The organism is Kineosporia mesophila, assembly GCF_021129235.1.
GTDB lineage: Bacteria > Actinomycetota > Actinomycetes > Actinomycetales > Kineosporiaceae > Kineosporia > Kineosporia mesophila.
The window spans coordinates 227899-285569 of record NZ_JAJOMA010000008.1; the positions used below are offsets into that span (position 1 = coordinate 227899).

Sequence of the window (57671 nt, forward strand, 5' to 3'; positions counted from 1 at the left end):
GGCGATCACTTCGCGGCCGCCGACGAGGAGGTCTACTACCAGGCCTTCGTGCGCCGGGCGATGGAGTGCATCGGCCTGTTCCTCACCTCGCGCGGCGTGGAGACGACCGAGTTCTCCGGCCAGAGCGCGGAGATCATCACCCGGACCAACGAGAACGCCCGCAGCATCTACGGTGCCGCGACGGGCGGCTGAGCCGGGCCTGGTCACCGCCCTGCTGCCCAGCGCGTCCGCCCGCAGTTCCGCCTACTTCAGCATCGCCCGGGTGGCGGGCGCCGCGCCGGCGGGGTGGTGGGGCTGGTCCACGAACGCCCGGAGAGATTCATGAGACCAATGGTGGACGACGTACCCGACCCGGGTGGGTCGTCCACCATTTATGCCCCGGAACCGGAGGAAAACCGGCGCGAACCGGTCCCGCCGACTCGCCGGACACCTTGACCCGGCCGAAAGTGGGGTGGTGACGTCCCCTTCCACCCCCAGCCGCGGCCTGCGCACGGATGTGCGCGCCTACTCCGACCTACGCGACTACGCCGCCCTCGGTGACGGGCGCACGGTCGCCCTGGTGAACCGGGGCGGCTCGGTGGACTGGTTCCCGATGCCCGACCTGGACTCGGTGCCACCGTTCGCCGCGCTGCTCGACGCCGAGGACGGTGGGCGGATGGAACTGGCCCCCACCGCCGACTGGGAGATGGAACGCCGCTACCTGCCCGGCACCAACGTGGTCGAGTCGGTCTACACCACGGCCTCCGGGCGGGTCCGGGTCACCGACTCGCTGAACAGCGGCACCGCCGGACGCCTGCCCTGGGCCGAACTGGCGCGCCGGATCGAAGGTCTCGAGGGCCGGGTGCCGATGGCCTGGCGGGTGCGGGCGGGTACCGGTCTGGGTGGCTACTCACCCTGGGTGCAGCACGCCACGCACGGGCCGGTGCTGCGTCTGGACCGGGTGATGATGGCGTTGCGGGGCCGGGACATCGGCGAGATCGTCGCCGGCGAACAGCACCTGGAGGGGACTTTCGAGACCGGGGCGGGATCTCGTCATCTGCTCGCCCTGGTGGGCACCCACGACGAGCCGCTCAACCTGCCCGATCCCGGCGAGATCGACGCCCGCATCGACCGGTCGATCGCCGGCTGGCGGGACTGGACCGGTCAGGTCGACTACCAGGGTCCCTACGCGGCGGACGTGACGCGCAGCGCCCTGGTGCTGAAACTGCTGCTGCACAGCCCGACCGGGTCGATCGCGGCCGCGGCCACCACCTCGCTGCCGGAAAGCCTGGACGGGGGCAAGAACTGGGACTACCGCTACACCTGGGTGCGCGACGCCGCCTACACGCTCGACGTGATGATCCGGCTCGGGCTGCGCGAGGAGGTGCACGCCGCCGTCGCCTGGCTGCTGGGTACGATCCGCCGGGGCGGGCTGGAGGTCTTCTACCGGCTGAACGGCGACCGGCCCGGTGAGCGGACCTACGCGGACGTGCCCGGCTGGCGGGGTAATCAGCCCGTGGTCACCGGCAACCGGGCGGCCGGGCAGAGTCAGCTCGGCATCTACGGCGACCTGTTCTCGATGCTGCGGCGTTACGTCGAGGCCGGTCACGTGCTCGACGTGGACACCGGCCGGCTGCTGGCCGGGCTGGCCGACCGCTGCTGCGACACCTGGCAGCAGCGCGACGCCGGGATCTGGGAACTGGAGGAGGAGCGGCACTACACCTCGTCCAAGATCGGCTGCTGGCAGGCGCTGGACTGCGCGGTGGTGCTCGCTGAACTGGGGCAGATCCCGGGTGAGGTGGAGCGGTGGCGGGCCGAACAGCGGCGGATCGGCGGCTGGGTGGCCCGGCACTGCTGGTCGCACGAGCGTCAGGCCTACACCTGGTACGCGGGCGGCGCGGAACTGGACGCCTCGGTGCTTCAGGGCGCGCTGTGCGGGTTCGACACCGGGGACCGGATGTCCACGACCATCGACGCCCTGCGCGACGAGCTCGGGAACGGGCCCCTGATTCACCGCTACAGCGGGATGCCCGCCGAGGAGGGCGCTTTCGTCGCCTGCTCGTTCTGGCTGGTGTCGGCGCTGGTCGCGGTCGGGCGGGGCGCGGAGGCGGCGGTGCTGCTCCAGGACCTGAACGAGATGTCCAACGACGTGGGGATCTTCGCCGAGATGATCGACCCGGCCACCGGTGACTTCCTCGGCAACCTGCCGCAGGGGCTGAGCCACCTGTCGCACATCAACGCGGTGCTGGCGGTGGCTGGTGGGTCGCGTCGACGTGGGGAACCGGGTGGCGCGGGAAGGTCTCCTTCGCCCGGTACGCCAGCACCAGGGCGAGCGCGGTCATGATCGCGCCGAGCAGGGGCAGCAGAGCCAGATAGCCGTGGCCGTAGAGGCGCTCGCCGATCAGGGCACCGCTGCCGATGCCGATCTGGAACGCCACCACCTGCACCGAGGCGGCGGCGTCCTGGCTGCGGGGTGCCCGGCGGATCACCGCGGCCTGCAGGCTCAGCGACATGGGGGACGAGGCCAGGCCCCAGAACAGCACGGCGATCACGGTGACCACCAGGCCCGGGGTGCCGACGAGAACGGCCATCGACGCCGCCATGCCGCCGAAGATCGTCATCATCACCAGGTCGGGGCGGCGGTCGATGAAGCGCCCGGCGATGATGTTGCCGAGCACGCCGGCCACCCCGAAACCGAGCAGCAGCAGGGCCAGACCCCGCCCGTCCAGGCCGCCGTCGCGGCGCACCAGCGGGGCGATGTAGGTGTAGGCGGCGAACTGGCCGACCACCGCGGTGAGGGTGATGAGGCAGCCGGGCAGGGTGGCCCGCGAGCGGATCTGCCGGGCCGCGGCGCCGAGCTGGCTGCCCAGGGTCTTGGCCGCGTCGCGGGGCAGCACCGGCAGGCGGGGCACGACGATCAGGAAGCAGATCAGGCTGAGCGCGCCGACGCCGCCCACGCTCGCCACGGCCACCCGCCAGCTGGTGGCCTGCCCGACCACGGTGGCGATCGGCGCGCCGAGCACCATGGCCAGCGACGAGCCGGTGAAGACCACGGCGGTGGCCTTGCCGCTCTGCCCGGGCGGGGCCAGCCGGGCGGCGATCGGGGCCACGATGGCCCAGAACACCCCGTGTGCGGCGGCGGAGAAGATCCGGGTCACGGACAGGATGGTGAGGCTCGGGGCGAACGCCGCGACCAGCTGGGCCGCCACGAACACGGCGAGGGTGCCGGCGAGCAGCCGGTTGCGGGTGAAGCGCATGGTCAGGGCCGTCATCGGGATGGTGGTGACGGCGGCGACCGCGGCGTACGAAGTCAGCAGCAGGCCCACCTGGGCCTCGGTGACGTCGAGGCCGGCGCTGATCTGGGGCAGCAGGCCGACCGGGAGCACCTCGGCGGTCACGTAGATGAACGAGCACGTCGCCAGCACGGTCAGCGCGGCATAGTTGGGCCTGTCCGGCACGGTGGTGGTCGAGTCGGGAAGCTGTGGGGTGCGGGTCGGGCTGGACACGTGCCTCACATTAAACTCTGTCTTCGAGTAAATACAGGGAGTTGGGCCGATCGTGATCGGGACCAGGGTGTCCGAGCTGCTCCGGGTGGTGCACGAGAACCCGGACATCACCCGGGCTGACGCCGCCCGCACGGTCGGTATCGGCACCGGCGCGGCGACCGAGCTGGTGGCGCGTCTCACAGCCGCCGAGCTGATCAGCGAGCGTCCGGCCGGCCCGGCCGGACGGGGGCGGCCCACCACCGTGCTGCAGCCTCACCCGCGCGGTCCGCTGGTGCTGGCCGTGGCGTTCGCCCACGAGACCTGGCGCGCCGAGGTGGTGCAGCTCGGCGGGCAGGTGGTGGCCTGTGACGGGGACGAGCAGATGGCCGGGGCCTACGGGGACGGCGAGCGGATCCTGCACGAGGTGCAGGGACGCCTGACGAAGCTGCGGCGGCGTTTTCGCGGCCGCATCCGGGGCATGGGCGTTTCCGTGCCCGGGCTGGTGGCGATGGACCGGCTGATCGAGGCGAGCACGCTGGGCTGGTCGGGCCTGGACCTGAGCGTGCTGTGGCCCAAGGCCCCGGTGATGGCGGTGGGCAACGACGCCACGTTCGCGGCCTCCGCGGAGTCGCGGAGGGGGGCCGCGGTCGGGGCCGCGATGGCCCTGCACATCCGGGTGGACGCGGGTCTCGGCGGCGCGCTGGTGGAGTCGGGCCGGGTGCTCACCGGTGCGGTCGGGCTGGGTGGGGAGTTCGGTCACGTGCCCTTCGCAGGGGACGACGTGGAGTGTCCCTGCGGGGCCCGGGGCTGCTGGGGGGCCAGTCTGGACGGCTTCGCCCTGGCCCGGTTGCTGGGTCAGCCGGTGCCGGCCGATCCGGTGGCCTACGCCCGGCGGGTGGTGGCCTCCGAGGGCGGGACCGAGCGGCAGGCCGTGGAACTCGTCGCCAGCCGGCTCGGGCGGGGGATCGCCGGGCTGGTCAACGCGGTGGACCCGGAACTGGTGACCGTCGGCGGGCTGGGCGTGGACTACCTGAACGCGGCCTCGCGCGCGCTGGACGACGCGTACCTGGCCGGTCTGATGGCCTTCCGCCGCGCCGACCCGCCACCGGTGCTCGCCGCGCAGTTGCTGGAGGGCGGTCCGGTGGCGGGGGCGGCCGAGGAGGCCTGGACGCGATTGTGGCCGTTGCTGCCGACCTGATCCGTTCTGCTAGTGCAGGAACAGGCAGAACGGGTGGCCCGAGGGGTCACTGAGCACGCGGACGTCGTCCTGGGGCTGGAAGTCGTGCAGCACGGCGCCGCACTCCTGGGCGAAGGCCACGGCCGGTGCCAGATCCGTGACCTGAATGTCCAGGTGCACCTGCATCGGGGTGCGGTCGGTGCCGGCCGGCCAGACCGGAGGACGGTAGTTCGTCTCCAGCTGGAACGACAGGCCCGGCCCGGCCGGGGCCCCGAGCTTGCGCCAGCCCGGTAGCTCGTCCTGCGTCAGTTCCCAGCCCAGCAGGCGGATGTAGAACTCCGACAACATCTGCACGTCGTCGGTGTCGAGCACGATGCCACTCAGTGACAGATCCGGTCGATCCACGAGATCCCCTTCTCTAGGATGCAGTCCATGTCTGTTTCCTACTCCGATGTCGAAGCCGCGGCCGAGCGTATCGCCGGAGTGGTACACCGCACACCCGTGATGACCAGCCGCCGCATTGACGACCAGGCCGGCGCCCAGATCTTTCTCAAGTGCGAGAACCTGCAAAGGGCAGGTGCCTTCAAGATCCGGGGCGCCTACAACACGCTGGCCCGGCTGGACGGCGCGCAGCGGCGGGCCGGGGTTGTCGCGTACTCCTCGGGCAACCACTCCCAGGCCGTGGCCCTGGCCGCGAGTATTCTCGGAATGTCAGCCACGATCGTCATGCCGCACGACACCCCGGCCTCGAAACTGGCTGCCACACAAGGCTACGGTGCTCATGTCGTGCACTACGACCGCTACACCGAAGACCGGGCGGCGATCGCCCAGGCACTCGCCGTGGAGAAGGGTCTCACCGTCGTGCCGCCGTTCGACGACCCGTCCGTGATCGCGGGTCAGGGCACGGCCGCCAAGGAACTGCTGGAAGACGTCGACGGCCTCGATGCGGTCTTCGCCCCTCTCGGGGGTGGTGGGTTGCTGGCCGGAACCGCGCTCAGCGTGCGCGCTCTCGCGCCCGCTGCCCGGGTGTACGGGGTCGAACCGGAGGCCGGCGACGACGGCGCGCAGTCGTTCCGCTCGGGAGAGATCGTCACCATCGCGGCCCCGAGAACGATCGCCGACGGTGCGCAGACCACGGCGCTGGGCGGGCACACCTTCCCGATCATCGCCAGTCTCGTGACCGACGTCCTCACTGCGACTGATGCCGAACTGATCGACAGCATGCGGCTTCTCGCCGGTTCGGCGAAACTCGTGGTGGAGCCGACCGGCGCCCTGGGCCTGGCCGCCGCGTTGCGCCTGGCCCAGGGCGAGCTGGCCGGCCGCCGGATCGGGGTGGTACTCAGCGGCGGGAACGTCGACCTGGACCGCTACGCGTCGTTCATCGGCCGCGGATGAGGTAGTCGCCGGCCTCGGGAACCGGCAGCGGGGCGCTGTAGTAGGTGCCCTGGGCGTGGTCGGCGCCCATCGAGATGATCAGCGCCTCGTCCTGCTCGGTCTTCACTCCCTCGACGGTGACCGCCAGACCCAGCCGGTGGGCCAGGGCGATGGTCGCGGCGAGCACGTCGCGCCGGGCCGAGCTGTGGGCCGGCGGCTGGTGGTGACGCGCGGCGCCGAACAGGCGGTCGGTGAGACGGGCCGGCGCCGGTTCGGGCCGGGCGCTGACTTCCTGCGTGTCCTGGGTGGAGAGGAACTCACCGGCCAGCTTGAGCGTGTGCACGCCGAGCGCGGGCAGGTCGGGCAGCCGCGCGAGATGGGCCTGACCGGTGCCGAAGTCGTCGAGGGCCAGGCTGACACCGATGTGGGCGAGGTCGCGGATCACGCTGCGCGTGGCCGGGTCACCCAGCGCCGCGTCTTCGGTGATCTCCAGTTGCAGCAGTTCGGCCGGCAGACCGGTGCGCTCGAGGATCGTGACCACGTCGCGCACCGTGGCCGGCTCGGTCAGCTGCTGGGGGTCGAGATTGACCGAGACGACCGGTCCCCGCGGCAGCAGGTGGTTCCAGGCCAGCCCCTGACGGCAGGCCCGTTCCAGCACGCTGCGCCCGAGTTCGTCGATCAGCCCGGCCCGCTGGGCGAGCGGGATGAACGCGTGCGGCTCCAGCAGGCCGTGGCGTTCGTGCTCCCACCGGGCCAGCGCCTCAACCGTCTCGACCCGGCCCGAGCGCAACCCCACGATCGGCTGGTAGTGCGCCAGCAGTCGTCCCGACCCGATGGCGCCGGGCAGTTCCGCGGCCAGGGCGAGCCCGGCGACCTGCTTGGTGGCGCGCTCGATCTCGAACAGGGCGATCGACCCGGTGCCGCGCTCGCGGGCCCAGGAACCGGCCAGGCCGGCGTCGCGCAGCACGGTCTCCGGCTCGGCGGAGTCGGTGAGCCGCGAGACGACCCCGACCGACGGTGACAGCACCATGGCCCGGTCGCCCAGGCTGATCGGCGCACGCACCGCGAGCTGGGCGGCCGCCACCCGCTGGAGGACGTTCTCCTGACCCGCGGTGGGCGACTTCGTGCCGATGGCCGCCACGATGAACTCGTCGCGCCCGATCCGGCCGATCAGGTCGTCCTCACCACCGAAACGGGCCGACAGCCGCTCGGCGACGGTGCGCAGCAGCTCATCTCCCACGTCCGTGCCGAAACCCCGGTCGAGGGGCTCGAACCCGTCCAGCGAGAGCAGGCAGACGCCGAGCACGCCCGGGGGAGAGGTGGCCAGCCGGTCGGTGAGCGCGGCGACGAAGCCCTTGCGGTTGAGCAGGCCGGTCACCGGGTCGAGCAGCTCGGCCTGGCGCCGGTCGGCCCGCGCCCGTTCCAGCGCCAGCAGCGCGGAACTGCGGATGGCGTCCTGCTCCTCGAGCGTGCGGTCGCGCACCGCCCGCACGAAGCCCTGGCTGATGAACGAGACGATCTCGGCCACGCGCTCCTGCCGGTCGTCGTCGGCCGGGACCAGGAACTTGCGCATGACCAGGGCGTTGGTGCGGCCGAGGGCGATCGGGGAGCCGAAACCCAGAGTGACGAGCGCCTGGCCGATCTCGGTGCCGGGGGAGGGGTCGAACGGGGTGCGCCCCAGCGTGTCGATCAGCCGGATGGTCCAGCGGCGCAGCTCGGCCACCACCACGGTGCGGTCGGCGGTGACGTAGCCGGTGGAGGAGAGCAGTCGGGCCCACTCCCAGGCGAACAGGGCGGTGTCGATGGCTGCCTCGTCCGGGGGCGTGGGATGACCATTGGTGATGACCGTGGGAATTCTCTCCGGGCTCATCCGGGCCTCGCCGTTGCCTTTGCTGTTCAGGAATGGACCGTTCAGGAGGGGACGTGCGCCGTTGGCGCCGGCGCGGATACGCACCAGGTGTCTCGGTATTCCGTTCGTCGTGCCGGCTGGGATCGTCTTGGCCCGTTCGGGGCTGGGGTCCACCGGAATCCTCCGCAGCTCAGTGCAAGGAACTCAGTCCAACAAGGCCGGCGCAGCAGGTCGCTGCAGCACCGCGACGCACATGCGCCGTCGTCGTGCCGTGGTAGTGGTGCCCACCCGGCAGTGGTCTCAGCCGTCGTCCGAGCCTAGTGGGTGGATTTGCACATACCTAGCGGAAGCGGGCGCTGCTTCGGGGAATGGCGCTGACCAGGGCGGACGGCGTGTCGCGGGCCGCGAAGGCCTCGCGCACCCACGACAGGGATGCAGTACGGGTGCCATCACTCGGTTCGGACCCGCAGAAGCTTTAACTCAGAGTTGACGTCCACTACAGTGAGCGACGCCAATTCGGATGGCGGAGTGGAGCCCGGTCAGCGCCCGCAGGGAATGCACACTGCGCCCCGGGGCAGCCTGAGGGTCGAGGAGCCTGCGAGGTTCCTGAACACGTGGAAGGGGCTTCGCCGTGCCGGAGGACCTTTCGGAGGTCGATCTCTCGGGTGTCGCCGTCGGCGGCGCCGGACTCCTCCTTGTCGTGCTCGGATGTGCGGTGGTCTTTCTCGCCGTGCGCTACCGGCGCGAGAACGTCCAGCTGAGAGCGAGAAACACCGAGTTGTCGATGGAGAACGATCGCTGGCACGAGGATTTCGCGGCGGCGACCGGTGAGCTCACCGCCCTGCGCGAAGGTCTTCACGCCGACTGTGCCTATCGTGGATCTGGCCGGGCGGAGGCGTCATGAGCGACTTCCGCGCCGGGTCGAAGGTCGCCCAGGTGCGCCGTCTCGCCGGTGAGATGCTCGACAGTGCAGCCGATTCGGCCGGGCGCACGCGCGTCGAGATGGAGCGCAACCCGGAACTGACGGTGGCCGCGTTCGCGATCTCCGCCCTGCTGCTGGTGCTCGTGTTGCTGGTGATACGTGCGATCCGTCGTAGCGCTCGCCGTCACCAGGCGGCCGGACTGCGCGACGACCTGGTCGACGCGGTGCGGATGGGCGAGATCGACGTCAACGACTTCCGGGTCTTCGCGATGATCGACTTCTGCGACCGGGTGGCCCGGCACGGTCGCCGCCCCCACTCCGGCCGGCACGCGAGCAGCCGGCCGGTGCTCGACAGTGCCCTGGCCAGCAGTCTGATCAGTGCGGTCGGGCCGGGCAGTCTGCTGCCGCCCGGGGGGCCGTTCTGGCCGTACGCCGCGCCCGAGCCCGGTGAGGTCGAGGTCACCGACGTGTGGGTGCGGGCCGTCGGTTTCCAGCGCCAGATCGTGGGTGAGCGGCGCAGTCGTCTCGACGAGACCGTCGAGGCCGTGCCGACCCCCGGTTCCGGCCCGCGTCCGCGTCGGCTGGTGTCGGTGCCGACCGGTGAGGTCCCCGTCGCCGGCCCGTCCAAAGATGTTGCCGCACAAGATCGGCTGCTCTCCGCGGAGTCGGCCGCGGACGCCGGGTGGATGCTCGGGGACACCGCCGTGCGCGCCGAGCTCGACGCCGTGCGCGCGCTCGAGATCGCGCCCACCCCGGAGGGTGAGGGCGACCTGGACAGCGCGCCGGCGCGTTGGCACGAGACCCGGCCGGTCGCCGGCCTGCGCGACTCGCCGGTCGACGTCCGGTCGGTGGACGACGCCGGATCCCGGACGATCCTGCCGCTGACCGGCCCCATCGCCCTGGTGTCGGCGGTCGCGGCCGACGACGTCTGGAAGCCGGTCGGCGGTGAGCTGCGGATCCCCAGCCCGACCGGTTCTGACCTCGCGGTCGTCCACCCGTCGGGGATGTTGGAGGACGAGGCACCTGTTCGAGAGGCCGGTGCACCTACCGGGGCCGGTGGGTTGCCGGCTGCCGTCGGCCTCTCGCCGTCGGAATCACCTGCCGTGGATGTTCTTTCGGCCGGTAGTGCAGTTAATCGAGTGACTGATGCTGCCGGTGCGACGTTTGATGCTGCAGGAAGCCAGTCGGCTGGTGCCACCGGGAAGTCGCCGGCTGGCGCTGCGCGAGGCGCCGGCGAGGAACTCCTGCCGATCGCGGCTGCGGGACGTGGGGCGACCGGCGTTGGTGCTGGTGCGGCGGGAGGCCCGGTCGACCGTGGAGCGGACAGCCTGTCGGCGGCGGCCCTGAACGGGATGCCGGTCGATGCGGTCGGCGGCCCGGGGAATGGTGCGGCCGGCTCGGGGGTGAACTTCGCCACCGGGTCACGGGACGTGGCCGGTACCGGCACCGAAGCTGAGGACGATGCTCAGGAGTGTGCCCCTACGGGTGTTTCCACGGATGAGGCTGAGGTCCGCCCGGGAATGACGATGGCCGAGGCGATGCAGGTCGCGGCCACGCCTTCGGTCGGGGTGCCGGCCTGGGTGCCGGGGCGGGCGCCGTTCCCGAGTGCGCACGATGCGCTGTTCGGGCCGCTGGCCGGGCCGGTGGTGACCTCGGACGAGGAGCCCTCCGCCGAGCTGGAGCCGGTGTTCTTCGCGGCGACGCAGGCCAAGTGGGCGGCGTCCAGGGCGGCGCAGGACCGGGCCGCCCTGGAGAGGCTGGCCGGTGAGGTGGCCGAGCGCGAGCGGGCGCAGGCCCGGGCCGCCGCCGAGCGGCTCGGGGCCGAGCTCGTCGCGGCGGAGTGGGCGGCCCGGGAATGGGCAGCCGTCGAGCGGGTCGCGGCGGAGAAGGCCGCGGCCGAGCGGGGCGAGGCCGACCGCCGGGCGCGGTTGCGGGCCGACCTGGAACGTTTCGAGAAGGCCCGGGCCGCCGAGGTACGGGCCGAACGGGAGCGCCTGGAGCAGGCCCGGCTCACCGAGCTGCGGGCCGAGAAGGAACGCGCCGAGCGCCTGCACCTCGAGGCCGAGCACCTGCGCGCCGAGCGGGAGCTGGCCGCGGCCGAGTTCCGGGCCGCGGCGGAGTTCCGCGCCGCCGCCGCGGCCCGGGCCGCCGAGGCCCGCCGGGTGCTCGCCGCCCTGAAGAACCTGGACACCCCGATCGCCGACCAGGTCGCGGCGCAGGCTGCCGGGGCCGACGCGGCTGACAGGGCTGTGGCCGAGGCGTGGGGTGGGTCGGGAACCAGTGCGCCCGTGGTCGACGTGTCGATGGCGGCGGGCGAGGCGACCGGAACCGGCGTGTCCGCCGGTCTGGACGCGGTCACCGGGATCGGCGTGTCCGCTGGTGTGGACGCGGTGGCCGGGATCGGCGTGTCCGCCGGTGTGGACGAGGCCGCCGAGGCCGCCGAGGCCGCCGAGGCCGCCGAGGCGGACACGGTGAACCGGGTGGACGCGGCTGCCGGGGCTACGTGGCCGGACGCGGAGGCCCGGGCGGAAGCGGTTGCCCGGTCCCAGATGCCGACGGAGATGCCGACGGAGATGGATGCCGAGGCGGATGCCCCGGTCGTGCGGTCCATCGACCTGCGCGGGCTGGAGGCTCCGCAGCACATCGATCTCACCCGCATCGAGCGCGAGCAGGCAGAGCGTGAGCCGGCCGGGGGCGAGCAGTTCAGGGGTGAGCAGTTCGGGGACGGGCAGTTCGGCCGGGTTCCGGCGTCGGCGCGGCTGGGTCGTCACGAGCTGCGGGACATCGGGGCAGCCTCGGCGCCGGTTCACCACGGGACACGTCGTGAGTCGTGGCCGGACTCCTCGGCCACGCAGGATCACCTGAGCCTGAAGATGACGCACGGTTCGCCGGTGCAGACGTTCGCGGGTGGGTTCCCGGGTGAGGCGAGGGACGGTCTGCGGTCCGGTACGGCGGGGGGATCCGCGGACGGGGCGGCATCCCGTGCGGAGGTCCCGGCCCGCCGGACGGGGCGCCGCGCCGATCTGTCCCGCCACCAGGCGGGCCGCCCCAAGAACGCGATCTCCGGGCCGATCGACCTGCCGTTCTTCCCGAGGACAGCCGAGGCCCCCGAGACCAACCCGATCCCGGTGCTCGACGTGCCCGGCCCGGAGGGGCGGCGGACCACCGATGGCCCGAACGAGAGCAACGGACGGACCCCCACGTCACCGGAGACCTCCGCGATGTCCGTCGTCGCGCCGGGCCCCGACGGGACGCCCACCGGCCCGAGGTTCGACGGCACATCGGCCGGAGGCACGTTGTCGTCCGACGGCGTGTCTTTCGGGAGTGTGGCCCCCAGGATTGCGGCGTCCGAGGGTGCGGCGTCCGAGGGTGCGGCGTCCGGGGGTACGGAGTTCGGGAGCGTGGTCTCCGGGGGTGCGGAGTTCGGGAGTGCCGCCTCCGTGAGTGCGGCCTCCGTGAGTGCGGCCTCCGAGGGAGCGAAGTTCGGGAGTGCGTCCCCCAGGATTGCGGCGTCCGAGGGAGCGGCCTTCGAGGAAGCGGCCTTCGGGGGTGCGGAGTTCGGGGGTGCGGAGTTCGGGGGTGCGGAGTTCGGGGGTGCGGCGCCCAGGGGTGCGGAGTTCGAGGCTGTGTCGTCCGCCGGTGCCGGGTTCTCGGTTCCGGCGTCGGGACACGCTTCGTCTGTGGGAGCGCCGTTCGTCTATTCGTCGTCCGCCACGTCGGCCATCGACATGACGTCAGTTGAGCCGTCGTCCGCGGCCGGTCGGGTCACTGATGCCGACGCCGGGGACGAGTCGTACACCGGCACGTCGGTCCCGAGTTCGTCGTTCACCGACGCCGCCTCCGTGAGGGGCCTGGCGACGGACCGGTCGCCTTCGGATGCCTCGTCCTCCAGCACTTCGGCCACGGATCCCACGTCCGCAAGCACTTCGTCCGCAAGCACTTCGTCCTCCAGCACCTCGTCCTCTGACTCCACCACGGCCCAGCGGGGCTCGGGGCACCGGCCTCGCTGGATGGCGCCGGGCGAGCGGGTCGGTGGGGTTATGGAGAAGGGGGCGGACGATGCCGGGACTCAGGGGAGTGGGGCGGCGCGGACCGGGTTCTGGGGGTTGCTTCCCGTTCGGCGCCCGCGCACCACGCTCACTGAGGTGACCGGGCACGGCAAGCCGCCGGGGGCCCTGGTGCCGTTCACCGGGCAGATTCCGGTGCAGGGCGGTTCAGGCGGTTCAGGTGGTACGGACGGGCAGGATCTGCGGGAGAACGAGGGCGAAGCAGTTCGGCACTGATTGCCAGGGGTCAATTTCTTTAAAGCCGTCGCCGCGCGCTCACCGAGCGTGCGGCGACTGTTGTCCGGAGCATGGATGCACCCCTGCACTACCGGGAAATTACATCGCGAGATGTCCTGAATTGAACCGGCACCGAATTGGTTGCCACGGGCATCGGCCGGAAGAGTCCACGGGCGAGGTGTGCCCGATGAGGCGGTATCCACCCGCACAGGGGTCGGGTGGATGCTCGCCTTCGCCGGATGACGCCGAACGGTCGGAAGGATTCTGAGTGTCTCTGCGCTGCAGCAGCTTTGCCATCCGGAGGAGGTTTGGCTGCGATGCGGGTGCAGTGTGCGGCGCAGCGACGATTGCTGAGATCACATAGCCATACCACTTTCTTTTCGCCGTCAATGGGTCGTTCGTGCCGTACCTTGCCTTGACCGGTGACAGATCCGGGCGAATGAGCGAAAGTGGAAGCCATGTGTGCGTTGCGCGGACTTCCCGGGAAGGACTGCGCGGATGGGGCAGATGGGCATGACCCAGCAGGTGCCGAGTGGCGCGATGAGCCAGCCGATGAACCAGCCACCGTTCGGTGAGGTGGCGCCGGCCGCAGTGCTCTTCTCCGTGGTGGAGGGAACGACGCGACGGGCCGTGCCCCCGGGGCAGGAGGTCACGATCGGCCGGAGTCGCAACTGCGACCTGCGCATCGCCTTCGAGCCCGAGGACGACCACGTCTCCCGGCAGGCCGCCACCCTGCGGGTGCTGGCCGACTGCGTGCTGATCCGCAACGTCTCCTCGTCCAAACTGCTCCAGCTGCGCCCGCCCACCGGCGCGGCCCGCACGGTCGAGCCCGGTGCCGCGACCACCTCGCTGCCCTGGCGCCAGTTCGACGTCGTCGTCACCGGCCGGTTCGGCCGCGACTACGTGGTGCACGTCGACGCCCGGGGCCTGCCGCCCTCACGCGCCGAGGTGGACGACGAGTCCGACTCCTCGCCCACGGTCGTGGTGCCCCCGATCATCCTCACCCCGGCCCAGCGACGCCTGCTCACGGCGCTCTGCGAGCCGCTGCTGACCCGTTCCGGCCCGGAGGCCGGCGCCGCCACCTACCGTCAGGTGGCCGAGCGGGTCGGGCGCCGTCCGGGCTATGTGCGCAATGTGTTCAAGCAGGTGCGCGAGAAGCTCGACAGCCACGGGGTGCCCGGTCTGGTCTCCCGGGAGCGTCCCGACGCGGCCGAGGACTTCCGGCTGCCCCTGGCGATGTGGGCCATCCGCAGCGGCACCATCACGCACGCCGACCTGGCCCAGGCCCAGACCTGGTTCGCGGTGGCCGCGTCCGACCCGGACTCCGCGCTGGACCCCGAGGACGACCACGACGCTCAGTAAGCCCCGTCGCCCTTCACCACGGCCCGTACCGTGCGCCAGAGGATGCTCAGGTCCAGCGTCATCGACCAGTTGTCCACGTAGCGCAGGTCGAGCAGCAGCGACTGTTCCCAGCTGAGGTCGGAACGGCCGGACACCTGCCAGAGCCCGGTCATGCCCGGGCGCACGCGCAGGCGGCGCACCGCGTCACCGGAGTACCCGGCCACCTCGCGGGGCAAGGGCGGGCGCGGGCCGACGAGGCTCATGTCGCCCTTGGCCACGTTGATCAGCTGGGGCAGCTCGTCCAGGGAGTAGCGGCGCAGGAACGCGCCCAGCGGTGTCACCCGGGGGTCGGTGCGCATCTTGAACAGCACCCCGTTGCCCTCGTCGTGCGTGGTCAGGTCGATGAGGCGGTGCTCGGCGTCGGTGACCATCGAGCGGAACTTATAGATCGAGAACTCCCGGCCGCCGACCCCGACCCGGGTCTGCCGGAACAGGGCCGGGCCCGGGCTGGTGACCCGCACCGCGATCGCCAGGCCGATCAGCAGCGGCGACAGGGCCAGCAGGATCACGGTGCCGAGCATCCGGTCGAAAACGGCCTTGACCAGCAGGTCGCCACCGGTGGCCGTGGGCTGTTCCAGGTGCAGCAGCGACAGGCCCGCCAGCGGCCGGATGGACAGGCGGGGCCCGGCCACCTCCACGATGCCGGGGGAGACGATCAGCTCGACGTCCAGGTCTTCCAGGGCCCAGGCCAGCTCCCGCAGCGGATGGCCCCACAGATCCGGGTGCGACACCACGGCCACCACGTGGGCCTCGGTGGCCTCGACCGCCTCGATCACGTCGTCGGGACCACCCATGACCGGCACTCCGTCCATGTCGCTGGGGGTGACCGGGCTGGAGGCCAGGCAGATGCCGACGGGCACCATGCCGCGATGGGTGTTGTGGCGTAGCAGGTGCACCAGCTCCCGGGCGCCCTCGGCGTCACCCAGCACGATCGTGCGTTCCAGCCCGATGCCCGCGGCCCGGGCGTGGTGCAGCCGCACCCGCAGGATCTTGCGGGCGGCCAGGGCGCCGACGACGGTGACGGGGACGGCGAACACCACGACTGAGCGGGACACGTTCGTGCGGGACAGGTACGAGGTGACGGCGATCATCGCGAACAGCACCACGCCCGAGCGCAGCACCCGCTGGAACTCCTCGGTGCCGGCCCCCAGGAACCGGCGCTCGTAGACCCGGTCCAGACCCGCGATGCCGATCCAGATCACCGGCAGCACGATCGGGATCCAGGCCCAGAAGCCCGGGGCCTCGCGGTCGAAGCGCAGCATGATCGCGAGCAGCGCGGCGGCGCCGGCGCTCAGGGCGTCGGCGAGGATGGCGTTGCGGCGGTACCGGTTGAGTGCGGCCCGGGCGTCGACGTCCGCGTGGCGGGGGAGCCCCTTCGGTGGGGTTCCGGAGACGACTGCCACCGAACCTGACACTGCACTCGCACTGCCCACAACCCCCGGTGCCACGGGAGCGCCGGGATCCGTGGCATTCCTGCTGTCAGCGTGGCCGTCGGTACTGACGCGCAGGTCGTGGCCGGTGGGGTGGGGCTTACCTCGTGAGTGCTCACGCCGGGACCTCAAGACAAACCCCCAGAACATGCCAGTCGGGTCAATGTCGTTTTCCCGGCCCGCATTTGCGCTGGCCCCCCAGCTCCGGTCCGGGCGATCACACCTTAGGCCATTCATCACTGCCCGAGGTCGGATATTCACAATTGGTGACGCGATTATCTGAGCAGGTCAGGGGTACGAGTGAATTGCCCGGAATTGTGATGAGCTTGAGGCATGGGTGACGCCGGGCGGTGTGCGGGAGTGGCCCCGGAACCGGGCGGCCGACGAATTGTGACCGGTAAAGATGGCCGACTCGCCCCGGGGTGTCGCTGTTGGGCTATTACTCGGTGCATCATCTAGACGGTGCGCCCGGACGGGTGAAAGCGTCGTCTGCGGTGAGCGGTGCAGAAATGGTCAATGAGCGACGCAGGGAGCCTGAATGCCGCCCTCGGAAACTTCGCGTCACCGCGGTGCCGGCCGGACCGTGGTGGACAAGTTGCAGCTGATATCCAACGCGCCGCCGGAGGTCAGGGTCCGTCAGGCGCTGCAGCCGCCGTGGGCCGGACGCCGGCAGCCGGTGCGGCGCCCGCAGTCGTTCACGCCCGCCGGTGACGGCATCACCCGGCAGCTCTGCTCGGCCATCCACCTGAACGCCTCGTTCGGGGGTGAGGTGCTCAACGACCTCGTCTACCCGGACTGGAAGGCGATGGCGCCGAACTGGCACGTCGACGCGGTCGCGCTGGCCCGGCACGCCGCCCAGGCCAAGCAGCGACGCGAGACCCGCGACGTCTGGCTGCTCGTGGTGACCGCCGCGGTGGCCATCGTGCTGGAGGTGGCGCTGGTCTCGATCTTCACCGGTGAGCTGGGGCCGGGCGGCCTGCTGATGCTCGCGTTCCTGGTGCTGCTCGGCTCGTACCTGGCCGGCTTCGCGATCATCTGGGTGCACTACCGGGCCGTTCACGACTCGGCCCTGGCCTCGATCGGCATCAAGGGCCTCAACGCGGTGGAACCCCCGCCGCTGCCCGAGGAGATCGAGGGGCCGATCCGCAGCTCGGGCCGCGCCAACGTGGTGGTCTTCGCCGGCAAGACGCCGTTCAACGGTTCCGGCGACCAGATCGACGGCTGGAGCTTCACGGTCGACACCCGGGTCGGCACCGCCAGCGACCTGGGCAAGCGCGGTGAGCCGCAGCCGTTCGACAGCATCGACCTGCACCGCTACCTGCTCGAGCAGATCCCGCTGACGATGGAGAACAAGCCGCGCACGGGGCACCGGCTGTACGTCATCGGGGGTCACGCCCGGGCGGTGGGCGGCCTGTTCCGGCAGGGGCCCGTGCTCGACGACCCGGACTACGAACTGCGCTTCCGCCGGCCGGTCTCGGAGGCCACGCCCGAGCACATCGACAAGGCGCTGCGTAACCAGCACCGCTCGGCCCGGCCGTACACGTTCTTCGAGGTCGTCGGCTGGGACGGGCAAGTGGTGGTGACCCTGTTCGTGCGGGTGGAGAAACACGGCCCGATGCTCGAGGTGGAGATGGCGGTGACGGCGCTGCGCCCGCTGAAGCCCGACTACGGCGACGTGGTGAAGATCCCGCTCGGCCCCGGCGCGCACCGGCTGCCGCTGCTGCGCACGGTGCTGCCAATGGTCTGGCCGCTGCTGTGGGGCAGCCCCTCGCGCACCGTCCGCAAGATCCGGATGGACCGGCAGGAGGCGGCCGCCCGGGTCGACCTGGACCAGGAGCTGGAAGAGCGCAACGACCTGAGCTGGGCCGCCGCACCCAGTCTGCGCGACCGCACGGCCGCCGCGGCGAACGGCAACCACTTCGGGGCGGCCGACGAGAAGATCTACCAGCACGCCTTCAAGCGCCGGTCGATCGACGTACTGCGGGAGTTCCTGGTGGAGCACGACGTGGACGTCAAGGAGTTCGACCTGGCGGCCTCGTTCATGGTTCCGGGCCAGGGCGCCCCCAGCTGACACCTTTCCATAGCTGACGTACAGGTAACGGTCGGCCCTCGTGCAGGGGCCGGGTAGAGCGTTCTCACCATGACGACGACCTCGCCCGGCCCAGACACGGTCCACCGGGCCGACCCATCGGGCACCGCGACGCCCGGCCGGCTTGACGACTCCTCCGGACGGCAGCGCGGCCGTCGTCGCTTCCTCAGCTCCGCGGACGGCGACCCGCGCTGGGCCCGCCCCGCCTTCCTGGTCCTGCTGCTCGCGACCGCCGTTCTCTACCTCCAGAACGTCGCGGTCTCCGGCAACGCCAACGAGTTCTACGCGGCTGCCGTACAGGCCGCCTCGAAAAGCTGGAAGGCCTGGTTCTTCGGCTCGTTCGACGCCGCGAACTTCATCACCGTGGACAAGCCCCCGGCCTCGACCTGGGTGATGGGCCTGTCCGCCCGGATCTTCGGGTACAGCAGCTGGAGCATGCTGGTGCCGCAGGCCATCGAGGCGGTGGCCGCCGTCGGCCTGCTCTACGCCGCGGTGAAGCGCTGGTTCGGGCCCGCCGCCGGACTGCTCGCGGGGGCGGTCCTGGCGCTCACCCCGGCCGCCGCACTGATCTTCCGGTTCAACAACCCGGACGCCCTGCTCGTGCTGCTGATGACCGCCGCGACCTACTGCATGGTGCGCGCGGTGGAGAACGGCTCGACCAAGTGGGTGCTGCTGTGCGGCAGCGCGCTGGGCTTCGCCTTCCTGACCAAGATGCTCCAGGGCTGGCTGATCGTTCCCGCCCTCGGCCTGGCCTACCTGGTCTGCGCGCCGACCTCGTTCAAGCGCCGCTTCGCCCAGCTCATCGGCGGGCTGGTCGCGATGATCGTCTCGTGCGGCTGGTGGATCGCCATCGTCGAGCTGTGGCCCGCCGACTCCCGCCCGTACATCGGTGGCTCGGAGAACAACTCCATCCTCGAGCTGGTGCTCGGCTACAACGGCCTGGGCCGGATCCTCGGTGGTGACGGCAACGGCGGCGGCGGTGGTGGCGGCGGCATGACCGGCGGCGCGGCCGGCTCGTCGTTCGGCGGTGCCACCGGCCTGAACCGGCTGTTCGGCTCCGAGATGGGCAACGAGATCTCCTGGCTGCTGCCCACCGCCCTCGTGGCCCTGGTCTTCGGCCTGCTCCTGACCTGGCGCAACCCGCGCACCGACCGCACCCGCGCGGCCCTGATCATGTGGGGTGGCTGGATGCTGACGGTCGGCCTGATCTTCAGCTACATGAAGGGCACCATCCACCCGTACTACACGGTGGCCCTGGCCCCGGCCATCGGCGCGGTCGTCGCGATCGGCGGCAAGACCTGCTGGGACGCCCGTCATCTCTGGCGGGCCCGCATCGGCCTGGCCGGGATGATCCTGGCCTCCGGCCTGTGGTCGTACACGCTGCTGGCCCGTAACGCCGACTGGGCCCCCGGCCTGCGCTACGTCATCCTGGCCGTCACCGTGATCGCCGCGATCGGCCTCGTGCTCCCGATCCGCCTGGCCGCCAGGGCCCTCCTGGCGCTGGTCCTGGCGGGCATGCTCGCCGGTCTGGCCGGTACCGCCTCCTACGCGGTCGCCACCACGACGCAGTCGCACACCGGTTCCATCCCCTCGGTCGGCCCGGCCAGCGCGGCCTCCTCGTCGGGCGGCGGCTTCGGCGGAGGCGGCGGTGGGGGCATGCCCAGCGGTATGGGCGGCACGGGCTCGTCCGAGACCGGCACACCGCCCGGCGGCACGACCGGCAGCACCGGCAGCACCGGTACCGACGGGAGCACGGGCACCGGCACCGACGGCAGCACCGGCACCGACGGGAGCACGGGCACCGACGGCAGCACCGGCACCGAGAGTGGTGGCACGACGCAGCCGGGACAGTCCGGCACGTCCAGCGACGACGACAGCACGACCACCGGTCGCGGCGGGTTCGGCGGAGGTGGCGGCGGCGGTATGGGCGGCGGCTCGTCGGTCAGCGACGAACTGGTCGAACTGCTGAAGAACGCCGGCACCACCTGGGCGGCCGCGACGGTCAGCTCGAACTCGGCGGCACCCCTGCAGCTGGCCAGTGACGAGCCGATCATGGCGCTCGGCGGGTTCAGCGGCAGCGACCCGGCGCCGACGCTGGCGGAGTTCCAGGAGTACGTGGCCAACGGTGACGTGCGGTACTTCATCGCCAGCGGCAGTGGCGGCGGCGGCATGGGCGGCAACAGCGAGATCGCCACCTGGGTTGCGGCGAACTACACCGCGACTACCGTAGGAAACCAGACGGTGTACGACCTCCAGGCCACCACCACGGCCTCGTAGACCGCGCCGGAGACCGGCCCAGATCTGGTGCGGTGGCGTTGCGGATCCCCTCCCCGCAGCGCCACCGCACTACTTTTGCCGGACGCTCCCACCCCGGAGCGAGTTCTCACACAGAGGTGGGGCCGTGCAGACACTCGATCTGGAACCGGGGTCACCGGGTCCACCGGCCGACCCACCCTCGCCGCCCCTGAGACTGGTGCTCTACGTGTGCGGGGTGGTGGGCGTCCTCCTGTTCGGCTCGGTGGTGGTCGGCCGCACCGAGAACACCGTCCGGCACCTCGACTCCCTGCCCACTCCGTCGTTCACCCGGATCCAGCTCGACGCCCTGCCGGTCTCGCTCCGTGAGACCTGCCCCGTGCGCACCGACCACCGCAACCACCTCACCGTCTCCTTCACGCTCGCGAACACCACCTCGTCCTCAGTTCTCATCGACGACGTGGAAGGTCTGCAACGGGGCGGCCTGCGGCAGGAGAGACGCGTGACGGCGGGCGGCAGTTGTGAGCTCCCGGCCCACCGGCCGGTGAAAGCCACGGTGGCGCCGAAGAAGACGCGCCTTTACACGGTGCGCTGGAAGCTGCCCGACACCTGCCCCGAGCGATCCCCGCTGCGGATCGCGGTCAGTTACCGTCGGGCCGGCGACGAACAGGAGCGCCCGGGCGTCGTGATCGTGCTGGACAGCCTGCGCGGCATCGGGTTCGTGCAGTGCCCCCACGTGGTCACGGAATTCCCCGGGGGAGAGGGCTGATCGGGGAGTTCTGCGGATGCGCCACGGTGCCCGGGCTCACACACCCGCTCCCCGGGCCGTCGTCGGGGAACGCCGGCCCGAAACGCAGGGAATTCGGGCTCTGCGGGGGCGTTCACGCCGATCTGAGCTGCGGGGCGATTGCCCGATCAGGAACAGGGGTGGGCCGCGGTGATCGGGCGGTGGCACGCCGGGGGTCCGCGGCTGGAGGAGCGGCGGCCCGGGGGCTGATCGCGGACGGCACCGTGCGCGAGGCGGCTCGGTGCCGTCCGTCGGTGATCAGATCAGCCGGTCCGGCTCATGACTCAGCTGGTCTGGCCCATGACCTGGGCGGTCAGCTCGACCGAGCGCAGGCGGGCCTCGGTGTCCTGGTGCCCGAAGGCCACGATCAGCTCGTCGGCGTCGGCGTGCTTCTGGAACTGCTCGAGGTAGTCCTTGACCTCGTCCGGGGTGCCGACGGCCGAGTACTTCACCATTTCCTCGAGGTGCACGGCCTCGCCGGAGTCGACGATCTGCTCGGCCTCCGCCTCGGTCAGTGAGCGGCCGCGGCCGTAGAGCAGGCCGACCCGCTGGATCTTGGCCTGGCGCAGGGCCTTCTGGGCCGCCTCGGTGGTCTCGTCGGCGAACACGTTCAGCGCGGCGATCACGTGCGGGGCCGCGAGCTCGTCGGAGGGCTTGAACTCGCGGCGGTAGACCTCGACGGCCTGGTGCAGCGCGGTGGGGGCGAAGTGCGACGCGAAGGCGTAGGGCAGGCCGAGCGCGGCGGCGAGCTGGGCGCCGAACAGGGACGAGCCGAGGATGAACAGCGGCACGTTCGTGCCCTTGCCCGGGATGGCCTGCACGCCCCGCACGCGGGACTCGCCCTTCAGGAAGCCCTTCAGCTCGACCACGTCGGTCGGGAAGTTCTCGGCGGTGGCCGGGTCGCGCCGCAGCGCGTAGGTGGTGGCCTGGTCGGAGCCGGGCGCGCGGCCCAGGCCGAGCTCGATCCGGCCCGGGTGGATCTCGGCCAGGGTGCCGAACTGCTCGGCGATCACCAGCGGGGAGTGGTTGGGCAGCATGATGCCGCCGGAGCCCAGCTTGATCGTCTTCGTGTGGGCGGCCACGTGGGCGATGAGCACGCTGGTGGCCGACGAGGCGATCGCGGCCATGTTGTGGTGCTCGGCGTACCAGACCCGCTGGTAGCCGGTCCTCTCCGCGGTCTGCGCCAGGGCGACGCTCGCGGCGATGGCCTGGGAAGGACTCTGGCCCTTCGCCACGGGAGCCAGGTCGAGGATCGACAGCGGTGTGGCCACGATTGCATGCCCTTCGTTGCGGGAGTTTCTTCCACCAGGTGCCAACCCCGTCCGGCGGAGGAGTAGTCCCGATCCGGCGGATGTGTTTGACGGCGATCGATCACTTAAGTGGGTATGATCGGCTCACCGGATGAAGGGGACACATGCAGCCCGTCTTTGCTGCTGACGCCGCCACGGCCGCCTACTACGACGCCCGGGCCGGTGAGTACGACGACTGGTACACCGGCGAGGGGCAGTTCGCCGCGCGCGACCGGCCGGGCTGGCACGACGAGGTGAACCGCCTGGTTGCCCTGGTGTCGTCGCTACCGGCCGCCCGCACGCTGGACATCGCCTGCGGCAGCGGCTTTCTCACCCGCCACCTGAGCGGTCTGGTGGTCGCCCTGGACCAGAGCCCGGCGATGGTGACCCTGACCCAGTCGCGACTGCCCGCCGGGGTGGCCCTGACCGGTGACGCGCTCGACCTGCCGTTCGCCGCGGGCGCCTTCGACCGCGTCCTCACCGGGCATTTCTACGGGCACCTGCCGGAGGGCGAGCGGGAGACCTTCCTGGCCCAGGCCCGGCGGGTGGCCCCCGAGCTGATCGTGATCGACACCGCCCGCCGGCCGGGTGGGCCGCAGGCCCAAACCGAGGAACGCGTGCTCAACGACGGCTCGAGGCACCAGGTGTACAAGCGGTTCCTGACCCCGGGGCAACTGGCCGGGGAGATCGGTGGCGAGGTGCTGCTGGCCGGCACCTGGTTCGTGGCCGTCCGGGCCGTCCACACCTGATCATCGGTTGCATCAGGGGTGTTGCGTCAGGGGTTACGCACCGGCACCCCGCCGAGTGCCTCGACCAGGTCCTCCGCCCGCACCGGCTTGGACAGGTACCCGTCCATCCCGGCCTGGGCGCAGGCGTCCCGGTCCTCCTTGGTCACGCTCGCGGTCATCGCGATGATGGTCGGCTGACGGTCGGGCGGGATCTGCGAGCGGATCGTGCGCGTCGCCTCCAGGCCGTCCATCACCGGCATGTGCATGTCCATCAGCACCACGTCGTAGTCGATCCGCCCCACGGCCTCCACGGCCTCCGCGCCGTTGGCCGAGATCTCCACGGTGTGGCCGAGTTTGGCCAGCATCAGCTTGCCGACCTTCTGGTTGATCTCGTTGTCCTCGACCAGCAGGATGCGCAGCTTGCCCGCGTCGGTGAGATTCCGGCGGGGTGCGGTCGGTGAGGACGCCGAGGTCGCCGAGGCGGTCGTGTCGCCGGGGGGAGAGGGCTGGGGAATCGGGCCGGCCGGGTTCGGTCCGGTCTCCGCCGGGCCGGGCACCAGTACCTGTCCCACCACCTCGGCCAGGGCGGCGCTGCGCACCGGCTTGGTCAGGACCGACGCGAAGACCTTCTCGTGCGTGCGGTCGCGACGCCCGATGCTGGACAGCAGCACCAGCGGCAGGTCCTTGCCGCCGGCCAGCTGACGCAGGGCCAGGGCGAGCTGCACACCGTCCATCACCGGCATCGCGTAGTCGAGGATCGCCAGGTCGAACTGCACCCCGCTGCCGATCAGGGCGAGCGCCGTCAGGGGGGAGGCGCTGTCCTGGCAGGCCATGCCGTAGCTCTCCAGCTGGAGCCGGAGGATGCGGCGGTTGGTGTCGTTGTCGTCGACGATCAGCACGTGCCGCCCGGCCACGATCGCCGGGGGCCGCTTGCGCAGCGTCTGGGGCCCGCTGAAGCGTCCCAGGGCCACGCTGAAGGTGAACTGCGACCCGACGCCCACCTCGCTGGTGACCGTCAGCCGTCCGTCCATCGCCTCGACGATCGCCTTGCTGATGGCCAGGCCCAGTCCGGTGCCGCCGTAGACCCGCGTCGTCGACGCGTCCACCTGACTGAACGACTTGAACAGACGTCCCATGTTGGCCCGGGAGATCCCGATGCCCGTGTCGGCCACCGTGAACCGCAGGCGCAGGGGCGCATCCGGGCCCTCCTGCCAGCCCTCCTCCACCTCGACCCGGAGCAGCACGTCGCCCTGAGTGGTGAACTTGATCGCGTTGCCCACCAGGTTCGTCAGCACCTGGCGCAGCCGGGTGACGTCACCGACCACCACACCGGGGCAGTCGTCGTCCACGTGCGAGACCAGGTCGATGTTCTTCACCGACCCGGCGAACTGGGCGACGGCCCCCTCCACGCACTCCCGCAGCTCGAACGGCTGCTCCTCGAGCTCCAGGTCCCCGGACTCGATCTTGGAGAAGTCGAGGATGTCGTTGATGATCGCGAGCAGCTGGTCACCGCTGCTGCGCACGGTGTGCAGCAGCTCCCGCTGCTCGTCGTTGAGCGGGGTCTCCAGCAGCAGCCCGGTCATCCCGATCACGGCGTTCATCGGGGTGCGGATCTCGTGGCTCATGGTGGCCAGGAACGCGGACTTGGCCTTCGTGGCGTCCACCGCGGCGTCGCGGGCCTGCGTCATCGCCTCCATCGCCGCGGTCTTCTCCGCCTCGGCCCGGCGCCGCTCGGTCACGTCCAGCGCCACCGTGCAGATCGCGTTGGTCTCACCGGACTCGTCCTGCAGCGGCACCCGCACGGTCTCGAAGTAGTGCCGGCCGTCGGCCAGGTCGGCGATCTCGTCGACGTGCACCGGGCCCTGCAGGGCCCGCAGGTCGTTAACTCGCCAGCGGGCGGCCAGCCGGGGGTCGAGGATCTGGTCGGTGGCCCCGACCATGTCCTCCTGGGTGACGCCGAACGCCTCCTCGAAGGCCCGGTTGACCATGATGTAGCGGCCGTCGAGATCCTTCACGTTGATGATCGACTGATTGTTCTGGATCACCGCGCGCAGCATGTGGCTCTGCGTGTCGCGTTCCTTCTCGGCCTCGACCCGTGCGGTGACGTCGGTGGCCACGCCGATGTAGCCGTTGACCTCGTTCGGGTCGCCGTCGTGCATCGGCACCATCGACACGGTGACCAGGCGGCGCGTGCCGTCCTTGGCGATGTAGGTGCGTGGCCGCATCAGGGCCGGGTGCCCGGCGTGGTCGATGAACATGGAAAGATCGAAGGGCACGCCGATCTCGGCCGCGATCAGCTCCATCTCCTCGGGGTCGTGCCAGGTCAGGCCCTTCTGGGTGCCGATCACCTCGGCGGCCGTGTAGCCGAGCATCCGCTCGGCGCCGCGGTTCCACATGGTGATGTGGCCGGTCGTGTCGATCGCGATGAAGGCGTGCTCGGTGGCGTCGAGCACCTGGGCGAACAGGTCGCGGGCCCGCCGCAGCTCACGCTCGGTGTGGCGCAGTTCGGTGATGTCCTGGACGGTGCCGACGATCCGGCCCGGTCCGCCGTCCGGATCGTTCTCCCGTCGCCCCCGGCCCTGAACGATGCGCACCTGGCCGTCGGGGCGCACGATGCGGTACTCGATCTCCTCCGGTTCCTCCGACCCGCTGTCCCGGATCCGCTCGGTGGCCTCCCGCACCCGGTCGCGGTCGTCCGGGTGGTTGAACGCCCGGGCCTGCTCGATCGACGCGGCCGTGGTCGCCGGATCGGCACCGAACACCCGGAAGAGCTGGGGCGACCACCAGGAGGTGCCGGCGGCCAGGTCGACCGACCAGCTGCCGAGCTCGGCGATCTCCTGGGCCTCCTCCAGCTGGTTCCCGCGCCGGATCGCCTCGGCCGTGGCGGCGCTGAGGGCGTGCTGGACGACCATCCGCTGGGTGACGTCCCGCCCGACCACCATGATCTCGACGACCCGCCCGCCGGCGTCCTGGATCGGCAGCATCGTCACCTCGACCTGGCGGTAGGTCTGATCGCTGTGGTGCAGGAGCCGGGTGGTGAAGTCGCGGCGCCGTCCGGTGTTCACGTCGGCCAGGGCCCGCTGCACCGACTCCAGCTCCTCCGGGTGCACCAGGGCGTCCCCGATGTCCACCGTGGTCATCGCCGCCTCGGGGTCCATCCCGAGCATGGTGCGCAGGGCGGGCGAGACGTATCGCACCTGGCCGTCGGGGGCGAGCCGGGCGATCACGTCGGGCGAGCTCTCCACCAGCATCCGGTACCGGCGCTCGGACTCGGCGACCTGGCCGATCAGCCGCTGCCGCTCGGCCAGTTCCTGCTCCCGCTCGAACAGGGTGCGGCGCAGGGTGAGCTGGGCCATCACCTGGTCGGCCAGCACCCGCAGCAGTTCCAGCTGGTCGGGGGTGAGCTGGCGGGGCTCGTAGTCGATCACGCACAGGGTGCCGAGGACCTCGCCGGTCGGCGTCTCCAGCGGGAAGCCGGCGTAGAAGCGGATCTCCGGCTCACCGGTCACCAGGGGGTTCTGGGCGAACCGGGGGTCGGTCGAGGCGTCGTCGACGATCACCGGCCGGCCCTCACGCACCACGTGGTCACAGAACGCCGTGCGCCGGTCACCCTCGCGGTCGGCCATGCCGATCGCGGCCTTGAACCACTGCCGGTGCTCGTCGATCAGCGTGATCGTCGAGCTGGGGGTGCGGGCGATCGACGACGCGACTTTGACCAGCGCGTCGAAGCCGGGTTCGGGCTCGGTGTCGAGCACGCGGTAGGTGTCCAGCTCGGCCAGCCGCCGGGTCTCGGCGGCGTCGGCGGCAGCCGGGTCTGAATCGTCCGCGGGGTACTCGCTCACGGTCTGCCTATCGGCTGTCCAGGGCCTGCGCTGGACTGTGTGGGCCCGGGTGGTAACCGAGTGCTACCCGGCCGGTACCTGAGTGGTACCGGTCGGAACCGGGCCCGCCGGGACCTCGTTGGACCCGGAAAGTTCACCTCTGGGGAGGCACGTGTGGTTTCGAAGCAGTCGGTCGCGGTCCGGTCACTGGTGGTGCTCCCGCTCGCGGCGCTGTTGCTGGCCGGCTGTGGCGAGGACACCGGCGCGCGGATCGATCGGCTGAACGATTCGGCCGGCACCCTGAACGACAGCGCCCAGCAGCTCGAGGACGCCACCGGGAACCTCGATCCGGACAGCCTGGATCGAGCCGAGGAGAACCTCCGCGACGCCGCCGAAGACCTCGGGGAGGCCGGTCAGGCCAAGGCCGCCTGCTCCGCCGTCGGCACGGTGGTGGGCGCCAGTGAGGGCGACGACACCCGGGCCGCGACCACCCGGCTCGCAGCCACGGTCGCCACCATCTTCACCACGTTGGGTAATGACGAGGGAACAGATCCCGACCTTGACGCGATGCTGAAGGAAACCTGCCCCGCCGTTCATGAGCAGGCTCTCGATCTGATCGAGCGGGACAGCCTGAACGAGCTTTACAGCAACTGAAGCGTGACCCTGCGTCACATTCGGTGTCCCGGGGCAACGATAGAGGGCCGATGAGGGCAAGGCCACGCCCGGTGTTCCTGTGAGAAATATCGGCGTTCCTGGTGGATCTGAGCGAAGATGCGCTGGATGGGCCTAGTGGGAATCTTGAGAACGCAGCAAAGGATGAGATTGGCGGGGTAGCCTGCTGGGCGGCTGAGGGTGTGCTCGCCGAGGTCGAGGGAGACCTTGGGCGGCGTGCGACACAACCCCCTCACCATGTCGTGAGTTACCCGGTCTCGATATCGGTAGTGGATCCACGCTGGTCGAGGCCGACCGGGCCGACCTGGGCCGCACAACGGCCCGGACCGTGCCGGCGTGCGCCAGGACCGTTCGGGACCACCGGGCTGAACAGCCTGAATGATCTTCCGGAGAGCTGATCGTGTTTCGTGGTGTACGCAAGACGGTGCTGGTGCTGGCCGCAGCCCCGCTGATGGGTCTCGTGCTGGCCGGATGTGGCGGAAGTAGCGGTGACGAGAGCAAGTCGGCCGCGACCACGACGACGGACGCGGTGAACACCGAGACCGCCGTGCCCACGGCCACCACGTCGGGTCAGCGGTTCGACATCACGGCTGTGATGGTGTGCGACGCCGTGCAGTCGGCGCTGGACTCCGCCGCGCAGGCCAAGCCGGAAGATGTCCAGAAGGGGCTCGTGACGAGCCTCGAAACGGCGTTCCGCGGCTCCAAGACGCCCCGCGCGACGATCAAGACCGTCAAGGTCGACAAGCTGATGGACTCCGGCTGCCCGGGCCTGCGGGTCAAGGCGCTGACGGCCGCCAAGATGAGCACCATGGCGATGCTGAAAGACCTGCATTAACCGCCGGTAGGCGGATCCCGTGACGCGAGAGCGCGCAGACCCGGCGGGCCTGCGCGCTCTTCGTGCTGTCCGGTGCCGTCCGCGACGTCAGACCGACGCGGGCTCCCGCACCACCGGCTCGGGGGCGGGCCTCGGTTTCTTCTTCGGCTGCCAGGCCGTCTCGATGTAACGGTGCCCGATCTCGGCCAGACAAGCAGCCCCGATCATGCCCGCGACGATGATGACCGCGGCCACCTTCGGGGCCTGCGGGTTCAGGCCGCGCAGCTCCAGCACCAGCTTCACGCTCATCAGCACCGGTCCGTGCAGCGCGTAGATCGCGAACGAGCGGCTGCCCAGCCACTGCACGACAGACGTGTTCAGCAGCCACTTCGCCGGGCCGCCGGAGGGCAGGGCCAGGCTGACCACCAGGACCGGCGCCAGCATCATCATCGGCAGGAAGCGGAACTCCCGCACGAAACCGCGCTCCCAGCAGGCCAGCACGAGCAGGAGCAGGGAGATCACGCCGACCGGGGCGGCCCAGCGCACGGTCTGCGTCGCGCCGTCCTCGGGAGAGGCGATCGTGCGACGCCGCATGAACAGCAGGTACAGCTCGTAGGTCACCATGCCGGCGCCGAGCCCGGCCAGACCCCGGCCGAACGCCACGGTGCCCACGCTGTTCTCGGCGCTGGGCACGGTCCAGGCGAGCACGACCATGCCGGCCAGGAAGGCGGCGGGCCCCACCAGGCGGCGGTAGTAGGCCGTGGGCATGAACGCCACCACGGCGACGATCAGGATGTTCACCCACAGCTCGACCGACAGCGACCAGGCCGCGGCGTACCCGGAGAACTGCGGGCCGAGAATGCCCTGCACCAGCACGAGACTCGACGCCCAGGCCCGCAGGTTGGTGTCACCGTGGTGGAAGGCCCCCCGCTCCGGGGTGTGGAAGATGCCGAACTGCTGGCACAGCGCGAGCACCGTCACACCGAGCAGGGCGATGGCCCAGCCGGCCAGGTGCAGCGGCATGAAACGGCGTACCCGCAGCTCGGAGAAGCGCAGGAAGTCCTCGCGGTGACGGGTCCGCAGCATGGTGCGGGCCATCACGAAACCACTGAGGACGAAGAACAGGTCCACCATCAGGTAGCCGCCGGTGATCAGCCGGTCGAGCGAGTCCGGGATGCCGATGTCCCGGAACTCGCGGCGGAGGTGGAAGATCACCACCACGATCGCCGCCAGGCCTCTCAGGCCGTCCAGAGCGGTGAACCGTCTGGGAATGGCCGGGGCCGATGTCGTTCCACCGATAGGGCTTTCCGGCACCCCCGATTCCAGTGGGGCCTCCGGTATCGGGGGCTGGGTGCGGTCGATCCTGTCCGACGAGATGTCGGAGACGGTCATCATCAGCCTTTCACCGGGTCATGCCAACAAGCATGGAATGTTAGGTGAAAGCTATGAGGCTTGTGGGTAGATCTGTGCATCAGTTGAGAAAAGGGACAACGATTTCACATCGCCCTAACGGAAAACCGCACCGTGTAAGGAATCAGTCACCCGCAGCTCGCTGAAAGCGCTGTGCGAGGCGCGATACCGCGGCCGTCAGCTCCGGGGGGCCGAGCACCTCGAAATCCGCGCCGATGAGCCCGAGCCACGGCGCCATCGACTCCGGGTCGGAGCCGCCGATCGTCACCACGCAGCGGTCCTCGCCGTCCGCCTCCACCGACTCGGCCGCGGTACCGAGACGCTCACTGATCGTGGTGACCGGCGCGAACACACGAAGGCGCGCGGTGACCGCCCAGGGCACCGACCGCGTCCTCTGCTTCACGAAGGCCGCCGCATCGCCACCGGGGACCTCCCGGCCGGGGAACCGGGCGCCCACTGCGATCGGGTCGCTCAGGCGGTCGGCGCGGAAGGTGCGCCAGTCGTCGCGGTCGAGGTCCCAGGCCACCAGGTACCAGCGCCGGCCCCAGCTGACCAGGCGGTGCGGCTCGACGGCCCGTTTCGACGTCACCCCCGCGTGGTCGGCGTAGGTGAAGCGCACCCGCTCGCGGTCGCGGCAGGCCGAGGCCAGCAGGGACAGCGCGGCCGGGTCGGCCACCGGGCCCGGGTCCGCCCCGGCGCCCGGCCCGACCCGTACGGTGAAGGCGGTCAGCGCGTCCACCCGCCGCCCCAGCCGGGCCGGCAGCACCCGCTGGAGCTTCGTCAGGGCCCGCAGCGCGCTCTCCTCGAGCCCGGCCCCCGTGACGGTTCGCAGGCTCAGCGCGATGGCGACGGCCTCGTCGTCCTCCAGCAGCAGCGGGGGCAGCGAGGCCCCCGCCCCGAGCCGGTACCCGCCCACCGAGCCCCGGGTCGCGACCACCGGGTAGCCGAGGGACCGCAGCCGCTCCACGTCGTGCCGGATCGTGCGGGTACTCACGCCCAGCCGTTCGGCCAGCTCCGGCCCCGACCAGTCCCGCGGTGTCTGCAGCAGCGACAGCAACGTGAGCAGGCGCTTGGAGGTCTCGGCCATACCGCCAGCGTGGCACGGCAAGCGGAACGATCTCTTCCTGATGCGGCCCCCTCGCTTCCGTGATCATGCAAAACCTCCCCGGACTTCTAGAACTGTGCGGCGGGGAGTTCTAGAACTCTGGGAAGGTTTTGCATGATCACGGAAGGTATGGGGGGTAGCTGCTCACCGTGGCGTCGGGGGCGACCGGGTGGGTCGCCGGGAGTAACGGTGATCACCGGGCTAGCGTCGGGTTGTGGAACACGAGATCAGAGTGCTCACCGACGCGCAGGAGATCGGCCGGTCGCTGGAGGTGTTCCTGACCGCGATGGTCGGGCTGCCGCGGGCGGACGCGGAGAAGCAGCACACGTTCATGGAGCCCGGGCGCACGGTCGGGGCGTACCTGCCCGGGGAACGGCTGGTGGGTACGGCCAGTTCGTTCACCAGCTGGATGGTCGTGCCCGGGGGCCGGAAGGTGCCGCAGGCCGCGGTCACCGACGTGGGCGTGCTGCCCACCCACACCCGGCGCGGCCTGGCCAGCGCCCTGGTGCGCAACCAGCTGGAGCAGTGCCTGGCCCGGGGCGAGATCCTGGCCAGTCTGCGGGCGAGCGAGGCCACGATCTACGAGCGCTGGGGCTTCGGCATCGCCAGCGCCGTGGCCGCGGTGGAGATCACCGTGCCCCAGGCCCAGTTCCGGGCCGGGGTGCCGAAAGGCGGTGACGTGCGCCTGATCGACCTGCGCGAGCGCGCCGACCAGGACCTGCTGGCCCGGATCTACACCGGTGCCAACTGGGCCGGGGCCATCGACCGGTCGAGCTACTGGTGGCGCGCCAAGGCCCACATGCGGCACCTGAGCCAGGAGCACTTCTACGCCGTCGTGCACGGTATCCCCGGTCACGAGGACGGTTTCGCGATCTACAAGCCGGAGGACACGACCGCCTGGTTCCGCTCCAAGGACCGCAGCATCGTGGTCGGCGACTTCGTGGCCAACACCTCCCGGGCGCACTTCGGGCTGATCCGGTACCTGCTGTCGATCGACCTCTTGCAGCGGGTGGTGCTCGACCCGATGCCGGTCGACCACTCCCTGGAGAAGCTGCTCACCGACGAGCGCGCCGTGAACACCCACGCCGTGCGCGACGAGACCTGGCTGCGGCTGGTCGACGTGCAGGCGGCCCTGCGTGCCCGCACCTACCGGGCCCCGGGGGAGGCCGTGCTGGAGGTGCGGGACGAGCTGCTGCGCGAGAACACCGGCCGCTACCTGATTTCCGCCCAGGGCGTGGCCCGGACCGACCGGCGGCCGGACATCACGCTCGACGTCTCCCAGCTGGCCTGCGCCTACCTGGGCGGCACCCGGTTCTGGCAGCTGGCCCAGGCCGGCCGCATCGCCGTGCACGACGACGGGGGCCTGACCCGCGCCGACCATCTCTTCGGCCTGAGGCGAGCCCCCTTCAGCGGCACGATGTTCTGACTCCGGACAACGGGAGGTGAGCCTCCTCGCCGAGGCTCACCCTCGTCCTCAATTCAGCCCGGGCACCGCACCCCGGGCCGCCTCGAGCACCGCACCCGAACGGATGGCCGCGCTCACCCAGCCGATCTCGGGAGCCAGGAAACGGTCCGGTCCGGGCCCCTCGACCCCGGTGCGCAGCAGGTCACGCACGGCGCCGGTGCCCCGCGCGGGCTGGAGCGGGGCCCGCAGGTCCAGCGAGCGGGCCGCGGTCATCAGCTCGATCGCCAGCACGTCGCGCAGCCCGTCCACGGCCTTGCGCAGCTTGCGGGCGGCGTGCCAGCCCATCGAGACGTGGTCCTCCTGCATGGCCGAGGAGGGGATCGAGTCCACCGACGCCGGGGCCGCCAGCCGCTTCAGCTCCGACACGATCCCGGCCGCGGTGTACTGCGCGATCATCAGACCCGAGTCCACGCCCGGGGTCTGGGCCAGGAACGGGGGCAGGCCGTCGTTGCGCCTGGCGTCCAGGTGCCGGTCGGTGCGGCGCTCGCTCATACTGGCCAGGTCGGCCACCGCGATCGCGAGGAAGTCCAGGGCGTAGGCCACCGGGGCGCCGTGGAAGTTGCCGTTCGACTCGACCCGGCCGTCGTGCGTCACCACCGGATTGTCGATGGCCGAGGTGAGTTCGCGCAGGGCCACCAGCCGGGCGTGCTCCAGCGTGTCGCGTACGGCGCCGTGCACCTGCGGGGCGCAGCGCAGCGAGTATGCGTCCTGCACGCGGGTGCACTCCGGGCCCCGGTGGCTGGCGATGATCGGCGAATCCTCCAGCAGGGCGCGCAGGTTCGCGGCAGAGGCCTGCTGGCCCGGGTGCGGGCGCATCCGGGCCAGGTCGGCGGCGAACACCGCGTCGGTGCCCATCAGTGCCTCGACGCTCATGGCCGCGGAGAGGTCGGCCACGGTGATCAGCCCGGCCAGGTCGTGCAGCGCCAGCACCAGCATGCCGAGCATGCCGTCAGTGCCGTTGATCAGCGCCAGACCCTCCTTCTCGACCAGTTGCAGCGGCGTGATGCCCGCCGCGGCCAGGGCCTGGGCGGCGGTCATGGCGTTACCGTCCGCGTCGGTCACCGGGCCCTCGCCCATCAGGGCCAGCGCGCAGTGCGCCAGGGGAGCGAGATCACCCGAGCAGCCCAGCGATCCGTACTCGTGCACGACCGGGGTGATCTGCGCGTTGAGCAGGGCGGCGTAGGTCTGGGCGGTCTCCGGGCGCACGCCGGTACGGCCCGTCGCCATGGTGGACAGGCGTTGCAGCATGAGCGCCCGCACCACCTCGGTCTCCACCGCCGGCCCGGCGCCTGCCGCGTGCGAGCGGATCAGGCCCGCCTGGAGCTGGGCGCGGGCCTCGAGGGGGATGAAGGTGGTGGCCAGGGCGCCGAAGCCGGTCGAGATGCCGTAGTGCGGCTCGGTGTCCTGGGCCAGCGCCGCGATCACGGCGCGAGACTGCGTGATCGCCGTCAGCGCGTTCGGGCTGATCTCGATCCGGGCACCGTGGCGGGCGACGGCGACGACGTCGTCCGTCGTCAGCGGGCCGATGCCCAGCTCGACCGTCGCTCGGGTTTCGGGGGCAGGGGTAGTCGTCACGGCGTGATTCGACCGCGTCGCCATCTTCGGGGCAAGTTCTGTGCTTGTCCGACGGCTTGTCCGGTGACTCGCTGGACGGCTTGTCCGGCGGGGCCAGTGTGATCCCTGAGATATCCGCTGTTCGGTGAATCGGGCTCCGGCGATTCGGCCTCCGCGCCCTCACTCATGGGTGACATTCTGTGGCCATGTTGTGGCTGAGAGTGAGCGACGGGTGTGGTGGACTCCGGGTGGCGACGGCCTTGGCCGCTGCCGGTGCGGGGCTGATCTTCGGTTCGGCGGGAACGGCTTTCGCCGATTCCGGGGCCGAGGTGGTGGGTGTCAGTCCGGCTCGCGGGGTGGTGCAGTTCGCGCCCTACGCCGTGTCGGTCACGTTCAGTACGGAACTGCGCGGCTCGGGTGCCTCGATGAGCATCCACGCGACGACCGGTGAGGTCGGCGTGGGCGAGGTCTCGACCGGTTCGAGAACGTTGCGGCGGTCGGTCGTGACCGGTGCTCCCAACGGCGCCTACACGGTCGACTGGTCGGCGGTGGCGGAGAACGGCGACCAGCTCTCGGGCAGTTTTCGTTTCACGGCGGGGCATCCGAACGACGATCCTCTGCTCACGGGGGAGCCGGTGCCGGAGGTGACGGCCGCGCCGTCGCAGCCGTCACCTCCGGTGCGGGACCCGTGGCACCACGACGGTGACGTGATCGCCGCACCGGCGCTGGATCACCCGGACCCGCCGGCGAACGGCGGTGTCTCGTACGGATTCCCGCTGACCGCACTGGGCCTGGGGGCGTTGCTGGTCATCGCGTCCGGCCTGGTCAGCCGCCGGCACAAGCCGGCCGGGCCGCAGCGGCTGACCATCCAGACCCGCAACGGCGTCTACTCGGTCTGACCCGGCGCGCTCTCTTTCTGCTCCTTCTGTCCCGTTCGCCGGGGCAGGGGGAGCAGTTTCAGTTCGGCGGGGATCCGGTCCAGGTCGATCGTTCGGCCGCTGCGCGAGACCTGGTTCCGGGTTTGGTTTTCCCGATGGTGGACGTCGGTCACGGCGACCGCTGTCGGGTCGCCTTCGAAGGTGCGCGGGCTGGGTGAGGCTGTCGTGGTCCCACCGGGTGCCCGATCGCCATCCGGGTCCGGCCCGTCGTGGCTGTCCCGTCGAGAGACGCCGGCCTCGATCGGCGCGTTGACGCGCACGTCCACCACGGATGACGTCCCGGCGGAGGTGGACCGGTCCGGGTTCCCGGCGGTGTCGGGTCGTGCCGGGGTCGTGGCGGCCGGGCGGCGCGGGAGGCGGCCGAGGGCGTCGAGCACCCGGGTCGGGGGGGAGTGGGGGGCGCGGATCAGGGTGGCCACCAGCCAGGCCGAGAACAGGTGTACGGGCAGCAGATAGACCGTGGTGAGCGCGTCGATGCAGACACCGCAGAGCACCAGTGCGGTGAGGGCGAGCAGGGGTGCGCTGCGGGAGGTGCGGACCCGGTCGGTGCGTGAGGGGCTGTGCGCCGGGAAGGCCAGCGACCCGGTGTTCGCCCGCAGCCAGTACACCGTCAGGGTTCCGGTACCGAGCCCGGCGAGGGTCCTTCCCGTGGCAGTCAGCCCGGTCACCGCGGCGGTGGCCGGATCGCTCACCGTCAGCAGGGCCGCGCCGCTGAGCAGGGACAGGCCGCCCAGTAAAGGAGTCACCCCGAGGCGCCAGAATCGGCGGCGGGCCAGTGGGCGGTGCCAGGCCAGGGTGACGCCGCAGAGTACGAACAGGAGGTCGAGGGCGACCGTGCAGCCGCTGGCCACGGGTCCGGCGAGGCCGGTCAGGGCGCCCGTCCCGCCCACGACCGCGAACGGTGCGGCGGTCAGGGCGAGGCCGGTCAGGGCCGGGAGCAGGGGCACCCGGGATGATCCGGTTCCTGGTGAAAAGGCCGCGGCTTCTTCCGCAGGGCTGTTCTCGGGGGACAACGTGGCCTCGACCGGGACGGGTTCGGGGCGGGTCGCGGCGCTCATCGGTGACGGGGCCCTTTCGGCAGGAACGGATGCCAGCGGAGCCTAAAGATCAACGCGCCGTGATCGGTGATTACCCAGGGTTGACACGAAGTCGGATTCGGATATCGGCCGTTCGCCTCAGTCCTTCCTGGCCTTCCTGCCCCTGGCGTCGCGGCAGTAACGCTGTATCGCTCTTGACGCAGACCTGAGCCAGGATTGTCGGTAGCTCCCGTTAGGGTTTGCCCCATGACCCCGGCCCGCGGTGCGATCCGGCTGACCCGATCGGCGATGTTCTCGCTGACCGCCGTCAGCCTGGCCGTCGCTGCCCACGCCGCCGGCGGTGAGCGGGTCAGCCTGCCCGTGGCCGTGCTCTGTGTCCCGGCCGTCATGCTCGTGGTCAACCTGCTCGCGGCCCGGCGCCGCGGAGCGGTCTCGCTGATGCTGGGCCTGGGCGTCACCCAGGTCGTGCTGCACGCCGCGTTGATGGCCGCGATCATGTCCGACGGCTGCCGCATGGCCGGGCGCCACCTGTCCTCCACCCATGCGGTGACGGGTTACGGCGCCGCGTCGGTCACGACCTGCGACCCGGGCATGGCGGGCCACCAGGCCTCCGACATGTTCTCCATGTCGCCGCGCATGTTCGCGGCCCACGCCGTCGCCGTCCTGCTGCTGGCCCTGTTGCTGGCGCGGGGCGAGGCCATGGTCTGGGCCCTGACGGGCAACCTGAGCCACCGGCTGGCGCTGCCCCGGGTCGTGACGCCGCCCCCGGCGATGCGCCCCCTCCCCGTCCTCGTCCGTGAAGCCCTGCTGCCGCTGGCCGACGTCCCCCGCCGCGGCGTGCGCCGGCGCGGACCACCCGCTCGGTCACTCGTCTCCTGAAGAACCTGGCCTGACAACACCAGTCCGTGGCCTCTATGTCCTCGTCGGTCAGGTGGCCACGAACGGCCATCACGTCCGCCGTCCCTCCTTCGTTCGTGATCATGCAAATCCTCCTCGGTGACGGGTGCGCCTCCCGGCCGAAGGCCGGGAGGTTGCCTGATCATGAACCAGAAGGTGGCCAACCTTCGCGGTCGCGGCACTGCTGGCCGTGGGCTTCGGAGCCTTGGGGACCTCGAAGTTGGTGGGCCTCGGAGCTCATGGGCCTCGGAACTCATGGGCCTCGGAACTCATGGGCCTCGGAACTCATGGGCCTCGGAACTCATGGGCCTCGGAACTCATGGGCCTCGCAGTTCTTGGGGCTCGCAGCTCTTGGGCCTCGGAGTCGGCGAGACTCGGAGCCGGTGAGACTCGGAGTCGGCGAGACTCGGAGTCGGCGAGACAGGGACCTGATCCAGGGCCCCAGCTTCTGGGCTCTCGTCTGGTTCTTCGGTCGCACGGCCTCACCCCCTGCTTCGTCGGTCACGCCAGCGGGCGTGCGGAGCCGTCCCCGTGTTCCGTGGCTCTTTCTGCCGAGAGGCTTCGCACCTCTACGGGCGGTGAGGCGCCCGGGCGACATCGGAAACGGCTCAAGCGCCTTCAGTCGAACCACCTCCGAGGGGGTGCCGAGGCCTACCGAGGCCACGGGTTCGGTGGCACGGGTTCGGCGGCGCCAGGGTTCCGTGGGGTCGGAGTCGGCCGTGGCCGAGGCCGGGGTCCAGTGGTTGAGGGGGAGCTGTGCCGGGCCGAGAGGTCTCAGGGCGGAAGCCGTTTCCCGTGACCAGATGTCTTGGAAGACGAGTTCAGTTGATTACCCAGATTTCCCGACCGGAGATGTCCGTGGCGCCTGGGCGCCGGAGTCTGTGGGTCGTCCATCATTCGCAGCTTTCCAGAAAGATTTCGAACACATGTCGCAGTCACGCATCCCCCTGGCCGTCCGGGCCGGAGCCGCTCTTCTCGCCGCCGCCACGATCAGCGTGGCCGGCGCGGCCGTCGCGCAGGCCCATGTGCGGGTCACGCCGGACAGCACCGCCGAGGGCGGCTACTCGCGGCTGACCTTCCGGGTGCCGAACGAGTCGGACACCGCGGGCACCACCTCGGTCGAGGTCAGCCTGCCCACGGACACGCCGTTCACCTCCGTGATGACCAAGCCGGTCCCGGGCTGGAAGGCCGAGGTCACCGAGGACAAGCTGCCCAAGCCCGTCGACCTGGACGGGACGACGGTCACCAAGGCCGCGAGCACGGTCACCTGGACCGCCGAGAAGGGCACGGCGATCAACCCGGGCGAGTACCAGGAGTTCTCGATCTCGGTGGGTCCGCTGCCGAAGGAGGGCACCACGATCGGCCTGCCGGTGAAGCAGACCTACTCCGACGGCAAGGTCTCGGACTGGAGCGAGCCGGCCGTCGAGGGTGAGGAAGAGCCGGAGAACCCGTTGCCGTCGTTCGAGGTCACCGCGGCCGAGGCGGACGACCACCACGGCACCACCGCGGCCGCCGACACCACCGAGCACGCGACCGACGAGAGCAGCGCCGACTCCGCCGCCCGCTGGCTGGGTGCCGGTGGCCTGGCCGTCGGTGTGATCGGTCTGCTGCTGGCGGGTCTCGCCTGGCGCCGGGTGGCCACGCTGACCGCCGCCGGCACGACCAGCACGATCGGCAAGACTGACAAGACCGGGAGCTCGGTGTGACGATCGGGAACGGCACCACCAGCCGGGAGCCGGTGGGGGAGGGCCCCGTCGGTGGCGGGTCCGCGTCCTGCGCGGCCGGAACGGAACCGGGCACCCGCAGGTCCCGGCCGCGTCGTCCGAAAAAGACTCTGGGCACCCGGTTCGCCGCGGTGCTGGCCCTGGTGCTCTCCGGCCTCGTGCTCGGCGCGGGCCCGGCCCTGGCCCACGACCAGCTCGACGAGACCAACCCGGCCGACGGCTCGACCGTGGAGACCGTTCCTGACGAGATCGTCCTGGACTTCAGCGCCACCCCGCTGGCGCTCGGTTCAGCGGTCCGGGTCGTGGGGCCGGGCGGTGACATCACCAGCGGCAAGCCGAAGGTGGTGGACAACCAGGTCACCCAGGAGGTCTCGGCGGGACGGCCCGCCGGCGACTACACCGTGCAGTGGCGGGTGACCTCGTCCGACGGTCACCCGATCTCCGGCGAGTTCAGTTTCACCGCGCGCGAGGGCGACGAGGTGTCCACCGCGTCGCCCGAGACCTCGTCCGCCGTGACGGGGACGAGCGAGGCGGCGGCCACCGGAACCACCGTGGCCTCCGCCCAGAACGAGAGCGATGACGGCGGCACCTCACCGGTCCTCATCATCACGCTGCTCGTGCTGGCGGTCGTGGTGATCGGCGCGGTGGCGTACCTGTTCGTGCTCGCGCCGAAACGCTCGAGCGAGAACTGATTCCATACCTGATGCGGTGCCCGCGCGGGCGCCGCATCAGGGTGGGTCGAGCGGCAGCACCACGATCACGCGCCGGTTCATACGTCGCCCGGCCTCGGTCGAGTTGTCGGCGCGGGCGCTGGTCTCGCCGAAACCCTGTACCAGCAGCTTCACGTCGACTCCCCGGAGCTTGCGGCTGAGCGCGGTGGCGACGGCGCTCGCCCGCCGGCGCGACAGATCCAGGTTCAGCTGATCACTACCGATGCTGTCGGTGTACCCGTTGACCTGGATCCGGCCCCGTACCCCGGTCTCGCGGATCTGCGTGGCCAGCTGCTCCAGCCGGCCGTGGGCCCGCGGCGAGAGCCGGAACGAGCCGGAGGGGAAGAGTACGTCGGACAGGAACGTGATCTCCTGACCCTCCTGAACGGTCGGCGGCACGTCCGAAACCGGTGATGACACCACCGGGGCCGGGCGGTTCCGGGTGTCCGGCCGGTCCGGATCCGGGGTGCTTTCGGCTGCCCTCAGAGCGCTGTGGCCCGTCATCGGCGACGCGTCCCGCGCGGGAACGAGCACGATCAGCCCGACCCAGCCCACCAGCAGCACAGCGGCGAGAGCCATCAGCCCACCGGCCAGCGCGTTACGGTGCAGTTTCCACCAGAGGGCGCCGCGGCCCATCGGTTTCGGCCGGTCCGGAGCTCGGGACTCCGGCTCGGGCCGGAAGGGCTCGATCAGTGGGGCGGACGGGGTCTGCAGCACCCTCAGACCCCGGTCGTCGCGGGAGCGCGCGAGGGTGACCAGGGCGCTGGCGGCCCCCTCGGCGGACGTGGTGCCCTGCGGGTCGGACAGCGCCGCCCAGTCCAGCCACAGGGTGAGACTGCTGATCAGCCCGTCGGGTTCGAGGGTGGCGACCACCCGCAACGGCACCCGGAGTTCGTCCTCCATGAGCGGGTGGGCCGACGCCCGCCCGGGCCGCCGCACCTGCTGGTGCACCACGGCCACGGCTTCCTCGGTCACCTCGCCCGAGGAGACGAAGCGCCGCGACGGGGTCCAGGACAGCTCCCGGATCATCAGCTGCACATCACGGGCGGCCCGGCCCAGATCGTCGCGGCCCCGCACGACGATGTCACCCTCGCGCCGGGGCACCCGCAACCGGCCGTCGGGGGTGAAACAGAGGACGAAGTTGCCGGGGTCACGCTGGAGGATCGCGTCGCGCACCGGCTCCAGGGGGTCGGGCCCGTAGAGCGCGAAGCCGGGCCCGGGGGACTCGTGATCGCGAGGTGGGGCATCGTTCACCGGAGCGAACGACGGGTAGGTGCACGCACGCTCCGCAGACTGCCTGTAACCGTACGCAGTGCGCAAGGGGGCTAATACCCGATGGAGGGCAGTGATCGTGTGCATTCCTTGCGGCTGGAACGCAAGAAATGCACACGATCAGCGTGTTCGGCCAACCGGACAGGCCGGGCCGCAGGGACGGGCCCGTCCCCGCCAGCCGTAGGCCGCCAGGACGGCGGACACCTGGGCCGCCACCGCGCAGGGACGTCCCGCGACATCGCGCCAGCCATGGCGCAGCACCGCCTGGCGGTCGGCGACCACCACGTTGTCCCGGCGCATGTCGCGGAACGCATCGCTTCGCGGATGGGCCTCCTGCCCGTCGAGTTCTACGATCAGGCGCCATTTCTCATAACGGACGTCACGGTGACGCTGTCGGCCGTCCGGTTCGGTGGCGCCCACATTGCGCAGAGCGGGCGGAAGACGGTGTGCACGTTCGACGTCCCGCAGGTACCGCCGCTCGAGAGGTGACTGCACTCCGTCGGTGAACTCGGCCAGCAGGTCGTCGACGAGGCCGCGCCATCGATGTCTTGATCTCCGGCTCAGAGCGGCCGAGAGCGCACGCGAGGTCGTCAGCCGCCGCTGCAGGACGCCCAGCACCAGGCCGCAGACGGCTTCCGGGGACTCCTCGCGATCAGCGACATCCAGCACGGCATGCTCGGTCCGCAGCCGGGGTGGGCTCAGGAAGCGGTCCGACCGGGCGAAGAGATCACGAACCCGATGGACAGAGATGCCGGGGACAGCTCTCGCCCCGCCTCGATGCGGAATGCAGATCTCGATCGGACCGGTCCGGGGTAGCGCCTGCGCCAGACCGAGCGCGGTCCGGCCTCCGGCGACCGCCCCGTCGCCGCAGTAGAGCACGGCCGCCCAGATGCGTGCGATCGCGGTGGGTGGGCCGGTGTGAATGATGTAGACGCCCGGCAGCGCAACCTGCCAGCGGCCGTTGTCGACATGACGTCGTGCCTGCCGGGAGGACAAGCCCATCGCCAGCAACTGCCGTCGCGCGACGGTTCCCTCCTGCACCACGGCCAGGTTCGTCCACGGATCGCCCATGACCGGCCAGGGTGCCTGAATCGGTCACCCCGCGGGGCAGCCTGTGGACAGCAGAGAGCGTGTGCATTCTTTGCGTCTGAACCGCAAGGAATGCACACGCTCTCGGTGTGAACCGGGTCAGCGGGGGAGCAGGCGCCCGACCGCTCGCAGCGGGACCTCGACCCAGCCCGGGCGGTGCCGGGTCTCGTAGACCACCTCGTACAGGGCCTTGTCGAGTTCCAGGGCCCGCAGCAGGGCACCGTCCTGACGCGGGTCACGGCCGGCCTCGGTGGCGTACCCGTTGAGGTAGGCCTCGCGGCACTCACCCGCCCAGGTGGACGCGGCCAGGGACCGCGGGTCGTCGTCCGCGAGCCCGAGAACCGAGTGCCGGGCGGCGTAGTCGAACGAGCGCAGCATGCCCGCGACGTCGCGCAGGGCCAGGTCGGGGTCACCGCGCTCGGCCAGGGGCCGCAGCGGCTCGCCCTCGAAGTCGAGCAGCACCCACCCTCGGCTCTCGGAGTACAGGGCCTGACCCAGGTGCAGGTCACCGTGCACGATCTGCAGGTCCGGGGCCTCGGTCAGGACCCGCACCTGATCGACCACCTCGCGGGCCGCGTCGGCGTACTCGGCCAGGGCCGGGGCCGCCTCCAGCGCCCAGTTCAGGCGCTGGTGCAGGTGATCGGCCAGTGAGGAGAGCGTGGCCGGGGTGCTGGGACGGGTCGGCAGGGCCGCCGCGAGCGCCGCGTGCACGGCGGCGGTGGCGGCGCCCAGCTGGGAGGAGAGACCCGCGAAGGTCTCCCCGTTGGTGACGGCCCGGGTGGCCACACGCCAGCCGTCGGCACTGCCGGCGACGAACTCGGCCGCCGCGGACAGGTGCCCCCAGGCCGGCTGACCGCCCGGCTGCACCCACTCGCCCTCGACCCAGCCGACCAGCCGCGGCACCCGCTCGTTGCCGGCCCGGGCCAGAGCACCGGGCACCACCACGTCGGGGTTACGGCCGGGCTGCAGCACCCGGAACAGCTTGATCATCACCGGTTCCGAGCTGTCCGAGCCGTCGGCGCCGACGATGATCGACGTGTTCGACTGCTCGCCCGACAGCACCTTCGCGGCCCGGTGCGGATCCGGCGGGGCCTCACCGGCACGACGAACACCCCGCACACGGCTGCGCGGGGTGCCGGACTCGGACATCGCCTCGCCCGAACCGGCGATCAGCTCGGTCCAGGCGGAGACGAAGTCCGGGTCGTGCGGCGCGTCGTAGACGTATCGCGGCCCCTCGGGCGTGCGCAGCTCACCGAGCAGCGCGTGCGCCAGGTCGGGCACCGGCTCGCTGCGGTAGGTCAGCGGGACCTGGTAGGTCGCGGCCCCGGTCGCCGTGGAGCTGCCGGTGGCCGACTGGCCGGCCGGCAGCGCACTGATCAGGTGCACGACGATGCCGACCTTGCGGTCGATGGCCGCCTTCGGCGCGAGCACCGCGGTGGGGAGCGAGAACTCCCCGGTCGCGGGCTCGACCTTGGACGGCTGCGGCACCGGCGGTACCAGCATGATCTGCCCGGCCGGCGACAGGGTCACCCCACCGCGCCCGGCCGAGAACCAGCGCTGTCGGGGTAACCAGCTGGCCAGCAGGCCGGCGATGTCGACAGCTCCGGTAGCCGGCTCGTTCATCGGGCGGCTCCTGCACTCGCGCTCGCGGCGACGGAATTTCCGATGGAGGGTGCGGTGGGGTCGATCGGCGGGGAGATCGACAGCCAGTAGAAGTCCCGCGACCCCATGCTGAGGTTGAGCTCACCGTTCTGCGGCACCGGCTTGAACCCGGTCCCGCCGAAGATGTCGCTGATCTCGTGGTCGGCGGTCCAGTGCGGCAACGTCAGCGTGGTGGCCTGGGCCGTGCGGCTGAGGTTGTTGACGCAGAGCAGGATCTCCGGGGCGGCGCCGGTCTGCGGGTCGCCCTGGTAGACCCGCAGGAACGCCAGCACCCCCGGGTTGTCGGCCTCGACCGCCTGGTAGGTGCCCATACCGAACGCCGGGTGGTCGCGCCGGATCTGCAGCATCGAGCGCACCCAGTTCAGCAGCGAGCTCGAGGTGGCCATCTGGGCCTCCACGTTCACCGCCGCGTAGTGGTACTGCAGCGACTGCACGGCCGGCAGGTAGAGCTTGCCCGGGTCGGCGGTGGAGAAACCGGCGTTGCGGTCGGGCGTCCACTGCATCGGGGTGCGCACCGCGTCGCGGTCGGGCAGCCAGATGTTGTCGCCCATGCCGATCTCGTCGCCGTAGTACAGCGTCGGGCTGCCCGGCATGGACAGCACCAGCGCGTGGGCCAGCTCGATCTCCGCGCGGGAGCCGTCGAGCAGGGTCGCGAGCCGGCGCCGGATGCCGATGTTGGCGCGCATCCGCGGGTCGGGTGCGTACCAGCCGTACATCGCGGCGCGTTCCTCGGTGGTGACCATCTCGAGCGTGAGCTCGTCGTGGTTGCGCAGGAACGTGCCCCACTGGCCGTGCGAGGGGATGTCGGGGGTCTCGGCCAGGATGTCGATGATCGGCTTGGCCTTCTCGTCACGCAGCGCGTAGTAGATGCGCGGCATCACCGGGAAGTGGAAGCACATGTGGCACTCGGGCTCGTCCTCGGTACCGAAGTACTCGACGACGTCCTTGGGCCACTGGTTCGCCTCGGCCAGCATGATCCGGCCGGGGTACTCGTCGTCGATCGTCATGCGCAGCTTGCGCAGGAAGTCGTGGGTCTGCGGGAGGTTCTCGCAGTTGGTCCCGTCTTCCTCGAACAGGTAGGGCACGGCGTCCAGGCGGAAGCCGTCGATGCCCATGTCCATCCAGAAGCGGACGACGTCGAGGATCGCCTCCTGCACGGCCGGGTTCTCGAAGTTGAGGTCCGGCTGGTGGCTGAAGAAGCGGTGCCAGAAGTACTGCCGCCGCACCGGGTCGAACGTCCAGTTGCTGGACTCGGTGTCGACGAAGATGATCCGCGCGTCCGTGTAGACCTCGTCCGTGTCGCTCCAGACGTAGAAGTCCCCGTAGGGGCCCTCCGGGTCGTTGCGGCTGGACTGGAACCACGGGTGCGCGTCCGAGGTGTGGTTGATCACCAGGTCGGTGATCACCCGCAGACCCCGGGCGTGCGCCTGGGCGACGAACTCCTGGAAGTCCGGCATGGTGCCGAACTCCGGCAGCACGGCGCAGTAGTCGGCGATGTCGTACCCGCCGTCGCGCAGGGGCGAGGCGTAGAAGGGCGGTAGCCAGAGGCAGTCGACACCGAGGGACTGGATGTAGTCCAGCTTGCCGATCAGCCCGGTGAAGTCACCGGAGCCCGACCCGTTCGAGTCGGCGAAGGCGCGGACGAGCACCTCGTAGAAGACGGCCTTGCGGTACCAGTTGGGATCGTTGTCGAGACCGGGATGGATACCCGCGCCACCAATGTTCCTGGGCAACTCAGAGCCTCCTGACGTGGAGGACGTGGGCGGGCTGGAAGTAGGGGTCGAGACTGACGAAGTTGTGCTCCTGCCACGGGTAGGTCGTACCGGTGATCAGGTCTTCGACGATGAACCCGTCGAACCAGTCCAGGCCCAGGGCGGGCATGTTCAGATGCACGATCGTCTCTCGGGTGGCGTGCGGATCGAGGTTGACGACGACGATGAGCACGTCCTCGGGGCCACCGGCCGTCTCCCCCGACTCCAGACGCCGCGAGTAACAGATGATCTGCTCGTCGTCGACGTCGTGGAACACGGTGTTGCGCAGGCGCTGCAGTGCTTTGTGGTTGCGCCTGATGTCGTTCAGCCGCGTGATGTACGGCGCGATCGAGCGGCCGTGGTTGGCGCCGCCCGCCTCGTAGCTCTTCCAGTCCCGCGGGCGGTACTGGAACTTCTCACTGTCCAGATACTCCTCACGGCCCGGCAGGGGAGCGCCCTCGCACAGTTCGTAGCCGGAGTACATACCCCAGCTCGGCGAGAGGGTGGCAGCCAGCACGGCACGCAGCTTGAAGGCCGAGGGCCCTGCGTTCTGCAGGAAGTCGTGAAGGATGTCGGGCGTGTTAGGCCAGAAGTTCGGCCGCATGTAGTCGGCACTTGAGCCCGTGAGCTCGGTGATGTACTCGGTGATCTCCGCCTTGGTGTTCCGCCAGGTGAAGTACGTGTACGACTGGTGGAAACCGACCTTGCCCAGGGTCTGCATCATGGCGGGCCGGGTGAAGGCCTCGGCCAGGAAGAGCACCTCCGGGTTCTCGGCGTTCACCGAGCGGATCAGCCACTCCCAGAACGACACCGGCTTGGTGTGCGGGTTGTCCACCCGGAACACCTTCACGCCGTGACCGATCCAGTGCTGCACCACCCGCAGCACCTCGGCGGCGAGCCCGGCCGGGTCGTTGTCGAAGTTGATCGGGTAGATGTCCTGGTACTTCTTCGGCGGGTTCTCGGCGTAGGCGATGGTGCCGTCGGCGCGCGTGGTGAACCACTCCGGGTGTTCCTTGGCCCAGGGGTGGTCGGGCGCGCACTGCAGCGCCAGGTCCAGCGCGACCTCCAGACCCAGCGCCGTGGCCGTGCTGATGAAGTGGTCGAAGTCTTCCAGCGTGCCCAGGTCGGGGTGGACCGCGTCGTGACCGCCCTCGTCCGAGCCGATGGCCCAGGGCGAGCCCGGGTCGGTCTCGCCCGGCGTCAGCGTGTTGTTGGGGCCCTTGCGGTTGACCCGGCCGACCGGGTGGATCGGCGGCAGGTAGACGATGTCGAAGCCCATCGCCGCGGCTGCGGGCAGACGCTCCTCGGCCTGCCGGAACGTGCCGGAGATCCAGCGCCCGTCCTCGTCCAGCCGGGCACCCTCGGAGCGCGGGAAGAGCTCGTACCAGGTGGAGTAGAGCGCCCGTTCGCGCTGCACCTCCAGGCGCAGCACCGGCGAGGGGGAGACCAGGTCGCGCAGCGGGCTCTCCGTCAGAGCGCCCTTCACCTGTACCGACAGGCCGGCGGCCAGGCGCTCGGAGACGGAGCGGTTGCTGTTGCGCAGCACCGCCGCGGCCTCGGACAGGTTGAGTGCCGGCTTGCGGCGCTGCCTGGTCTCCTTGACCGCGCGCTCCAGCAGCCGGGCACCCTCCTCGAGCATCAGCTCGACGTCGATGCCCGAGCCGATCTTGATCACGGCGTCGTGTTCCCAGGTGCCGTACGGGTCGCTCCAGCCCTCCACCACGTACGACCACATCCCGATCCGGTCGGGTGTGAAAGTGGCATGGTAACGGTCTGTCCCGGGAGCGCCGGGAGTCATCCGGACCTCGCTGTGGCGTCTGCCCTCGGGATCGATGAGGACGGCGGTGGCGGCGACGGCGTCGTGGCCCTCACGGAACACCGTGGCGCTCACCTCGATCGTCTCACCGGGGACGGCCTTGGCCGGCCAGCGTCCACCGTCGACATGCGGGGTCACCCCGGTGACGGGGATGCGCCCGATGCCGGGACGCCCGAGGACCACCGGCGCGCTCTCCCCCTTGCCCTCGGCGAGGTAGGGGGCGACGCTCGCGGGCAGCGCGGCGTCCTTGCCGTTGTACTCAGGAGTCGTGCTCGCTCGTGTCTCCATAGGTTTACCCGTTCCCGCGACACCCGAAGTGCGGCCGATCTGATCAAAGCCACTGTGGAGGCTCATGGACGCTTCCGACGACCTTCCCGGCGAGGCGCCATCTCGACGGCCGGCCCCCCGCCTCTGCTGAACAACTTCCGACAAACAAGAAACAAGGCCTGCTGCGTACCAGACTCGACCATGGCGGGGGGTTCCCGCATTTCCACCACACCCCTTGACCCGAGCTGTACCCGTCAGTTCACCTGGGGCGCCATCGATAGACGGGTCCCGGACAGCGGACGCGCACAGCACGACATGAACCACCGGCGGGCCGGAAGCTCCGGTGGCCGTCCGGCCACGACCACGAACCATGGTCGCGCCACGACAGCCCCTGGCCCAGATCCAACCAGACAGTAGTTTCAGGGTGATCACTGCGGTGCTTCAGAACCTATCGGCACACCCGGGCCGAAACTTCTTGCGAGTTGTGCAGGAGGTTCACACCGATGGCCGTGCGCCGGAGCGCGGATGACCTAGGCTTGGCCCGGTGAGAGCGATCCGCAGATTCACTGTCCGGACCGTCCTGCCCGAGCCGCTCGCGCCCCTGGCCGAGCTCGCGAGCAACCTCCGATGGTCGTGGCACCGGCCCACCCTCGACCTGTTCGCGTCGCTGAGCCCGGCCCGCTGGGAAGCAGCCCGCCGCGATCCGGTGGCGATGCTCGGATCCTTCTCCCCGGAAGAGCTCCAGGCGCTCGCCGCCGACGAGGAGTTCGTCGCCCGGGTGCGGGATGCCTCCGACGTCCTGCACACCTACCTCACCGAGCCGCGCTGGTACCAGACGCTCGCGCAGGAGCTCGCCGCCGAGAACCGTGAGCCGGCGCCGCGGTCCATCGCCTACTTCTCGCCGGAGTTCGGCATCACCGCCGTCCTGCCGCAGTACTCCGGCGGCCTGGGCATCCTGGCCGGCGACCACCTGAAGTCGGCCAGCGACCTGGGGGTGCCGATCGTCGGGGTCGGCCTGCTCTACCGGCGCGGCTACTTCGAGCAGTCGCTCACCCGCGACGGCTGGCAGCACGAGGACTACCCGGTGCTCGACCCGCACGAGCTGCCGATCTCCCTGCTGCGCGAGCCCGACGGCTCGCCCGTCGAGGTCACCGTGACCCTGGCCGGCGGGCGTCCCCTGGTCGCCCACGTGTGGAAGGCGCAGGTGGGACGCGTCCCGGTGTTGCTGCTCGACTCCGACCACGAGGCCAACGACGAGGCGGTCCGCGCCGTCACCGACCGGCTCTACGGCGGCACCCCGGAACACCGCCTGCACCAGGAGATCCTGCTCGGCGTCGGCGGCGTGCGGGCCCTGCGCCGGTGGAGCCGGCTCTCCGGGGCCCCGGCGCCGGAGGTCTACCACACCAACGAGGGGCACGCCGGGTTCCTCGGTCTGGAGCGGATCAGCGAGCTGGTCGGCACCGGGCTGAGCTTCGACGAGGCCCTCGAAACCGTTCGCTCCGCCACCGTCTTCACCACGCACACGCCGGTGCCCGCGGGTATCGACCGGTTCGCCCGGGAACTGATCATGAGCCACTTCGGGCCGGAGGCCGGTCTTCCCGGCCTGGACGTCGAGCGGGTCCTGGCGATCGGCGCGGAGAGTTACGAGGGCGGCGACCCGACCGTGTTCAACATGGCGGTGATGGGCCTGCGCCTGGCCCAGCGCGCCAACGGCGTCTCGCAGCTGCACGGCGTGGTCAGCCGGGAGATGTTCGACGGTCTGTGGCCGGGCTTCGACCCGCCGGAGGTGCCGATCACCTCGATCACCAACGGGGTGCACGCGCCCACCTGGGTCGACCACCGGATGATCGAGCTGGCCGAGCGGCACATCGGCCCACAGATCCGCACCGAGGCCCGGGCCTGGGAAGAGATCGCCAAGGTCCCCGCCGCCGAGCTCTGGGCCACCCGCCGCGACCTGCGCGCCGACCTGGTCACGCAGGCCCGGCAGCGGGTGCGCGCCTCCTGGCTCAAGCGCGGCGCCAGCAACGCCGAACTGCACTGGATCGACGGCATTCTCGATCCGGACGTGCTCACGGTCGGTTTCGCCCGCCGGGTGCCCACCTACAAGCGGCTCACGCTGATGCTGCGTGACCCCGAGCGACTGAAGCGTCTGCTGCTGCATCCGGAGCGCCCGGTGCAGCTGGTGATCGCGGGTAAGTCGCACCCGGCCGACGAGACCGGCAAGCGGCTCATCCAGCAGATGGTGCGCTTCGCTGACGAGGCCGACGTGCGGCACCGCATCGTCTTCCTGCCCAACTACGACATCGCGATGGCCCAGTCGCTGTACCCGGGCTGCGACGTCTGGCTGAACAACCCGCTGCGTCCCTTCGAGGCCTGCGGCACCAGCGGCATGAAGTCGGCCCTCAACGGCGGGCTCAACCTGTCGGTGCTCGACGGCTGGTGGGACGAGTGGTTCGACGGCGAGAACGGCTGGGCCATCCCGACCGCCGACGGGGTGGAAGACCCCGACTACCGCGACGACCTCGAGGCCACGGGCCTGTACGACCTGCTCGAGAACGAGGTGGCGCCGCGCTTCTACGACCGCGACGCGGAGGGTCTGCCCCAGCGCTGGCTGTCGATGGTGCGGCACACCTTCTCCTCGCTCGGGCCGAAGGTGCTCGCCAGCCGGATGGTCGGCGACTACGTGCGTCAGCTCTACCTGCCCGCCGCGAACGCCGGCCGGGCCACCACCCCCGAACGGGCCCGCGACCTGGCCGCGTTCAAGGGGCGGATGCGCTCGTCCTGGGCCGGGGTGAGGGTCGAGCACGTCGACTCCTCCGGCCTGTCCGACTCCCCGCAGGTCGGTGACGAGATGAGCGTGCGCGCCGTGATCTCCCTCGACGGCCTGGCGGCCGATGACGTCGAGGTGCAGGTGGTGCACGGCCGGGTCTCCCCGGAAGACCGGATCACCGACTTCGTCGTGCAGGACCTGCAGTACTCCGGCCCCGCCGAGAACGAACCGGCCGACGGCCGGCACGTCTTCGAGGGACGTCTGAAACTGCGCCGCACCGGCCCGTTCGGCTACACCGTGCGGGTGCTGCCGAAGCACGAGGGCCTGGCGGCCCCGGCCGAACTGGGGCTGGTCACCAACGCGTGAGGTGAGGGGAGCACCAATGGTGGACGCGGACGTCCACCATTGGTGTCTTCTCAGGAGTTGTCGAGGGGGAGACCGGGCGGGTTGATCTCGGACTTCTCGACGGCCTCGTTCTGCAGGTTGTAGGCCTTCAGCCAGGCGTCGTACTGGCCGTTCGCGATCAGGTAGTTGATGGCCGCGGCGACCGGCTCGTTCAGGCCGCTGTCCTTCTTCGAGGTGGCCGCGATCAGACCCTGCAGCGACTCACCGGCGCCGGAGTAGGTGCCGGCGCTACGGGTCGGGGTGCTGCCCGCGGCGCCCCGCGCGATGGCGTACTGGATACCGGGGTTCGGGCCGAAGTAGGCGTCGATCTTGCCCGAGGCCAGCGCCAGCGTGCTGCCGTTGTGGTCGGTGTAGTACTTCACCTCGAGCTTCTTGCCCTCGGCCTCGAGCTTCTTCTTCCACTCCAGCAGGATCTTCTCCTGGTTGGTACCCGCGCCGACGGAGACGGTCAGGCCGGCCAGGTTCTCGTAGTCACCGTCGAAGTTCCAGGTGCTGTCCTTGCTGACCTCCCAGCCCAGCTCGTCCTTGCGGTAGGAGGCGAAGTCGTACTTGGCCTTGCGTTCCTCGGTGTCGGTGATGTTCGAGAAACCGACGTCGTTCCGGCCGCTGTCGATGCCGACGAAGAGGTTCTCCCAGGTCACGTTGGAAACCTTGGGGGTGAGACCGAGTGTGGCCGCGACCAGCCGGCCCAGGTCGGGCTCGGCGCCGGTGATCGTCTTGGCGTCGGTGCCGGTGAACGCCAGCGGCGGGAAACCGGAGGGCAGTGAGCCGACGCCGATCACCAGTTCACCGCTGTCCAGGATCTTCTGGGGGAGCTGGGAGCGGATGTCGCTCTGCACCGGTACGTCGATCGTGGTCTCGGTGTACGGGTCGCCGGTGGCCACCGCGATCTTCACCTTCGAGGTGCCGCTCGTGGCGGCCGGGGCGCTGTCGGCGTCCGCGTCACCGCCGCAGGCCGTCAGCGTGGTGGTGGCGCTCAGGGCCAGGGCGGCGGTGAAGAGGGCACGGCGTCTGAGGGTGGACATGGTTCTCCTCGGAAAATGGGTCTGGGGCGGGAACGTGGGGGAGTTACAGGACCTTGCCGATGAACTCGCGGGTGCGAGGGTGCTGGGGGTTGTCGATCACGTCGGCGGCCGGCCCGTGCTCGATCAGGCGCCCTCCGTCGAGGAAGAAGACCAGGTCGGCCACCTCCCGGGCGAAGGCGATCTCGTGCGTGACGATGACGAGAGTCGTTCCGGTGCGGGCCAGTTCCTTGATCACGGCGAGCACCTCGCCGACCAGCTCGGGGTCGAGGGCCGAGGTCGGCTCGTCGAACAGGATGAGCTCGGGCTCCAGGGCCAGGGCCCGGGCGATCGCCGCCCGCTGCTGCTGCCCGCCGGAGAGCTGACGGGGATAGGCGTGGGCCTTCTCGGCGATGCCCACCTTCTCCAGGAGTTCCAGGGCCCGCTTCTCCGGCGTGGGACGCCGGTGCGCACGGGGTGCCTCGGTCACGTTCTCCAGGATGGTCAGGTGCGGGAAGAGGTTGAAGTTCTGGAAGACGAACCCGATGCGCGAGCGCTGCTGCCGGATCGCCCGGTCGCCGAGTTCGTGCAGCCGGCCGCGGTGTTCGCGCACGCCGATGAGTTCGCCCAGCACCTTCACGTAGCCCAGGTCGAGCTGGTCGAGGTGGTTGATGGTGCGCAGCAGCGTGGACTTCCCGGCACCGGAGGGCCCGATGACGGCGGCCACCTGCCCGGCCCGGATGTCGAGGTCGATGCCGTCGAGCACCCGGTGGGTGCCGAACGACTTGGTCGCGCCCCGGATCTCGACGGCTGTCTTCCCGTTCATGCGAACCTCTTCCGGGTGACGGTGCGCAGCCGCTGGAAGGGCGTCGGGGGCACCGTGCGCTGTGAACCGCGGGCGTAGTAGCGCTCCACGTAGTACTGCACCACCGAGAGCACGCTGGTGAGGATCACGTACCAGACGGTGGCCACCAGCAGCAGCGGCACGATGTCACCGGGGAAGGTGGCGCCCAGCGTCTGCACGGTGCCGAACAGGTCGAGCAGCGACACGTAGGAGACCAGGGAGCTGGCCTTGATCAGGCCGACGAGCTGGTTCACGTAGGCCGGCACGATCGCCCGCTGCGCCTGCGGCAGCACGATCCGGCGGAACTGCCGGGCCCGGCTCAGCCCGAGGGCGTTCGCCGCCTCGTGCTGACCCTGGTCGACCGAGGCCAGGCCGGCCCGCACCACCTCGGCCGCGTACGCCGCCTCGTTGAGACTCAGCCCGATGACGCCGATCACCGTGTAGCCGAGCAGATCGGTGGTGTCGATGCCGGAGAACGCCGGGCCGAACGGGATGCCGATGCTCAGCTGCGGGTAGAGGGCGGAGAAGTTGAACAGGAACAGCAGCAGCACGATCAGCGGGACGGCCCGGAAGATCCAGATGTAGGTCCAGCTCACGGCCTGCAGCAGGGCGACGCCCGACAGTCGCATCAGGGCCAGCACCACGCCGCCGAGCAGCCCGAGCACCGCGCTCCAGGCCGCCACCTCCAGCGTCAGCAGCAGCCCTTCGAGGATGGGTGCCTGCGTGAACCAGAAGCGGAAACGGTCCCACTGGTAGAACGGATTGCTGATCAGGCCGTGCCCGAGCTGGACCGCGAGGACCAGGACCACGGCGGTCGCGACCCAGCGCCAGGGGTGCCGGGACCGGATGACGGGCCGGCTGGTCAGGAGGTCGTCGGGGGGTGGGGTGTCGACCTGCAGACGTGGTGCGGTGGAGGAATCGGCGCTCACGGGAACGTCTCCTTGGGGGATGCGGGCATGACGGCGCGCACCGGGCGTGAAGCATGAGAAGTGTTGCGGGCAGTCAGGAATGCGCAGGAGCAGTCAGATCCGACAACAGGAGGCGCGACGGGCGGGCGCGGGGGCGACGTGCGGAGAACGACACAGGGCATGGCGGAGCTGGCAGTTCATGGCTCGCCCTCTCTGTGACCGGTGCGTCGGTGGTGACTCCGGGGTGCGGTGAATCACTCTGCGAAGCAAGCTAAAACGCCCATTACCTTTTGTCAACCAAATCGGTGATGATTGCGGTTCGGAGCAGGACCGGTCTTCGGAGGTGGACGCAGTGGGAACGGCGACGAGGGGTGATCGGCGCGACGCGGACGTGATCGTGATCGGCGGGGGCGCGATGGGGTCGGCCGCGGCCTGGCAGCTGGCCGGGCGCGGGCTGGACGTGCTGCTGCTGGAGCGGTTCGAGCCGGGGCACACGCAGGGGGCCTCGCACGGGGCGTCGCGCATCTTCCGGTTGTCCTACCCCGACCCGCTGCACATCGGGCTGGCCCGGCGGGCGGGGGAGTTGTGGCGGGAGCTCGAGGGTGAGTCGGGCGTCGCGCTGCTGAGCGTCACCGGTGGCGTCGACCACGGCGGTTCGCCCGCCCTGGACCGGCTGTGTGCCGGGCTGGAGGCCGAGGGGGTGGAGAGCCACTGGCTGGACGCCGCGGAGGCCGAGGACCGCTGGCCCGGGATGCGGGTCGACACCCGGGCGCTGTACCACCCGGACAGCGGCCGGCTGCACGCCGACCGCGCCGTCTCGGCGCTGCAGTCCGCGGCGGGTGAGCGGGGCGCGGTGGTGCTGCACCGAACCCGCGTCCAGCGGATCCGGGTGATCGACGACGGATGCGTCGAGGTCGAGACCGAACCCGACCGGCGTCCGCTGCGGGCCCGCCGGGTCGTGGTGGCGGCGGGGGCCTGGACCGAGCATCTGCTGGCCGGGCTGGTGCCGTTGCCCCGGCTGCGGGTGACGCAGGAGCAGCCGGCGCACTTCGTGCCGGTCGCCGGGGAGGCCGGCTGGCCCAGCTTCGTGCACCGGATCGCCCCGGAGGCGGACGGTTTTCAGAAGTTCCACAGCGGAATCTACGGGATGGCCACCCCCGGTGAAGGGGTCAAGGTCGGCTTCCACGGTGTCGGGCCGCGGGTCGACCCGGACCGCCGCGACTTCCGTCCCCGCCCCGAGCTGGCGGCCGCGCTGGAGGAGTACGTGCGCACCTGGCTGCCCGGTCTCGACGCCTCGACCGCCGTACCGATCAGCTGCACCTACACCACGACCCCGGACGAGACGTTCGTGCTGGACCGGCGCGGCCCGATCGTCGTGGCCGCCGGATTCTCCGGGCACGGCTTCAAGTTCGTTCCCGTGATCGGCCGCATCCTGGCCGATCTCGCGGTCGACGGGAAACGTCCCGACCCGCTCTTCGCCCTCGACCGTCCCCGCCGGGCCCCGCAGACGGTCTGACCTCGTCCGTCCGCCCCGAGCCCGCCCACTGACCTGAGGGACCCGATGACCACCGTCCGACCCGCCCCCGCATCCGGTGACCCCACCTCTGGTGACACCGCGCACCCGCTCGCCCAGGTCGCTCCCCGGCCGCCCGGAACGCCGTGCGCTCCGGGCGACCACGACGTCCACCCGCTCGACAACCCGGCGTGGGCCTCGCTCACCGGCCCGCACGCCCACTTCGCCGAATCGGTCGGCCGGGCGCGCCGTTACCCGCGGGACGTCTCGCCGTTCGTGGCCGTTCCGACCGCGCCGGATGCCGAAATCTGGCGCGATCTGGCAGAACTGGCCGGGCCGGGAGAGATCGTGGCGCTGTCGGGCAGCCCGGCGCTCGCCGGGACGCTGCCGGCCGGCTGGGAGATCGCGATGCAGGGCGAGGGGGTGCAGCTGACGGCGACGGACGATCTGGTCACCGCTCCCGACGAGGAGGCGGTCCGGCTCGGGGAGGCCGACGTGGCCGAGATGCTCGACCTGGTCGCCCGTACCCGCCCGGGTCCCTTCGAGCCCCGCACCTATCAGCTGGGCACCTACCTGGGCATCCGGCGCGGCGGTGTGCTCGTGGCGATGGCGGGGGAGCGGCTGCACCCGCCGGGCTGGACGGAGATCAGCGCGGTCTGCACCGACCCGGCCCACCGCGGGCAGGGCCTGGGTACCCGGCTGGTGCGGGCCGTCGCGCACGGCATCCGCGAACGCGGCGACACTCCGCTCATGCACGCCGCCGCCTCGAACGAGAACGCGATCCGGCTGTACCGGTCGCTGGGTTTCACGCTGCGCAGGCGCACGGGATTCTTCGGTCTGAGGACGCCGGACTGACGTCGCGTGCCCGGCCGGCCGGTGATGTCCGGTGGAGGGCGGGGTTATCGTCGGGTGATGAACCTGACCTACGACCCGGAGGCCGAGGCCGCCTACGTGTCGCTCGTCGAGCGGATCGAGCCCGGTGAGGCCGTCCGGCAGAGCGATTTCATCGAGCTGCCCGGCGGCGCCCAGGCGGTGCTGGACTTCGACGCCGACGGGAAGCTGCTCGGGATCGAGCTGCTCTTCGTGAAAGACCTCCTGAGGGCGGTGACGCTGGCCCGGGCGGTCACCTCGCGACGTACAACCTGACCGAGTCGGGGGAGGGGTCGATCTCGGTGGCCGGGGGCAGGAGTGGGGTGCTGCCCGGGGCCGGGGGGCGGGGTTCGGCGCTGTCCCAGAGCAGTTCGTAGGAGCTGAGAGGCGGTACGTCGGGCAGGATCACCGTCGGCGGCTGGGCGGCGCCGGCGATGACGAGCAGCAGGGAGCCGGTGGTCTCGCCGGTGCCGATGGAGGCGGGCGGCTCGGCGAAGAGCACCTGCAGCATGCGGCGCTGGGCATCGCCCCAGTGCGCCATGGTCATCTCGGTGCCGTCCTCGGCGAACCAGGCCACGTCGCGCAGGCCGCTCGGCCCGGGTTCGCCGGTGAAGAAACGTGAGGGGTGCACGGCTCCGAACCGACGGCGCAGCGAGACGAGATGGCGGGTGGTGGCGAGCAGGTCGTCCTGCCAGTCCTCGAGGTCCCAGTCCAGCCAGGAGACCGGGCTGTCCTGCGCGTAGGGGTTGTTGTTGCCGTTCTGGCCGCGACCGAACTCGTCACCGGCCACGAGCATCGGCACCCCGGCGGAGAAGAGCAGGGTGGCGAGCATGTTCCGGATGTTGCGGCGCCGGGCGGTGAGGATCGCCGGGTCGTCGGTCGGGCCCTCGGCGCCGTGGTTCCAGCTGTGGTTGTTGTCGGTGCCGTCGCGGTTGTCCTCGCCGTTGTCCTGGTTGTGCTTGACGTTGTAGGCGGTCAGGTCGGCGAGCGTGAAACCGTCGTGCGCGGAGATGAAGTTGACCGAGGCCGCCGGGCCGCGCTCGGCGCCGAAGGTGTCGGCCGATCCGGCGATGCGGGTACCGAGATCGCGCAGCCCCCCGGAGGTCTCACCGTTGGCGACGCGGGCGCCCGAGGTCAGCCAGAAGTCCCGCACGTCGTCGCGGTAGCGGTCGTTCCACTCGGCGAACGGCGGCGGGAACTGCCCGGTGCGCCAGCCGTCGGGGCCCAGGTCCCAGGGCTCGGCGATGAGCTTGGCCCCGGCGAGCACCGGGTCGACGCGCATGGCCACGAGCATGGGGTGGTCGGCGTGGTACTCGTTGCGGCCCCGGGCGAGGGTGGGGGCCAGGTCGAACCGGAACCCGTCGATGTCCATCTCCTGCACCCAGTACCGCAACGAGTCGAGCACCAGCTGCACCACCCGGGCCTGGGTGGAGTCGAGACTGTTGCCGCAGCCGGTGAAGTCGATGTCCCGCCCGTCACCGTCGAGCCGGTAGTAGGTGGCGGCGTCGAGCCCGCGGAACGAGAGTGTCGGGCCCACCACCCCGGCCTCGCAGGTGTGGTTGTAGACGACGTCGAGCAGCACCTCCAGCCCGGCCTCGTGCAGCGTCTGCACCATCTGCCGGAACTCCGCGACGGCCGCCGCCGGGTCGTCCGTTGCCGCGTAGGCCGGACTCGGCGCGAAGAACCCGAGCGTGTTGTAGCCCCAGTAGTTCGTCAGGCCCCGGGCCTCGAGATGGCTCTCGGACTGGCTGACATGCACGGGCAGCAGCTCCAGCGCGGTCACGCCGAGACCGGTCAGGTACTCGATCGTCGCCGGGTGGGCCAGCCCGGCGTAGGTGCCGCGCAGCGCGTCGGGCACCCCGGGCAGGTTCTTCGTCAGCCCGCGCACGTGCGTCTCGTAGATCACCGTGCGGGCCCACGGCGTGTGCGGTTTCGTCGACGGACCGGGCGGCGGGGCCGCCAGGACCACGCCGTGGGCGGCGTACGGCATCGAGTCGCGGTGGTCGATCGTGCGGTGGTTGCCCTTCAGCCCGGCGTCCACCTGATGGCCGTAGAGCTCGGGGCGCAGCCCCTGTTCGGGCGGCACGACCGCCCGCGCGTAGGGGTCGAGCAGCAGCTTGGCCGGGTTGTGCCGGTGACCGCGGCGCGGGTCCCAGGCGCCGTGCACGCGGAACCCGTAGCGCTGGCCGGGCTGCACGTCGGGGACGAAGCCGTGCCAGATGCCGTAGGTCAGGTTCGGCAGATCGATCCGCCGTTCGCTCCAGCGTCCGTTGCCGGCCGGATCGGGATCGAGCAGGCAGAGCTGGACCC

42 protein-coding genes (2 of these 42 only partly in view) are annotated in these 57671 nt (G+C 70.8%); 23 read left to right on the forward strand and 19 right to left on the reverse strand.

Translation table 11 applies throughout. From position 1 onward, the window contains the following. The 3 genes from LR393_RS13875 to LR393_RS13885 all read left to right on the forward strand — a co-directional run. Positions 1–192, forward strand: partial view of a hypothetical protein gene (locus tag LR393_RS13875; RefSeq protein ID WP_231484303.1) — the 3' end only. 1266 nt of this gene lie to the left of the window's left edge; the window shows 192 of its 1458 coding nt (coding positions 1267–1458); its start codon lies beyond the left edge, outside the window; its stop codon occupies positions 190–192. Beyond that, complete coding sequence (locus LR393_RS13880; RefSeq protein ID WP_231484304.1) at positions 173–325, forward strand: hypothetical protein; 153 nt, start codon at positions 173–175, stop codon at positions 323–325. Before LR393_RS13875 ends, LR393_RS13880 begins: the two co-directional genes overlap by 20 nt. A 129-nt stretch (positions 326–454) precedes the next feature. Beyond that, positions 455–2323: a glycoside hydrolase family 15 protein gene (locus tag LR393_RS13885; RefSeq protein WP_231484305.1), complete on the forward strand. Its 1869-nt coding sequence runs from the start codon at positions 455–457 to the stop codon at positions 2321–2323. Here the strand turns inward: LR393_RS13885 and LR393_RS13890 are convergent. Then, on the reverse strand, positions 2214–3485 hold the full coding sequence (locus tag LR393_RS13890) for an MFS transporter (protein WP_231484306.1): 1272 nt from the start codon (positions 3483–3485) through the stop codon (positions 2214–2216). The genes LR393_RS13885 and LR393_RS13890 overlap by 110 nt on opposite strands. A 52-nt stretch (positions 3486–3537) precedes the next feature. Here LR393_RS13890 and LR393_RS13895 point away from each other — a divergent pair, with 52 nt between their 5' ends. Beyond that, complete coding sequence (locus LR393_RS13895) at positions 3538–4662, forward strand: ROK family transcriptional regulator (protein WP_231484307.1); 1125 nt, start codon at positions 3538–3540, stop codon at positions 4660–4662. Positions 4663–4671: 9 nt separating this feature from the next. On the opposite strand, the gene LR393_RS13900 is transcribed toward LR393_RS13895, so the two are convergent. Then, entirely contained in the window at positions 4672–5046 is a 375-nt protein-coding gene (locus LR393_RS13900; RefSeq protein ID WP_231484308.1) for a VOC family protein, read from the reverse strand. 27 nt (positions 5047–5073) lie between these two features. Between LR393_RS13900 and LR393_RS13905 the strand changes: the two genes are divergently transcribed. Continuing rightward, a complete protein-coding gene (locus LR393_RS13905) occupies positions 5074–6036 on the forward strand; it encodes a threo-3-hydroxy-L-aspartate ammonia-lyase (protein ID WP_231484309.1) in 963 nt (320 codons plus the stop codon). On the opposite strand, the gene LR393_RS13910 is transcribed toward LR393_RS13905, so the two are convergent. Then, a complete protein-coding gene (locus LR393_RS13910; RefSeq protein WP_231484310.1) occupies positions 6020–8038 on the reverse strand; it encodes a putative bifunctional diguanylate cyclase/phosphodiesterase in 2019 nt (672 codons plus the stop codon). The two genes, LR393_RS13905 and LR393_RS13910, sit on opposite strands and share 17 nt — an antisense overlap. Positions 8039–8495: 457 nt before the next feature. Between LR393_RS13910 and LR393_RS13915 the strand changes: the two genes are divergently transcribed. The 3 genes from LR393_RS13915 (at position 8496) to LR393_RS13925 (ending at position 14431) form a co-directional block, all read left to right on the forward strand. After that, positions 8496–8768 carry a hypothetical protein gene (locus LR393_RS13915; RefSeq protein WP_231484311.1) on the forward strand — a complete coding sequence of 91 codons (273 nt, stop codon included), beginning with the start codon at positions 8496–8498 and terminating at the stop codon, positions 8766–8768. Further along, complete coding sequence (locus tag LR393_RS13920; RefSeq protein ID WP_231484312.1) at positions 8765–13069, forward strand: hypothetical protein; 4305 nt, start codon at positions 8765–8767, stop codon at positions 13067–13069. Before LR393_RS13915 ends, LR393_RS13920 begins: the two co-directional genes overlap by 4 nt. A 498-nt stretch (positions 13070–13567) precedes the next feature. Beyond that, positions 13568–14431, forward strand: a complete 864-nt coding sequence (locus LR393_RS13925) for a hypothetical protein (RefSeq protein ID WP_231484313.1) — start codon at positions 13568–13570, stop codon at positions 14429–14431. Here the strand turns inward: LR393_RS13925 and LR393_RS13930 are convergent. Further along, positions 14425–15873: a sugar transferase gene (locus LR393_RS13930; protein ID WP_231484314.1), complete on the reverse strand. Its 1449-nt coding sequence runs from the start codon at positions 15871–15873 to the stop codon at positions 14425–14427. The genes LR393_RS13925 and LR393_RS13930 overlap by 7 nt on opposite strands. A gap of 565 nt (positions 15874–16438) precedes the next feature. On the opposite strand from LR393_RS13930, the gene LR393_RS13935 reads away from it, so the two are divergent. The 3 genes from LR393_RS13935 (at position 16439) to LR393_RS13945 (ending at position 21011) form a co-directional block, all read left to right on the forward strand. Then, entirely contained in the window at positions 16439–17971 is a 1533-nt protein-coding gene (locus tag LR393_RS13935) for a hypothetical protein (RefSeq protein WP_231484315.1), read from the forward strand. Between the two features lie 69 nt (positions 17972–18040). Next, positions 18041–20266 carry an ArnT family glycosyltransferase gene (locus tag LR393_RS13940; RefSeq protein ID WP_231484316.1) on the forward strand — a complete coding sequence of 742 codons (2226 nt, stop codon included), beginning with the start codon at positions 18041–18043 and terminating at the stop codon, positions 20264–20266. Between the two features lie 124 nt (positions 20267–20390). Next, positions 20391–21011, forward strand: coding sequence for a hypothetical protein (locus tag LR393_RS13945; protein ID WP_231484317.1), 621 nt, complete (start codon positions 20391–20393; stop codon positions 21009–21011). Positions 21012–21313: 302 nt separating this feature from the next. Here LR393_RS13945 and LR393_RS13950 read toward each other — a convergent pair whose 3' ends face one another. Next, positions 21314–22300: an LLM class flavin-dependent oxidoreductase gene (locus LR393_RS13950; protein ID WP_231484318.1), complete on the reverse strand. Its 987-nt coding sequence runs from the start codon at positions 22298–22300 to the stop codon at positions 21314–21316. A gap of 143 nt (positions 22301–22443) precedes the next feature. Here LR393_RS13950 and LR393_RS13955 point away from each other — a divergent pair, with 143 nt between their 5' ends. After that, complete coding sequence (locus LR393_RS13955) at positions 22444–23067, forward strand: class I SAM-dependent methyltransferase (RefSeq protein WP_231484319.1); 624 nt, start codon at positions 22444–22446, stop codon at positions 23065–23067. A 26-nt stretch (positions 23068–23093) separates the two neighbouring features. Here the strand turns inward: LR393_RS13955 and LR393_RS13960 are convergent, their stop codons facing one another. Next, positions 23094–26888 (reverse strand): PAS domain S-box protein, encoded by a 3795-nt coding sequence (locus LR393_RS13960; RefSeq protein ID WP_231484320.1) that lies wholly within the window; start codon positions 26886–26888, stop codon positions 23094–23096. Positions 26889–27041: 153 nt separating this feature from the next. Here LR393_RS13960 and LR393_RS13965 point away from each other — a divergent pair, with 153 nt between their 5' ends. Next, positions 27042–27521, forward strand: a complete 480-nt coding sequence (locus LR393_RS13965; RefSeq protein WP_231484321.1) for a hypothetical protein — start codon at positions 27042–27044, stop codon at positions 27519–27521. Between the two features lie 418 nt (positions 27522–27939). Then, positions 27940–28374, forward strand: a complete 435-nt coding sequence (locus LR393_RS13970; protein ID WP_231484322.1) for a hypothetical protein — start codon at positions 27940–27942, stop codon at positions 28372–28374. An 87-nt stretch (positions 28375–28461) separates the two neighbouring features. Here the strand turns inward: LR393_RS13970 and LR393_RS13975 are convergent, their stop codons facing one another. Beyond that, entirely contained in the window at positions 28462–29748 is a 1287-nt protein-coding gene (locus LR393_RS13975) for an acyltransferase family protein (protein ID WP_231484323.1), read from the reverse strand. Positions 29749–29887: 139 nt separating this feature from the next. Next, complete coding sequence (locus tag LR393_RS13980) at positions 29888–30850, reverse strand: helix-turn-helix transcriptional regulator (protein WP_231484324.1); 963 nt, start codon at positions 30848–30850, stop codon at positions 29888–29890. Between the two features lie 232 nt (positions 30851–31082). Here LR393_RS13980 and LR393_RS13985 point away from each other — a divergent pair, with 232 nt between their 5' ends. After that, the gene (locus LR393_RS13985; RefSeq protein WP_231484325.1) at positions 31083–32294 is read left to right on the forward strand and encodes a GNAT family N-acetyltransferase; all 1212 of its coding nucleotides are present in this window, start codon (positions 31083–31085) and stop codon (positions 32292–32294) included. Between the two features lie 48 nt (positions 32295–32342). Here LR393_RS13985 and hutH read toward each other — a convergent pair whose 3' ends face one another. Then, positions 32343–33932 (reverse strand): histidine ammonia-lyase, encoded by a 1590-nt coding sequence (gene hutH / locus LR393_RS13990; RefSeq protein ID WP_407937313.1) that lies wholly within the window; start codon positions 33930–33932, stop codon positions 32343–32345. Between the two features lie 203 nt (positions 33933–34135). Between hutH and LR393_RS13995 the strand changes: the two genes are divergently transcribed. Beyond that, positions 34136–34786 carry a copper resistance CopC family protein gene (locus LR393_RS13995; protein WP_231484327.1) on the forward strand — a complete coding sequence of 217 codons (651 nt, stop codon included), beginning with the start codon at positions 34136–34138 and terminating at the stop codon, positions 34784–34786. Here LR393_RS13995 and LR393_RS14000 read toward each other — a convergent pair. Further along, positions 34774–35883 (reverse strand): hypothetical protein, encoded by a 1110-nt coding sequence (locus LR393_RS14000; protein ID WP_231484328.1) that lies wholly within the window; start codon positions 35881–35883, stop codon positions 34774–34776. The genes LR393_RS13995 and LR393_RS14000 overlap by 13 nt on opposite strands. Before the next feature lie 225 nt (positions 35884–36108). Here LR393_RS14000 and LR393_RS14005 point away from each other — a divergent pair, with 225 nt between their 5' ends. The 3 genes from LR393_RS14005 (at position 36109) to LR393_RS14015 (ending at position 39175) form a co-directional block, all read left to right on the forward strand. Beyond that, complete coding sequence (locus LR393_RS14005; protein WP_231484329.1) at positions 36109–36741, forward strand: hypothetical protein; 633 nt, start codon at positions 36109–36111, stop codon at positions 36739–36741. Between the two features lie 944 nt (positions 36742–37685). Then, positions 37686–38465 (forward strand): YcnI family copper-binding membrane protein, encoded by a 780-nt coding sequence (locus tag LR393_RS14010; RefSeq protein WP_231484330.1) that lies wholly within the window; start codon positions 37686–37688, stop codon positions 38463–38465. Next, on the forward strand, positions 38462–39175 hold the full coding sequence (locus LR393_RS14015) for a copper resistance CopC family protein (RefSeq protein ID WP_231484331.1): 714 nt from the start codon (positions 38462–38464) through the stop codon (positions 39173–39175). The genes LR393_RS14010 and LR393_RS14015 overlap by 4 nt, the downstream gene beginning before the upstream one ends. Positions 39176–39211: 36 nt before the next feature. Here the strand turns inward: LR393_RS14015 and LR393_RS36400 are convergent, their stop codons facing one another. From LR393_RS36400 to LR393_RS14040, 5 genes are all read right to left on the reverse strand, one after another. Then, the gene (locus LR393_RS36400) at positions 39212–40447 is read right to left on the reverse strand and encodes an OmpA family protein (RefSeq protein WP_231484332.1); all 1236 of its coding nucleotides are present in this window, start codon (positions 40445–40447) and stop codon (positions 39212–39214) included. A gap of 138 nt (positions 40448–40585) precedes the next feature. Further along, positions 40586–41536, reverse strand: a complete 951-nt coding sequence (locus LR393_RS14025) for a hypothetical protein (RefSeq protein WP_231484333.1) — start codon at positions 41534–41536, stop codon at positions 40586–40588. A 117-nt stretch (positions 41537–41653) separates the two neighbouring features. After that, positions 41654–43177, reverse strand: coding sequence for a maltokinase N-terminal cap-like domain-containing protein (locus LR393_RS14030; protein WP_231484334.1), 1524 nt, complete (start codon positions 43175–43177; stop codon positions 41654–41656). Beyond that, complete coding sequence (gene treS / locus LR393_RS14035) at positions 43174–44949, reverse strand: maltose alpha-D-glucosyltransferase (RefSeq protein ID WP_231484335.1); 1776 nt, start codon at positions 44947–44949, stop codon at positions 43174–43176. Before treS ends, LR393_RS14030 begins: the two co-directional genes overlap by 4 nt. A gap of 1 nt (position 44950) precedes the next feature. Next, entirely contained in the window at positions 44951–47071 is a 2121-nt protein-coding gene (locus LR393_RS14040) for an alpha-1,4-glucan--maltose-1-phosphate maltosyltransferase (RefSeq protein ID WP_231484336.1), read from the reverse strand. Positions 47072–47594: 523 nt separating this feature from the next. On the opposite strand from LR393_RS14040, the gene glgP reads away from it, so the two are divergent. Further along, positions 47595–50186 (forward strand): alpha-glucan family phosphorylase, encoded by a 2592-nt coding sequence (gene glgP, locus LR393_RS14045; RefSeq protein WP_231484337.1) that lies wholly within the window; start codon positions 47595–47597, stop codon positions 50184–50186. Positions 50187–50236: 50 nt separating this feature from the next. On the opposite strand, the gene LR393_RS14050 is transcribed toward glgP, so the two are convergent. The 3 genes from LR393_RS14050 to LR393_RS14060 are packed head-to-tail and all read right to left on the reverse strand — an operon-like array spanning position 50237 to position 52999. Next, positions 50237–51250: an ABC transporter substrate-binding protein gene (locus LR393_RS14050; RefSeq protein WP_231484338.1), complete on the reverse strand. Its 1014-nt coding sequence runs from the start codon at positions 51248–51250 to the stop codon at positions 50237–50239. A gap of 43 nt (positions 51251–51293) precedes the next feature. Continuing rightward, positions 51294–52052 carry an amino acid ABC transporter ATP-binding protein gene (locus LR393_RS14055; protein ID WP_231484339.1) on the reverse strand — a complete coding sequence of 253 codons (759 nt, stop codon included), beginning with the start codon at positions 52050–52052 and terminating at the stop codon, positions 51294–51296. After that, entirely contained in the window at positions 52049–52999 is a 951-nt protein-coding gene (locus LR393_RS14060; RefSeq protein WP_231484340.1) for an amino acid ABC transporter permease, read from the reverse strand. The genes LR393_RS14055 and LR393_RS14060 overlap by 4 nt, the downstream gene beginning before the upstream one ends. A gap of 331 nt (positions 53000–53330) precedes the next feature. On the opposite strand from LR393_RS14060, the gene LR393_RS14065 reads away from it, so the two are divergent. From LR393_RS14065 to LR393_RS14075, 3 genes are read left to right on the forward strand one after another with little or no spacing between them, the layout of a single operon-like run. After that, positions 53331–54494, forward strand: a complete 1164-nt coding sequence (locus LR393_RS14065) for an FAD-dependent oxidoreductase (RefSeq protein WP_231484341.1) — start codon at positions 53331–53333, stop codon at positions 54492–54494. Positions 54495–54539: 45 nt separating this feature from the next. Then, the gene (locus tag LR393_RS14070; protein WP_231484342.1) at positions 54540–55346 is read left to right on the forward strand and encodes a GNAT family N-acetyltransferase; all 807 of its coding nucleotides are present in this window, start codon (positions 54540–54542) and stop codon (positions 55344–55346) included. A 57-nt stretch (positions 55347–55403) separates the two neighbouring features. Next, positions 55404–55637 carry a DUF2283 domain-containing protein gene (locus tag LR393_RS14075; protein WP_231484343.1) on the forward strand — a complete coding sequence of 78 codons (234 nt, stop codon included), beginning with the start codon at positions 55404–55406 and terminating at the stop codon, positions 55635–55637. Here the strand turns inward: LR393_RS14075 and glgX are convergent. Then, a protein-coding gene (gene glgX / locus LR393_RS14080) for a glycogen debranching protein GlgX (RefSeq protein WP_231484344.1) crosses the window boundary here: on the reverse strand, positions 55615–57671 show its 3' portion. The gene runs 85 nt beyond the window's last position; 2057 of the gene's 2142 nt are visible here — the last part of the coding sequence; its start codon lies off the right edge, out of view; its stop codon occupies positions 55615–55617. The two genes, LR393_RS14075 and glgX, sit on opposite strands and share 23 nt — an antisense overlap.

Excerpts from the sequence above, each read along its gene's own strand:
- LR393_RS13905 (WP_231484309.1), top strand. The coding sequence starts at position 5,074 with ATGTCTGTTTCCTACTCCGATGTCGAAGCCGCGGCCGAGCGTATCGCC.
- LR393_RS14050 (WP_231484338.1), bottom strand. The coding sequence starts at position 51,250 with ATGTCCACCCTCAGACGCCGTGCCCTCTTCACCGCCGCCCTGGCCCTG.
- LR393_RS13940 (WP_231484316.1), top strand. The coding sequence starts at position 18,041 with ATGACGACGACCTCGCCCGGCCCAGACACGGTCCACCGGGCCGACCCA.
- LR393_RS13975 (WP_231484323.1), bottom strand. The coding sequence starts at position 29,748 with ATGATGACCGTCTCCGACATCTCGTCGGACAGGATCGACCGCACCCAG.
- LR393_RS13925 (WP_231484313.1), top strand. The coding sequence starts at position 13,568 with ATGGGGCAGATGGGCATGACCCAGCAGGTGCCGAGTGGCGCGATGAGC.
- LR393_RS14075 (WP_231484343.1), top strand. The coding sequence starts at position 55,404 with ATGAACCTGACCTACGACCCGGAGGCCGAGGCCGCCTACGTGTCGCTC.
- LR393_RS14040 (WP_231484336.1), bottom strand. The coding sequence starts at position 47,071 with ATGGAGACACGAGCGAGCACGACTCCTGAGTACAACGGCAAGGACGCC.
- LR393_RS14025 (WP_231484333.1), bottom strand. The coding sequence starts at position 41,536 with ATGGGCGATCCGTGGACGAACCTGGCCGTGGTGCAGGAGGGAACCGTC.
- LR393_RS14005 (WP_231484329.1), top strand. The coding sequence starts at position 36,109 with ATGACCCCGGCCCGCGGTGCGATCCGGCTGACCCGATCGGCGATGTTC.
- LR393_RS13920 (WP_231484312.1), top strand. The coding sequence starts at position 8,765 with ATGAGCGACTTCCGCGCCGGGTCGAAGGTCGCCCAGGTGCGCCGTCTC.
- LR393_RS13955 (WP_231484319.1), top strand. The coding sequence starts at position 22,444 with ATGCAGCCCGTCTTTGCTGCTGACGCCGCCACGGCCGCCTACTACGAC.
- LR393_RS13935 (WP_231484315.1), top strand. The coding sequence starts at position 16,439 with ATGCCGCCCTCGGAAACTTCGCGTCACCGCGGTGCCGGCCGGACCGTG.
- LR393_RS13980 (WP_231484324.1), bottom strand. The coding sequence starts at position 30,850 with ATGGCCGAGACCTCCAAGCGCCTGCTCACGTTGCTGTCGCTGCTGCAG.
- LR393_RS14055 (WP_231484339.1), bottom strand. The coding sequence starts at position 52,052 with ATGAACGGGAAGACAGCCGTCGAGATCCGGGGCGCGACCAAGTCGTTC.
- LR393_RS14010 (WP_231484330.1), top strand. The coding sequence starts at position 37,686 with ATGTCGCAGTCACGCATCCCCCTGGCCGTCCGGGCCGGAGCCGCTCTT.
- LR393_RS14070 (WP_231484342.1), top strand. The coding sequence starts at position 54,540 with ATGACCACCGTCCGACCCGCCCCCGCATCCGGTGACCCCACCTCTGGT.
- hutH (WP_407937313.1), bottom strand. The coding sequence starts at position 33,932 with ATGGCGACGCGGTCGAATCACGCCGTGACGACTACCCCTGCCCCCGAA.
- LR393_RS14000 (WP_231484328.1), bottom strand. The coding sequence starts at position 35,883 with ATGAGCGCCGCGACCCGCCCCGAACCCGTCCCGGTCGAGGCCACGTTG.
- LR393_RS14030 (WP_231484334.1), bottom strand. The coding sequence starts at position 43,177 with ATGAACGAGCCGGCTACCGGAGCTGTCGACATCGCCGGCCTGCTGGCC.